The sequence below is a fragment of the Bacillus sp. 05T21 genome (genome assembly GCF_056396785.1).
The window spans coordinates 1-43024 of sequence record NZ_JBFTMD010000032.1; the positions used below are offsets into that span (position 1 = coordinate 1).

The 43024-nt window shown below is 37.0% G+C and carries 36 protein-coding genes and 3 pseudogenes; 31 read left to right on the forward strand and 8 right to left on the reverse strand.

The window, feature by feature from the left end; genetic code table 11:
• From AC1DKZ_RS28950 to AC1DKZ_RS28960, 3 genes are all read left to right on the forward strand, one after another.
• Positions 1-344: LPXTG cell wall anchor domain-containing protein (locus tag AC1DKZ_RS28950; protein WP_476997592.1), on the forward strand; the 344-nt coding region annotated here is incomplete at its 5' end.
• A 141-nt stretch (positions 345-485) separates the two neighbouring features.
• A complete protein-coding gene (locus AC1DKZ_RS28955; protein WP_476997593.1) occupies positions 486-1976 on the forward strand; it encodes a coproporphyrinogen III oxidase in 1491 nt (496 codons plus the stop codon).
• A gap of 248 nt (positions 1977-2224) precedes the next feature.
• On the forward strand, positions 2225-3781 hold the full coding sequence (locus tag AC1DKZ_RS28960) for a fatty acid--CoA ligase (RefSeq protein ID WP_476997594.1): 1557 nt from the start codon (positions 2225-2227) through the stop codon (positions 3779-3781).
• 157 nt (positions 3782-3938) lie between these two features.
• Here the strand turns inward: AC1DKZ_RS28960 and AC1DKZ_RS28965 are convergent.
• Positions 3939-4528: pseudogene (locus tag AC1DKZ_RS28965) on the reverse strand (DedA family protein).
• Positions 4529-4727: 199 nt separating this feature from the next.
• Complete coding sequence (locus AC1DKZ_RS28970) at positions 4728-5360, reverse strand: GNAT family N-acetyltransferase (protein ID WP_242311136.1); 633 nt, start codon at positions 5358-5360, stop codon at positions 4728-4730.
• Positions 5361-5439: 79 nt separating this feature from the next.
• Here AC1DKZ_RS28970 and AC1DKZ_RS28975 point away from each other — a divergent pair, with 79 nt between their 5' ends.
• The gene (locus AC1DKZ_RS28975; protein WP_476997595.1) at positions 5440-6288 is read left to right on the forward strand and encodes a MerR family transcriptional regulator; all 849 of its coding nucleotides are present in this window, start codon (positions 5440-5442) and stop codon (positions 6286-6288) included.
• A gap of 139 nt (positions 6289-6427) precedes the next feature.
• On the opposite strand, the gene AC1DKZ_RS28980 is transcribed toward AC1DKZ_RS28975, so the two are convergent.
• Entirely contained in the window at positions 6428-6898 is a 471-nt protein-coding gene (locus tag AC1DKZ_RS28980) for a hypothetical protein (protein WP_002010927.1), read from the reverse strand.
• A gap of 233 nt (positions 6899-7131) precedes the next feature.
• On the opposite strand from AC1DKZ_RS28980, the gene AC1DKZ_RS28985 reads away from it, so the two are divergent.
• Positions 7132-8610, forward strand: coding sequence for a SulP family inorganic anion transporter (locus tag AC1DKZ_RS28985; RefSeq protein ID WP_078178431.1), 1479 nt, complete (start codon positions 7132-7134; stop codon positions 8608-8610).
• An 88-nt stretch (positions 8611-8698) separates the two neighbouring features.
• Here the strand turns inward: AC1DKZ_RS28985 and AC1DKZ_RS28990 are convergent.
• Positions 8699-8926 (reverse strand): annotated as a pseudogene (locus tag AC1DKZ_RS28990) (hypothetical protein); the annotation flags it as partial.
• A gap of 274 nt (positions 8927-9200) precedes the next feature.
• Between AC1DKZ_RS28990 and AC1DKZ_RS28995 the strand changes: the two are divergent.
• Positions 9201-10721: a putative polysaccharide biosynthesis protein gene (locus tag AC1DKZ_RS28995; protein WP_476997596.1), complete on the forward strand. Its 1521-nt coding sequence runs from the start codon at positions 9201-9203 to the stop codon at positions 10719-10721.
• A gap of 165 nt (positions 10722-10886) precedes the next feature.
• A complete protein-coding gene (csaB, locus tag AC1DKZ_RS29000; protein WP_476997597.1) occupies positions 10887-11990 on the forward strand; it encodes a polysaccharide pyruvyl transferase CsaB in 1104 nt (367 codons plus the stop codon).
• Between the two features lie 229 nt (positions 11991-12219).
• Here csaB and patB1 read toward each other — a convergent pair whose 3' ends face one another.
• Both patB1 and AC1DKZ_RS29010 read right to left on the reverse strand, forming a co-directional pair.
• Positions 12220-13410 (reverse strand): secondary cell wall polysaccharide O-acetyltransferase PatB1, encoded by a 1191-nt coding sequence (gene patB1 / locus AC1DKZ_RS29005; protein WP_476997598.1) that lies wholly within the window; start codon positions 13408-13410, stop codon positions 12220-12222.
• A gap of 179 nt (positions 13411-13589) precedes the next feature.
• The gene (locus AC1DKZ_RS29010; RefSeq protein WP_476997599.1) at positions 13590-15005 is read right to left on the reverse strand and encodes an MBOAT family O-acyltransferase; all 1416 of its coding nucleotides are present in this window, start codon (positions 15003-15005) and stop codon (positions 13590-13592) included.
• A gap of 226 nt (positions 15006-15231) precedes the next feature.
• Between AC1DKZ_RS29010 and AC1DKZ_RS29015 the strand changes: the two genes are divergently transcribed.
• Both AC1DKZ_RS29015 and AC1DKZ_RS29020 read left to right on the forward strand, forming a co-directional pair.
• Positions 15232-16689, forward strand: a complete 1458-nt coding sequence (locus tag AC1DKZ_RS29015; protein WP_060752223.1) for an MBOAT family O-acyltransferase — start codon at positions 15232-15234, stop codon at positions 16687-16689.
• Positions 16690-16698: 9 nt separating this feature from the next.
• The gene (locus AC1DKZ_RS29020) at positions 16699-17730 is read left to right on the forward strand and encodes a hypothetical protein (RefSeq protein ID WP_476997600.1); all 1032 of its coding nucleotides are present in this window, start codon (positions 16699-16701) and stop codon (positions 17728-17730) included.
• Positions 17731-17818: 88 nt separating this feature from the next.
• Here AC1DKZ_RS29020 and AC1DKZ_RS29025 read toward each other — a convergent pair whose 3' ends face one another.
• Entirely contained in the window at positions 17819-19213 is a 1395-nt protein-coding gene (locus AC1DKZ_RS29025; protein WP_476997601.1) for an O-antigen ligase family protein, read from the reverse strand.
• 329 nt (positions 19214-19542) lie between these two features.
• Here AC1DKZ_RS29025 and AC1DKZ_RS29030 point away from each other — a divergent pair, with 329 nt between their 5' ends.
• The 6 genes from AC1DKZ_RS29030 to AC1DKZ_RS29055 all read left to right on the forward strand — a co-directional run bounded on the left by AC1DKZ_RS29030 (position 19543) and on the right by AC1DKZ_RS29055 (position 25293).
• Positions 19543-20331 (forward strand): enoyl-CoA hydratase, encoded by a 789-nt coding sequence (locus AC1DKZ_RS29030; RefSeq protein ID WP_431181411.1) that lies wholly within the window; start codon positions 19543-19545, stop codon positions 20329-20331.
• A gap of 62 nt (positions 20332-20393) precedes the next feature.
• Positions 20394-20714 (forward strand): hypothetical protein, encoded by a 321-nt coding sequence (locus tag AC1DKZ_RS29035; RefSeq protein WP_431181412.1) that lies wholly within the window; start codon positions 20394-20396, stop codon positions 20712-20714.
• 17 nt (positions 20715-20731) lie between these two features.
• Positions 20732-21058, forward strand: coding sequence for a nucleoside triphosphate pyrophosphohydrolase (locus tag AC1DKZ_RS29040; protein ID WP_431181413.1), 327 nt, complete (start codon positions 20732-20734; stop codon positions 21056-21058).
• A gap of 249 nt (positions 21059-21307) precedes the next feature.
• Positions 21308-22357, forward strand: a complete 1050-nt coding sequence (locus AC1DKZ_RS29045) for a M42 family metallopeptidase (RefSeq protein WP_476997602.1) — start codon at positions 21308-21310, stop codon at positions 22355-22357.
• A 220-nt stretch (positions 22358-22577) separates the two neighbouring features.
• Positions 22578-24167 carry an N-acetylmuramoyl-L-alanine amidase gene (locus AC1DKZ_RS29050; RefSeq protein ID WP_476997603.1) on the forward strand — a complete coding sequence of 530 codons (1590 nt, stop codon included), beginning with the start codon at positions 22578-22580 and terminating at the stop codon, positions 24165-24167.
• Positions 24168-24339: 172 nt separating this feature from the next.
• Positions 24340-25293 (forward strand): TRM11 family SAM-dependent methyltransferase, encoded by a 954-nt coding sequence (locus AC1DKZ_RS29055; protein WP_476997604.1) that lies wholly within the window; start codon positions 24340-24342, stop codon positions 25291-25293.
• Positions 25294-25455: 162 nt separating this feature from the next.
• Here the strand turns inward: AC1DKZ_RS29055 and AC1DKZ_RS29060 are convergent, their stop codons facing one another.
• Entirely contained in the window at positions 25456-25671 is a 216-nt protein-coding gene (locus AC1DKZ_RS29060) for a YflJ family protein (protein WP_033710642.1), read from the reverse strand.
• A gap of 304 nt (positions 25672-25975) precedes the next feature.
• On the opposite strand from AC1DKZ_RS29060, the gene AC1DKZ_RS29065 reads away from it, so the two are divergent.
• From AC1DKZ_RS29065 to AC1DKZ_RS29140, 16 genes and pseudogenes are all read left to right on the forward strand, one after another.
• Positions 25976-27400 carry an amino acid permease gene (locus tag AC1DKZ_RS29065; RefSeq protein WP_476997605.1) on the forward strand — a complete coding sequence of 475 codons (1425 nt, stop codon included), beginning with the start codon at positions 25976-25978 and terminating at the stop codon, positions 27398-27400.
• A gap of 17 nt (positions 27401-27417) precedes the next feature.
• Positions 27418-28746, forward strand: coding sequence for a 4-aminobutyrate--2-oxoglutarate transaminase (gene gabT / locus AC1DKZ_RS29070; protein ID WP_431181415.1), 1329 nt, complete (start codon positions 27418-27420; stop codon positions 28744-28746).
• 20 nt (positions 28747-28766) lie between these two features.
• Positions 28767-30209 (forward strand): aldehyde dehydrogenase family protein, encoded by a 1443-nt coding sequence (locus AC1DKZ_RS29075; RefSeq protein ID WP_431181416.1) that lies wholly within the window; start codon positions 28767-28769, stop codon positions 30207-30209.
• 32 nt (positions 30210-30241) lie between these two features.
• Positions 30242-30595, forward strand: a complete 354-nt coding sequence (locus AC1DKZ_RS29080) for a DUF3870 domain-containing protein (protein WP_377866687.1) — start codon at positions 30242-30244, stop codon at positions 30593-30595.
• Between the two features lie 92 nt (positions 30596-30687).
• Positions 30688-30816 carry a hypothetical protein gene (locus AC1DKZ_RS29085; RefSeq protein WP_476997606.1) on the forward strand — a complete coding sequence of 43 codons (129 nt, stop codon included), beginning with the start codon at positions 30688-30690 and terminating at the stop codon, positions 30814-30816.
• A gap of 310 nt (positions 30817-31126) precedes the next feature.
• Positions 31127-32065 (forward strand): glutarate dioxygenase GlaH, encoded by a 939-nt coding sequence (gene glaH, locus AC1DKZ_RS29090; protein WP_431181418.1) that lies wholly within the window; start codon positions 31127-31129, stop codon positions 32063-32065.
• Positions 32066-32123: 58 nt separating this feature from the next.
• Positions 32124-33326 carry an L-2-hydroxyglutarate oxidase gene (lhgO, locus tag AC1DKZ_RS29095; protein ID WP_431181419.1) on the forward strand — a complete coding sequence of 401 codons (1203 nt, stop codon included), beginning with the start codon at positions 32124-32126 and terminating at the stop codon, positions 33324-33326.
• A 158-nt stretch (positions 33327-33484) separates the two neighbouring features.
• Positions 33485-34537 carry a proline racemase family protein gene (locus tag AC1DKZ_RS29100; protein WP_476997607.1) on the forward strand — a complete coding sequence of 351 codons (1053 nt, stop codon included), beginning with the start codon at positions 33485-33487 and terminating at the stop codon, positions 34535-34537.
• A 168-nt stretch (positions 34538-34705) separates the two neighbouring features.
• Positions 34706-35683 carry an ornithine cyclodeaminase family protein gene (locus tag AC1DKZ_RS29105; protein ID WP_431181421.1) on the forward strand — a complete coding sequence of 326 codons (978 nt, stop codon included), beginning with the start codon at positions 34706-34708 and terminating at the stop codon, positions 35681-35683.
• 202 nt (positions 35684-35885) lie between these two features.
• A complete protein-coding gene (locus AC1DKZ_RS29110; RefSeq protein WP_476997608.1) occupies positions 35886-37475 on the forward strand; it encodes an ABC transporter substrate-binding protein in 1590 nt (529 codons plus the stop codon).
• A 55-nt stretch (positions 37476-37530) separates the two neighbouring features.
• Positions 37531-38481, forward strand: a complete 951-nt coding sequence (locus AC1DKZ_RS29115; RefSeq protein ID WP_002125592.1) for an ABC transporter permease — start codon at positions 37531-37533, stop codon at positions 38479-38481.
• Positions 38482-38487: 6 nt separating this feature from the next.
• Positions 38488-39339 (forward strand): ABC transporter permease, encoded by an 852-nt coding sequence (locus AC1DKZ_RS29120; RefSeq protein WP_002186601.1) that lies wholly within the window; start codon positions 38488-38490, stop codon positions 39337-39339.
• Positions 39340-39366: 27 nt separating this feature from the next.
• On the forward strand, positions 39367-40359 hold the full coding sequence (locus AC1DKZ_RS29125; protein ID WP_001291124.1) for an ABC transporter ATP-binding protein: 993 nt from the start codon (positions 39367-39369) through the stop codon (positions 40357-40359).
• Complete coding sequence (locus AC1DKZ_RS29130) at positions 40352-41323, forward strand: ABC transporter ATP-binding protein (RefSeq protein WP_476997609.1); 972 nt, start codon at positions 40352-40354, stop codon at positions 41321-41323. Before AC1DKZ_RS29125 ends, AC1DKZ_RS29130 begins: the two co-directional genes overlap by 8 nt.
• An 805-nt stretch (positions 41324-42128) precedes the next feature.
• Entirely contained in the window at positions 42129-42653 is a 525-nt protein-coding gene (locus AC1DKZ_RS29135) for a hypothetical protein (RefSeq protein WP_012260416.1), read from the forward strand.
• A 243-nt stretch (positions 42654-42896) separates the two neighbouring features.
• Positions 42897-43024 (forward strand): annotated as a pseudogene (locus tag AC1DKZ_RS29140) (histidine kinase); the annotation flags it as partial.

Here is a 43024-nt window from a genome sequence, read left to right on the forward strand (position 1 = left end):
GAACGGAAACACCAGGTGAAGGAACGGAAACACCAGGTGAAGGAACGGAAACACCAGGTGAAGGAACGGAAACACCAGGTGAAGGAACGGAAACACCAGGTGAAGGAACGGAAACACCAGGTGAAGGAACGGAAACACCAGGTGAAGGAACAGAAAAGCCAGGCGAAGGAACAGAAAAGCCAGGTGAAGAAACAGGAAAGCCTAATTTACCAGAAAAAGGAACGGGTTCTTCTAATAATCAACAACTGCCAGCTACAGGGCATGATATGAATTATCTTCCATTCGTCGGTTTTGTTCTTCTGTTATTAGGAATACGTTTAAGATTTATGACTAAAAATAGTTAATAGATGTATAAAAGGCATAAGAGGAATGCTATCTCTTATGCCTTTAAGTTATTAATAGAAGAAATAAGGTAAAAGCTTCTGTATTGACCTGCAAACGCCCTTCAAGTAAACTAAAGAGAGTTTGCAAATGAAAAGGTGATAATGTTGTTAATTTCAATTAAAACGTTACAAGACGATCGTTTTTTACGTCCGCTACAAAATATTGGCGGTTTATTTTTTGAAGAGAGCACGATAGGGTTTGATAAAGAAGAAGCAAATCTGATCGTTGATATACAGATAGAAGGTAATGTGACAGCATCGGCTCGTTTAACAGATGTTGCGACTGGAAATGTATATGAAGAAACATTCTCGAAAGATTTATCTGCTTTCACAGAAGAAAAAGAACGTATGAAGCAAGTGAAACATGTTGTTTCTTACGTATATCTTTCTGTGCTTCAACAGCTAACTGGACTTGAACAGAGCTGGGGAATTTTAACTGGGGTACGCCCAACGAAGCTTCTTCACAAACTGCTTCAAAATGGTATGTCAAAAGAAGAAGCGCACCAAGAACTTCGTGAAAGTTATTTAATTCATGAAGAGAAAATTGAACTTCTTCAGCGTATTGTTGATTGCCAATTAGCGGTGGTTCCAGATTTATACCGCTTGAAAGAAGAAGTAAGTATTTATATCGGTATTCCGTTTTGTCCTACAAAATGTGCGTACTGTACGTTCCCTGCTTACGCAATTAACGGACGTCAAGGATCTGTTGATTCATTCTTAGGCGGTTTACATTATGAAGTTCGTGAAATTGGTAAGTTTTTGAAAGAAAAAGGCGTTAAAGTTACGACGATTTATTACGGCGGTGGTACGCCGACGAGTATTACAGCAGAAGAGATGGATATGCTGTATGAAGAAATGTACCAAGCGTTCCCTGATGTGAAAGATGTACGTGAAGTAACAGTTGAGGCAGGTCGCCCAGATACGATTACACCAGCGAAGCTAGAAGTGTTAAATAAATGGAACATTGACCGTATTAGTATTAATCCGCAGTCATACCATCAAGAAACACTAAAGGCGATTGGACGTCATCATACTGTAGAAGAAACAATTGAGAAGTATCATTTAGCACGTGAAATGGGAATGAACAATATTAATATGGACTTAATTATTGGTCTTCCTGGTGAAGGATTAGACATCTTTAAGCATACATTAGATGAAACAGAAAAGTTAATGCCAGAATCGTTAACAGTTCATACGTTATCATTTAAACGTGCTTCTGAAATGACGCAAAACAAACGTAAATATAAAGTAGCAGGTCGCGAAGAAATAACTGCGATGATGCATAAGGCGGAAGAGTGGACGAAGAACCACAATTACGTGCCATACTATTTATATCGTCAAAAAAATATTTTAGGTAACTTAGAAAACGTTGGGTATGCAATGCCTACGCAAGAAAGTATCTACAATATTGTTATTATGGAAGAAGTACAATCGATTATCGGACTTGGTTGCGGGGCATCAAGTAAATTTGTTCACCCACAAACAGGAGCAATTACACACTTTGCGAATCCGAAAGATCCAAAATCATATAACGATGGCTTTGTGAAATATACAGAAGATAAACTGAAAATTTTAGAAGAGCTATTCGCGTAAGAAAAAGAAGAAGGCTATCCCAATTTTGGGATGGCCTCTTTTTAATATAGGGGCTATTGCCCACCATTTTTGTTGGTAACTCGATATATTTTGAATATCGACGACATAATTTCAATTATCAAGATGCCGCACTGTTTGTAAAACTATGTCGATAATAATCAGAAAAATTAGTCATATTATTAGAGGACAATGTCTACTTATAGACGAAATGATAGATTTATGAAAGAGAAAAGGGGGAAATTGTTGGCATGTACATGACGATAGGGAGAATTTTTGATTTAGCAGTTGGTAAGTATCCAAATAAAGAGGCGTTAGTAGAACCAGAAAAAAATATTCGCTGGACATATAAACAGTGGGATGAGCAAATAAATAAAACGGCGCAAGCTCTATTGAAAGAAGGAGTAAGAAAAGGAGGCTCTGTATCTGTTTACTTATATAACTGTCGTGAATTTGTAAACGTTTACTTAGCCTGTGCCAAAATTGGGGCGATCTTTAACCCGATTAATTTCCGTTTAAAAGCAAAAGAATTATCGTATATCCTCCAAGATGCAGCCTCGAAAGTAGTTATCTTTGAAAAAGCAGTCGAATCAACAGTTGCTATGATTGAACGAGATTTTCCAAATTCGTCTTTTTGGTATGTAGAAGACGATACACCTTCCTATGCGAGTTCTTACCATGAAAAAGTAAATGAAGCATCAGTTGAAAAAGTAGATATTGTAGTAGATGAAATGGATTATTGTTCTATGCTTTATACGAGCGGTACGACTGGTCATCCGAAAGGCGTACTACATCGCCATCGTGATATGGCGGAGCATAGTATGATTTGTACATATTTCATAAAATATAACAGGGATAGCGCCGGACTTGTGGTAGCGCCTTTATATCATTGCGGCGAGTTAAATGCTGGAATCATACCGCGCATTCAAGTTGGCGGAAAGAATGTTATTTTGCATCATTTTGATACGGATAGAGTATTACATACCATTCAAGAAGAGAAAATTACGACGTTTTTTGCAGCACCAACGATGTGGAATATGTTACTGCAAAAAGATTTAACTAAGTATGATTTAACATCAATGAAGATTGGTGTATATGGCGGGGCTGCGATGGCTCCGGCGTTAGTGAAGGAATGTAAAGAGCGTCTTTATATTGATCTTGTCCAAATTTACGGAATGACAGAAATGGGACCAGTTGTTGCGTTTCTCGTGGAAGAGGATCAAATTACGAAAGCTGGTTCAGCTGGAACGCCGTGCTTTAGCCATGAAATTCGAATTGTTAAACCGAACGAAGATGCACCGGCAGAGCCAGATGATGTATTGCCTCCTTATGAAGTAGGGGAAATTATTTTACGCGGCCCGACTATGATGGCTGGTTACCATAACCGAGAAGAAGCAAATGCAAAATCGATGTATAAAGGCTGGTATCATTCTGGTGATTTAGGCTACTTCGATAAAGACGGTTATTTATTCGTTGCAGATCGCGTTGATGATATGGTAATTAGCGGTGGTGTAAATATTTATCCACGTGAAATTGAAGATTTCCTTCATAGTCACCCTGGTGTATTAGATGTTGCAGTACTTGGTGAGCCAGACGAATTATGGGGAGAGCGTGTCGTTGCGGTCGTTGTAAAGAAAGATGAAAATATTTCAGAAGCTGATTTAGAAACGTATTGTAAAGAAAGTGATGAATTAGCAGATTATAAACGTCCGCGTCATTACTTATTTGTAGATGAACTTCCTCGTAATGCGAGCGGGAAATTACAAAAATTTGTGCTAAGAGAGTCGTTAAAAGGCGCGAAAAAATAGGGGGCTATCTTTACAAATAAGATTATCTTTCTTAATAAGGAAATAGTGTCAAGCTCTTGTGTTTTTAGTTTGAGAACGGGCTGTATATAAAAAGTGGAGACTATGTGTCCCCGCTTTTTATTATTCTTGTACGCATATAAGCTTGTTGATGAAAGATTTAATTTATACCTTTTAAAATCACATGTTTTATTTTTTTGCGAAATCGAGTGATTAGCGTAATGATAATAATACCGAAGATAATTTTCCAAATGTGTTGTTCAAGTACGATGAATATATCTTCTAAGTTTTCCCCTAACCAGTAACCACCGATTAAGAAGAAGGATACCCAAAATAGGGCACCTGAATAAATTGTCATCGCAAAGCGGCGAAACGGTAAGTTGATAATTCCTGCAAAGTATCCAGTAAAGTGGCGGACGCCTGGAATGAAAAAGGCGATAAAGATTAGAAAATATCCGTATTTATCAAACCACATTTTCGTTCTGTTAAAAATACATATTTCCCGTATTTCTGAATGAAAGGCATGCCAAGTTTATTTCCTAAAAAGTATTGGAATGTCATACCTACACTTGTCCCAATAAAGGATAAAATAATTAAAATTGGTAAACTTAAATCACCTTGATGTGATAAAAATCCTGCATAGGCTAATGTTGGCTCTCCTGGAAACGGAAGAGCAATATATTCTAAAAGTAATCCAATAAGTACTACATAATACCCATATTGCTGAAATAATTCGTGAATCCATTCCATGTTGTGCGCTCCTTTTTAAATTGAAGTTGTTACACATCTTCCTCTTTTTCACGCTAATCGAACTGAAACAATAGTAGTAGAAGAGTTTGGCTGGAGGATTTAAGCTAGTATGATTTTTTGACAACCACTCGCGAGTGATATCATACTTAATATAGCTCTTTGCTAATTAGCAAAGAGCATTGAAGTGTAAATGTTACTATTAGTTAAAGTTATAGCGGTACAAAAATACGTTGAAATCTTCTTCTTTTGGTCCAAAATTAACTGCTTTTTCTTGTATACGTTGGAAGTTTTGTCTGTCATAAAATTCATAGTTGCATTCATTATCTGTATATAAATATAAAGATGTCACTTCTTCTTTTGTCATGTATTGGAATAAGTGATTTAATAAAGATTTCCCAACTCCAAGACCTCTAGATTCCTCGGATACGATGAATAATTGTATACAGCCTTGAAAATGATCTTCTTTTCCTTGAATTAGTTCTTTATATGTTTTTTGAACTTTTATAAATGCTTTTAAAAACTCTCTATTCTCTTTATTCGTCATGAATAGTTTCAGCGTGTTAAAGGCAAAGCTAACATTATTATGGAATCTCTTTAAACGGTTTTTATCTTTTTCGGAATCGCCTAAAATGACACCGATAATTTTATTATCTTTTTCAGCTACCTTACTAAAGGAGCTTCCTAAAATGCAACTGTGTAGGTAGAAGTTTAATATTGAATTTAAAAATTTTTTATCTGTAATGAATTCATTAAATCCAAATGCCTCACCAATTAAATGTTTTATAGGCTCATAGTCTTCTTTGACAAGATTTCTATATTTTACTGTGTTCATAATTGTATACTCCCTTTATTAATGTAAATGACTTATTATAAATAGTAAGGTCTCCTCTAAGGGAAGAGTCAATAGTTGCATGCGAAAAAATAAAAAGGAAGAGATTCAGGTGAAAACATTATTTTCTATTGGAGAAGTTGCAAAAATAAAGGATATAACGATAAAGGCGTTAAGGTACTATCATAAGATGGGGATTCTTATTCCAAAACATATTGATGAATCAACAGGATATAGATATTATTCTATAGATCAATTCATTCACATTGATATTATAAAAAGCTGTAGAGAGTTGAACACCAGTATAGTAGAACTGCAAGAGATTTTTAAGGAATGTAATACGGATAAATTGCTGCAATTTTTACAATTGAAGAGAGAAGAAGCGGAAGAGCATATAAAGAAAATGAAAGAGGTAATTGAAACGATTGATGGATTAAATGAGAAAGTAGGGAGTTCACAGGAAATATTAAAAAGTGATGAAGTGTGTATTCAGTTCTTTGAACAGCGTTATGTCATTGTGGCGCCTTGTAAAGAAGTAGGGAGTTTACAGGAATTACTGTATTATTCCGATTTAGAGAAAATCGTGCAAGATTATGAAGAGAAAATGGCAATGGAGATGGGAATTCTCTACAATGTAAATGGAAATTGGGATGTAGAACCGAAGTATGTTTTTAATAAAGTACGAGATGATGTACATATGGAAGAGATGCAAAATATAAAAGTATTACGGGGCGGGAAACATATAACATTAGCGTATAGTAAAGAAAATGAGGAAGAACGTCGAAATACCATAATTAAATACATAAAAGAAAATAATATAGAAGTAGAGAGTTTTATTGAAGTGGAGTTAGTTAGTGATATTTTTAATGCGGATACGTATAGTTGTCAAATTCAGATTTTTATAGGGGATAGTGAGAATAAGAAGTTTTGATGCCATAAATTTAGGGATGGGACGATCCCTAAAGCCTAACCCTAAATACATCGACTTAACTGCAAAATAAGATAACGATAGCCTACTTATTAATAAGAGAGACCATCCCAAAAAATTGGGACGGCCTCATTGGATCGTATTATTTACGTGAAAATCCTTCTTCATCAAGGTATTCCGCAGCTTCTGGATAAGAGTTGAATGTACCGTCTAAGTTTACGCCAGCGTAAACATTCCACATGTCATCCTCTTGAATAAGAGTTAGGATATGACCGTCTTCGTTACGCCATTCCTCTTCGGCAGCAGGTTCCATTGGTGCTACAATTTCCTCTTGCTCCTGTGATAGACGTTCAATTACTTTTTCAATTAATGAACGCAGTTCTTCTTCTGAAAACTCGCGGATGTTAATCATGCCTTTATCATCTGTTCTATAACCTTTAATGAAGTTTGCATATACAAATCCGTTTCCATTTGGGTGTAAATGGTATACAACGTTCTTTTTATCTAAACGACTTTCTTCAAAGTGAAAGTTTACGCGTTTTAATGATACGTTCTTTCTTTCTAATTCCGGGAAAGATTCAATAATTGATAATTTTTCTTCAAAAGTTAGCATAGTGCCTCCAAGTATATAGTAAAAGATTTAATTTGTTCATTATAGCATAGTCAAGTTTGTTTCCAAAGGTAGATTCGTCATATTGCTGTTTTTTAGTTTGACTTGGGAAGGCTATTTATCAATGTAGACGTTTACTTCACGAGACTGTAAAGAGTTTTTTATAAATACGCTAACGAATGATTTGTTTTAGATGTACAATGGAACATGGACTTTATAAGAAGGTGGTTATTTATATGTTTCAAAAAATAGCAAAGGAATGTTTAGCAGGGTTTACTGTTGCGATTGTTGCCTTGCCGCTAGCGATTGCATTTGGTATTGCTGCAACGGGAACGTCTGAGGGAGCACTGGTCGGATTGTATGGTGCAATTTTTGCAGGTTTGTTTGCGGCGTTATTTGGCGGTACACCGGGGCAAGTAACGGGTCCTACTGGGCCGATTACAGTAATTGCAACAGGCGTTATTGCAACTCACGGATTAGAAGCAAGTTTTATTGCATTTATGATGGCGGGGTTATTTCAAATTTTATTTGGTGTATGTAAGCTCGGCTCTTACGTTCGTTACATTCCGTATCCTGTTGTTTCAGGGTTTATGAATGGGATTGCACTGATTATTATTTTAGGTGAAATGAAGCACGTACAAAATAGCTTTCTGCTTGTGTTATTAACGATCATTGTAATGATTGTTTCTGGAAAATGGATTAAGGCCATTCCATCAAGCTTAGTAGCATTAGTAGGTGTTACAGTAACGTTGCCGTTATTTTCTTCTATGCTACAAGGAATTACGGTAAACTTACCAGTTGTAGGAACTCTGTCTTTAAATAAGATGATTGAAAAGATAGGTGCAATTCCAGAGGCGATGCCATCTCTTCACGTACCGAATTTAGACGCAAATGGCATGTTAGCACTTGTATTACCAGCACTTAGTATTGCTTTACTAGGATCAATTGACTCGTTATTAACGTCTGTCGTAATGGATAATGTGACGGGGACACGTCATAAAAGTAATAAAGAGTTAATCGGACAAGGTATTGGCAATATTGCGAGTGGTTTGTTCGGTGGATTAGCAGGAGCAGGTGCAACTGTTAGATCTATCGTCAATATAAGAAGCGGGGGGAAGACGGCACTGTCGGCTTGTATGCATAGTGTCATATTATTTATTTTCATTATGGGACTCGGTTCAGTGGTACAATATATTCCGCTTGCTGTATTATCAGGTATTTTAATTTTAACTGGCATTGGGATGTTTGATTGGGAAAGCATGAAGAAAGCACATGTAGCACCAAGAGGTGATGTGATTGTTATGTTCGTGACGATGGTTGTGACAGTGAAATTCGATTTAATGGTTGCTGTTGCGTTTGGTATTATTCTTTCCTTCATTATATACATGGTGAAGTGTAAAGAACGTAAAGCTTCTATTATAAAAGAAAAAGAAGCGACGTATACGATTCAGGGACCACTTTCATTTCTATCAGTAGATCGTATTTTTGCTTCTTTACAAGATGTGAAGTCACCAGTTAGTTTGCGTATGAAAGATGTACATTATATGGATGTATCAGGAGCTATGGCGTTATTAAACTTTGTTGAGCAATCGGATAAAGCAGGAGCGAGTGTGACACTTGAACATGTACATCCGCATGTTGAAAAGACGATAGTAATGATGGCGAATGATGAGCAAAAAGAGAAACTACAGTTTTTGAAAGCTGAGACAATATAGGAATAGGAACCTTCACATGAACTGTATTGTAAAATGTGAGGGCTCTTTTTATTTGGATATGTGTTGTTTATGTGAGAAACTCTTATATCTGGATGTTGTAAATCCGTTGAGCATCAATTACACCATCTAACTTCAAATTATATTCACGCGTTGAGAAATGGCTACCTTCACAAATTAATTGTGTACGGTTAACGAAATCATAAACTTAAGATGGTTGAATAAGCCCTATTTCGTCTGATTTTTCGACTTTCTCAACTTCTTCGTATGCAAAGCGCTTTAGTATCTCGTTTTCTAAAGAAAGGGAAATTCGAGAATTTTTTACTAAATTTAGCATGTTGTAAACCCTCCTCTTACTGACAAGAGCTACATTATATTACAGGTTTATCTTGAATAAGTAAAAGTAGTAAATTAAAGGGAAAACAGGAGGGAAATAATCTTATTTTGTACATATTATATTTGGAACGAGAGTATTCAATATATAAGAAATTTGGTATGATAACTAAATGAAATAGAGTGAAGTTTCTCTAGATTAAGCAAGAATACTGACTTGATATTTATTTAGATCATATTTGAAAGAAAAGAGATAGAAGATGAATAAAAAGTTTGTAAAAGGCGCTGCAATTTTGACCATTACAACGTTCCTATCGAAAGTGGTGGGGAGTTTTTTTCAAATTCCATTGCAAAATATAGCGGGAGATGAAGTGCTTGGGATTTTTCGTCTCGTTTTTCCTGTATATATGATAGCCTTAACTTTATCAGTAGCGGGGGTTCCGCTAGCAATATCCCAGTTAATAGCTGATCTTCATGAAAAGAATGATCGTGACGGAATAGCTAAATTGTTTACGTCAGCATCTATTATCGGTGTTATATTTGGGGTGCTCGGATTTTTAATTATTATCATTGGATCGAGTAGCATTGCAAATATGCTTGGTGGGCAAGAGACGAGGCTAGCATTAATTGTTACTTCGTTTGCTTTATTAATTGCACCATATATGGCAGTGTACCGTGGATATTTCCAAGGGTTTGGAGATATGATACCTACTGGTGTATCGCAAGTAATTGAACAGTTGATTCGCGTATTCTTTATGCTAACAATTGCTTATATATTTGTATATTGGAATAAAGGTAGTGATATCATAACAGGCGGAGCGATGATCGGTTCTTGTTTTGGTGTTATTACGTCACTCATATATTTGCGAATGAAATATGTAAAAAGCACGTATCGCTATAAGAGCGAAACATATTCATTACAAGATTTTAAGACAAACGCAAAAAACATACTCCGCGTTTCAATTCCAATTGCAATTGGAGCGTTATCGATGCCTGTTTTAAATTTAGTTGATTCTGTAACAATTCCACATGTATTACATGAATCTTCTACAACCATTCAGGAACAATTTGGTATATATAGCCGTGGTTTTGCATTTACGCAATTAATTGTTGTATTTGCAAGTGCGATAGTATTTCCGCTAATTCCATTATTAACAGCTGCTTTAACAAAAAAAGATATAGCTTTAGCTAAACTGACGGTAAAACGTACAAATGAATTTGCGCACGTTTTAACAATGCCGATAACGATATGGCTTATGGCGCTTGCAGTACCGCTTAATGTTGCATTATTTACAGATACAAAAGGAAGTGGCATGTTAGCTATTTTAATTGGTAGCTCGTATTTCACATCACTTATGGTATTATCAATAGGAATCTTGCAAGGGATTAATCGTTCGATGCGAGCAGCATGGATTGTCATCGGTGCAAGTTTCGTGAAAATTATATTAAATATAGCGCTAGTAAACCAATTCGGTATAAATGGAGCAGCGTATAGTACTCTAATTATTTATATAATGATTTGTATCGCAAATCATATTTATATTAGAAAAGATCTTTCCTATTCAATAGCTATAGGGAAATTTTTGGCTGTGATTGGAGTATCTAGTATTTTAGGTATAGTATTATACTTTGTGTCCATATTAATCAATGTGACAGATTCCAGGATTTTAGCAATGATATATAGTGCTGTAGCGCTAAGTATAGCTTCAGTGTTATATGGCATATGTGCACTTAAACTAAACTGGATATCGAAAGAACAAATTCCATTTTTACGTAAATAAAATCGTTTATTATAGAAAATGAACAATATTATAAATAGGTATGACTTGTTAGATGTTTGTGAAAGAAATCAATTTGAAGTTATCAAGCCTTTCTCGGAAAGGAATGGATAACAATTTGTTTAATTACAAAAAGAGTTGATTGCGAAATGTTGGAGGAGATTAAGAGTGCGGTTAGTTTTATCAGGATATTATGGTTTTTATAATGTTGGGGACGAAGCAATTTTGCAATCAATTATTAAAGCGCTACATGAAGAGGATCCTACTCTTGAGCTTGTTGTACTTTCAAATGACCCCAACTATACAAGGAAAATGTACGGTGTAGAAGCAGTAAACCGCTGGGATATAAGAGCGATTTACCGAGAAATAAAGAGAAGTAATGGTTTAATTAGCGGGGGCGGAAGTCTCTTACAAGATAAGACGAGTATTAAGAGTATTCTATATTATACAGGTATTATGCGGCTTGCTCGTTTTTTGAAAAAGCCGTATTATATTTACGCCCAAGGAATCGGACCTATTACGAAGAAGCAAAATCGTTTATTAGTGAAATGGCATGTATCAAAGGCTGAATATATATCAGTACGTGATGAAGACTCTTTTTTGTACTTAAAAGAAATTGGTATTAAGAAAGACATCGAACTTGTTCCAGATCCAGTATTAGCTTGTCAGCCAGAAGAAAAGAAATCCGATTGGCTTCAAAAACATGCGCTGCAAGGAAAAGTCGTTGCGGTTAGTGTAAGGTACTGGGATGCAAAAGAAGATTATATGAAGAAGTTAGCAGATACGCTGAAAAAGCTTAAGCAAGAGGGATACCATATTTTATTTGTACCGATGCATGGACCATTTGATCAAAATGCATCAAGGGATATCATTAATTTGATGGGAGAAGAAGCGCACATGCTCCCTTATAAAATGGATATTCATGAGAAAATCTCTATTTTAACAGAATGCTCTCTTTTAATAGGAATGAGACTGCATGCTCTTATATTATCGGCAGTTGCAAACACGCCTATGGTTGGAATTTCATATGATCCAAAGATCGATTCGTTTTTACAACAAGTAAATCAGCCGATTATTGGGAATGTGGATGGAGGCTGGACGACAGAAACATTACACAGTATGGCGATTAAACAATTAGAGCAGACAGAATATGTACAGGAAACGTTAGGACAAAGAGTAGAGGAATTGCGAGAGCAAATTTCCATAGCGTCCAAATATATTATTAATGACTTACATGCAAAAGAGTCTATAAAAAGAGGAATGGAATCTTAGTTTTAGAGGACATCCTCTTTTTATTTAGTACGTTGTCATTAAATAAAAAGAGATAGAGGGAAATTTCCTATCTCTTTCTCCTTTTTGTATTTGAAGGTAGTGATTAAAAAAGAGAAGGTACAAGTGAAATAATAACAATGTCGTAATCTATAATGGTTTAAGTTGTTACTGCCGGAAAATAGCGGAAATAATATAAAGAAGCCTCTTGTAAATTTACAAGAGGCTTCTTTTATTGTTTAAACTTAAACATATCACCACTCAAATTCGAATCACTATACACAAACAATACCATGTTAATGTTGTTGTCTTTAATGTATTGATATACATCCTTTTCGTGATAGTGACGAAGGTCGAGGATAGATGTGTGTTTGAAGCTTTGTGCTAAGTGAGGCACGATTGCGTTTGCGAATGAGTCTTTTAGGACTAAAGCTCGTACATCATTTGGTGCATTGTTGTTTTCGATAACGATTTCTGGATAGTCATTTGTGTAATAGCCTGCGTATGATGTTGTGTCTTTTTGTTTTTCTACGCCATATAGTTCATCTAATGTGCGATATACTGTGCCATTTACATCTTTTGCAGCTACGTTCGTAAAGTTGAAACCGTCTTTCGGTGTGTAGTAGCATAGTTTTTCTCCAGTCGCATCGATTAGTTGGTATAGCTGGTTGTTAAAGCTTCCGACTAGATGTTTATTTGGAGCGCACGTACGAGTGTAATCTTCTGTTTTTATTTCTTTTCCTTTATATATAGAAGATTGTTGCGCGATTGTGTTCATTATATATTGATAGCCTAAGAAGGCACCATCCATATTCCAGTGATGGTCTGTTTTGAAGTACATGCTTTGTATTTCTTCATTTGTATAGTTTTTCTTGAAATGCTCCATGAGTTTAATTGGCTTTACGTCCGCTGGAAGTTTATTTAGAAAATAATTTAAATTTTCCTGTGCATATGTATGAATATGAGAAGGTAATTTAAATGATAATGCATTCGTTTTGGACGGTGGTAAAGCAAAGTAAAACTCAACATTTTGTTCTTTTAAAAACTGAGATAAGTCGTTTACAGCTGGCATTGATTGATCGATTTCATTATATTTTGTAGTCCAAGCTGGGTTTTTTAGAAGCCATTTATCATCAGTTAGAATAATATCGTTAATGAGAGACTTGCCCATTTTAATTTGGGTAAGTGTATAGTTTTTTATGAGATCATCTCTGCCGATTAATTGATCGTTTGTATATGTCTCAAAGTCTTTAAAGAAACTACCATTTAAGGCAGCTTCTTTTGTAAGAGCTGGTTTTTGAGCGAGCGGACGATTTTCAACGGGCGAAACTGCTCGGTCAGTTTTGAGAAGCGATAATATGCCAAATGAAAAGATAATGGTGAGAAAACCGATAAATAGGACGATGTTCCCCAATTTTTTCATAATAACTTTTCCTTCCTACATAAAGTGAAACTTTAATCAGTGGGGGTTTTGTTCATCCCCCACTGATTATCAGCCTTAACCAATCGGGCTTTTACGGGCAGCCCGATCCCAACCTAACTTCTTTGCTTTCGCTGAATTTTGAGGTGGGGGTCTTACTGTCCAGAAAATAGCGGGATAAGTTAAAACCTGAAGTAAATAAATGGATTATACGTCGAATTGATTAAATACATAATCGAAACCGTAAATAATGTTAGTAATAATATAGGACGTACAACTTGCATCCCGAACGTATACGTTTTTGGCGCAAGTTCTAATATGTTTTTAATACGTTTTAAAATTGGTGTCGCTGCGATAAAGGCAATGATAAATACGATAATGTATTCATGTATATATAGCATTGTGTTGTCGTCGATGAAAGATTGTCCCCCTATGCCAAACATCGCTTTTAAATATTGGAACGAGTAGGCGAAGTTATCAGCTCGGAAGAAGACCCAACCGATCATAATGATGATTAGTACATATGCATGTTGCAGCGGCTTCCATAGCTTATTTAATATTTTCTCAAATCCAGCTTTTTCAATCGAGATGATAAGGCCGTAATATAATCCCCAGGCGATAAATGTCCAACTTGCTCCGTGCCATAAACCGGTTAATCCCCATACGATGAAGAGGTTACGGTAGTTTGCTAGTTTGGAAACACGATTTCCGCCGAGCGGAATGTATATATAGTCGCGGAACCAAGAGCCTAGTGTAATGTGCCATCTTCTCCAAAATTCTGAAATGGATTTTGAGATGTACGGATAATTGAAGTTTTTCGGGAAATCAAATCCGAACATTTTTCCAAGTCCAATTGCCATATCAGAGTATCCTGAGAAATCGAAATAGATTTGAAGTGTATAGGCGATAATACCAATCCAGGCCGTTCCAGCGCTCATTTCAGACGGTGGTAAGGCAAAGATTTTATCTGCGACAAATCCAACTTGATTGGCGATTAACATTTTTTTCGCTAGTCCTAGAATGAAAATTTGGAGACCTTCTGTAAATCGTTCAAAAGAATGGATGCGCGTTTTAATTTGATCAGCAACGATATTGTAACGAACGATTGGTCCGGCAATAAGCTGCGGGAAAATTGATATATATAGTGCTAAGTTAAGTGGATTCTTTTGAACTGCGCCATCTTTACGGTATATATCGATGACGTATGACATCGCTTGGAACGTATAGAATGAAATTCCAATTGGTAGTGGAATAGGTTCCACATGAATAGATAAATGTAAAGTTTGATTCAAAATATCTGTGAAAAAGGAAATATATTTAAAATAAGAAAGTAATAAAATATTTCCGACCACAGCCATAATTAAAAATGTGACTTTCATATTTTTTCGTTTATCATAATGATGCACGAGTAGGCCGAAGCAGTAGTTTAAAAGAATAGAAAAGAGCATTAAGAGGACGAATCGTGGTTCTCCCCATGCATAGAAAATTAAACTAAATGCAAGTAATACGAAATTACGTAGCTCGGCACGCACTATAAAATAGAAAAATAATACGAGAGGTAAAAAGATAAATAAGAAAACAGAACTACTAAATACCAAAGGACTCTCCTCACTTTTTTCAAAATACATTTCGTGCAAAAAACCGACATTTTTATTATATATTCTTTTAAATAAAAGTGCCTTTAATATTTTATCATGTTAATAATTCGATTGAAATGATTATCCTATATAATAGAAGAAAAGGGGAGCGGAATCCTTTTGACACTCACTATTTGGATAAGATAAGATGAATAAGTTGTGATTTGTTTAGAAGGGAAGAGATGGTGTGTTATTTAACTCATTTGAGTTTATTTTTTTATTTTTACCGATAGCATTTCTTTTATATTTTCTATTAAATAAATTTGGACATGCTACATTAGCGAAAGCTTGGCTCGTTGCGGCCTCTTTATTTTTCTATAGTTATTGGAATGTGAAATATTTACCGCTTATGTTAGTGTCGCTCATTGTGAACTACTTTATCGGAATGAGGCTCGTAAAACATAAGAGTAAACTTCTTTTAACGGTAGGGTTAATATTTAATATAGGAATGCTTAGTTATTTCAAGTATTATGATTTTTTCTTGCAAAATGTTAATGCATTAATTGGAACTCATTTTACATTATTATCATTAACGTTACCGCTCGCGATTAGTTTCTATACGTTTCAAAAGATTGCATTTTTAGTAGATACGTATCGCGGGGAAACGAAGGCATGTCATTTTCTTGATTACGCATTGTTTGTAACGTTTTTCCCGCAGCTTATTGCAGGGCCGATTGTACATCATGCACAAATTATGCCGCAGTTTGCGGATAGTAGCAAAAAGCGCTGGCAATCGAAGTATATTGTTCTTGGTATATTTGTATTTGCAGTTGGTATTTTCAAAAAGGTAGGTATTGCAGATGTATTATCACCCCTTGTACATGAAGGGTTTGATGTGCAGCAATCATTAACATTTGTCGAAGCATGGCTTTCGTCGTTAGCGTTTACGTTCCAATTGTATTTTGATTTTAGTGGATATAGTGATATGGCAATTGGAATCGCTTTAATGTTTAATATTAAATTACCTCAAAATTTTAATTCACCGTATAAAGCAGTGAATATACAAGATTTTTGGCATCGTTGGCATATGACGCTTAGCCAGTTTTTAACGAAGTACGTATACATTTCTCTAGGAGGAAATCGAAAAGGAATTACGCGTACATACGTAAATATTATGATTGTATTTTTAATAAGTGGACTTTGGCACGGAGCTGGTTGGACATTTGTTTTTTGGGGATTCTTGCACGGCTTGGCTTCTGTTATTCATCGCTTATGGAGTAAAGCAGGAGGGCGCATGCCAGCCTTTGCTGGTTGGTTCGTTACGTTTTTCTTCATTAATATAACGTGGGTATTCTTTAGGGCAACATCTATGCATGATGCGGTGAAAGTGTTAAAAGGAATGTTCGGACTAAATGGAATCGAATTAGCAAATAGCGTATTCCCGGCATTTATAATAGAGAAGCTGCAATTTTTAAAAGAGTACGGTGTTTCATTTAGTGAAGGGTACCATGTCTCTTTATTAGATCCAAAAATGGTAGCGTATATTTTCGGAGCGTTATGTATTAGTTTCTTCTTAAAAAATTCAATTCAGTTAAAGGATTCATTCCGTCCGAATGTATGGACTGCTTTATTTACTGCAGTATTGCTCGTATATAGCGTGTTACATTTAACGAGTATTAGTGAGTTTTTATACTTTAATTTCTAGGTGGAGAATATGAAAAACAAACATTGGCTTATTTTCGTTTTTGTATGTGTTTTTGTTCCTCTGGCAGGTGTCGGGATATTTAATAGCTATATAGATTCACTTTGGTTATTCCCGCATAAAAATAAGTGGAATGATGTTCAGTACGGGTTTAACGAGAGACAACAGAAAACAAATTATATAACGTACCGTCCGTTTACATATGATGGAGTTATACTTGGAAGTAGTAGAACGACTTTTATTAACGAGAATGACTTCACCGGGTTAAACGCATTTAATTATGCGGTAAGCAGTACAGATCCGCGTGAGTATGATGCATATATTGAATATGCAAAAGAACAAAAAGGTAGTGGACTCGAGTCTATTGTACTTGGTTTAGATTTCCTTGGAACGAACAAAAATAGGGAAATTGGTTTTGATAAACCAGAAGCGTATATTAAGCAGGCGCAAAGTTTATTGTATCCGATTAAATCGTATATAAGTATGGACGGGATTACTTATTCAAAGAATACAATTGTAAATTCCACCCATCATAGTACGAATCTTGACCGGTACAATCGAGAGAATATAAAATCGATGCGCGATTATACGAAAGAAGAACGTGATGCGCAAATAGCGGCGCAAGTAGATAAGTTTAGTAAAGAGATTTACGGCGGGAATTATGAGTATCAAAATATGAAAGAAATATTAGGAACAGTAAAGGCTCATAATCCGAACACGAAGTTTTATATTTTTACAACGCCTGTTTCAGAGCCTCTGTTCCGTACGATGATTCAATCAGGGCGATGGGAAGATTATAAAAAATGGCTTCATGACGCTGTAGATGCATTTGGAGAAGTGCACCATTTCATGTATCTTAATTCCGTTACAACGAATTTAGATAACTATATGGATGGGCATCATTTCAGACCGGAGGTTGGAAAGTTGATTGCGCATAAAGTTGTAAATGAGGAAGATAGCAACGTCCCGAAAGACTTCGGTATTGTTATTACGAAGGATAATATTGATGAGGTGTTGGAGGGGATTCAGGCGTCTTTTCAATAAAAAATAGATCATAAATGTGGTCTATTCTTTGCCGAGTAGACTGTATACCAAAATGAAGCAGCCACCGAGATCTGATGGCTGCTTCATTTTATTCTACCTCTAAATCAACAATTAAGTAAGCGAGTATAACAACGAAGAAAATACTAACGGCCGGCGCTGTTAGTACGTGACCGGACATAAAGGCAATTCCAAGTGATAGTATAACGGCACTAGCTAGTAGCATATATTTCACAGTTAATATTTTCTTAAAGTTTGTTATGATGCTGAGTAATAATTTAATACCGAAGTAAAGGAATGGTATGAAGTAAATAAGAGAACCGATGATTCCAAATGCAAAGAATATGTCATGGAAGTCCATTTCGATTAATTTAATTTTAACCGTATAGTTACCAGCATAGCCCATTCCGAATAATTTTTGTGATAGTGGTGCGTCTTTATAGTATTGTTTGTATACTTTTAAAAACTTATCGCGATCACTGTAAATTAAACTTTTGACCTCAGAGTCTGTTAGTTCACCTTTTGCATGTTTTTTCTCTGCGTCAGGATCTTCTTTAATTATTTTTCCTTCTTTTCTATCCTTTTCTTCTTGTACTGATTTTTTGTATTCGTATATTTGCATGTGGATGCCCATATTTTTTGCGATAGGAGTATGCGGTGTAAGGGCAATTAAACCTCCTAGTATAATAGCGGCAACAACTGTATTTACGAGATATGTGAATCCTTTTCCTTCTTTTTTGCGATGAACCATATATTCAATGAATGAGAATAAAAGTGCCATACCAAGCGTTAGAACAATTGCACCATATCCTACTTTAGTTCCGACCATAATACTTGCATACATCGCGAGTATTGTTGGAATCCAGTAATAGATTTTCGAGAAAGAAGTTGTTTTATGAATCGAATATAACACTACGATTGGGAACATAATTGCAAAAATAGAACTTAAATCATTCCCAGCAAAGAACCAACCTCTTGAACCAATCTTTGAGTGAGGGTAGCTTGGGAAATCTGTACTAGTTTGCATCGCAACAATCAGTGTGATGCTTAAAATTAAAGTTGTATATAAGAAATATGTAATGATTTTATGAAATGCATATTCTTTATTTTTTAACTCTTTAAAGGCGATAATATATCCAAACAGTAGCACAATTGGATATATGCTCTTTAAAATAAATTTCACTTCTTCGCCAAATGAAACTGGAGATTTAATCATCATATTATTTACAAGACCAATTGCTAGTACGATCCCGAGTAGGCATAAATAGAGAATGTACTTTTTCGCCCCATGTTGTTTTCTATGAAGAAGTAGATAACCTAATGCAAGAAGCATAAAGGCGAAACGGACTACGATTCCAACTGTTGCGCTCATGTGTAATACATAGATTGAAAAAGACGTTAATAAATCTAAAATTGGTTGAAACACAATGAATAGCAATAGGAAATGCGGGAAGTAGTTATCCGTTTGTTTCAACTTATTAACCATATATTCCTCCATTTCTTCATTCCTTTAGTTCAATACCCAAGAGATGGGGATAAAAGCCTTATTTACATAATAAGGCGAATGAATTTCAATATTTGTTTTTTTGAATCAAACTTAAGAATACACCATTTCATTGTAATGGTAAATAGATGAAAAGCATGGATAAACCGACTTTAATTTCTATATTTTTTAACGAAATTGTATGTTTTATACGGAGATATATACAAATTATGAGGATATTAGACAGAAAATTAAGAAAAAAGAAGGATTTTTAACATACTTTCTATAATTATATAAGTATAATCTTTATGTTGAAAAGAGGGGTATATATAATGGAAGTAACAAGTAAAACAGAATCTGTTGTTGTGAAATATGAAGGGCGCGTAGCAACGGTTATGGTTAATCGTCCAGAGGTTTTAAATGCATTAGATGAACCAACGTTAAAAGAGTTATTACAAAAGTTGAAAGAAGTGGTGGAAAGTTCTGTTCACGTTGTTGTGTTGTGTGGAAGTGGCCGTGGTTTTTCTGCGGGTGGAGATATTAAATCAATGCTTTCAAGTAATGATGAAAGTAAGTTTGAAGGCATCATGAATACAATTTCTGAAATCGTTGTGACGTTATATACGATGCCGAAGCTTGTTATTAGTGCAATTCATGGGCCGACTGCTGGACTTGGATTAAGTATCGCATTAACAGCTGATTATGTCATGGCAGATATATCATCAGTTATTGCGATGAACTTTATTGGAATCGCTTTAATTCCAGATGGTGGTGGCCATTTCTTCCTTCAAAAGCGCGTCGGTGAAAATATGACGAAGAAAATCATTTGGGAAGGGAAGAAATTATCAGCGACAGAAGCGCTAGATATCGGTTTAATTGACGAAGTAATCGGTGAGGATTTCCAAACGGCTGTGAAGCAAAAAATTAATGAATGGTTACAAAAACCAATCAAGGCAATGATTCAAACGAAACAAATTTTATGTGAAGTAAATCGTTCTAATTTAGAACAAACGCTTCAGCTCGAAAAGCGTGGTCAATATGCGATGAGACAAACAGCGGACCATAAAGAAGGTATTGCTGCTTTTCTAGAAAAACGTTTACCAGCATTTAAAGGGGAATAAAGTGAAGAAAGTGCTAACACATTTTAGTATAATTGTGTTAGCACTTTTTTTAGGAGTAATAAATGAAGAAAATTATTGGTGTTATCGTTATTATTTTACTTATATATTATGCTTTGCATAGTACACGATCTCTTGCGGTACGGACTGCATTATTCTTTGAGGGACATCCAACTGTTGCTTTCTCTGGTGAAGTGAAGAAAGAACGGGATGTGAAAAAAGAGGCGATTCCTGATGAGTATCAAACCTTATACGGCGATAAGAAAGAAGAACCAGAGCATTACTTCTTTCCGGTAGTAAAGGCGCACGGATCAGGAATTGATATGTTAAGTGCTTGTGTGAAAAAAGAGTGGTTCTTTTATAAAGCAGAGCTAGGGTGTTATTAAAAATAGGAGGGTAAGTGATGGCAACTTATAACAGGTTAGTAAGAGATCGTGTCCCGGAGAAAATTTTGATGTCTGGAAAAACATATACAGCACAAAAATTAACAGGACAAGCTTACATACAAGCGTTAGCGAAAATTGGTACAGAAGAAATTCGTGAATTTGCTTCGATGAAAGAGCGTGAACATGCGCTAGATTCACTTGCAGATGCACTTGAAATTATTATTTCATTAGCGCGTGCAGAAGGTGCAACAATGGAAGATATAGAGCTTATTCGTAAGCAGAAAGAAGAAGAGCGCGGCGGATTTACAAGAGGGATTTATTTGATGGACGTTTCGGAAGAGTAGTTTTATCCCGCTATTTGCGGGCAGTAAGACCCCCAACTCAAAATTCGGCGAATGCGAAGGAGTCGGGCTGATTAAAGTTTCACTTTATAGAAAAAGCACAGTGTTAATGGAGATAATGCGGTGCTTTTTTGTCATTGAGATTAGGATAAAGTGAATTTTATTATAATTTAGAAAATTAAACTATATGAGTAGAGGTTTTATCGTAATTTCGCTATACTAAATAGTAGAGAAAATGAGGAGGAAACGACAATGGCACATCATACGAAAGAAACGATGGAACTTATTAAGGAGCTTGTCTCTATTCCAAGTCCATCTGGAAACACGGCGAAAATTATTAGTTTTATTGAAAACTATGTAAGTGAGTGGAATGTAGAGACGAAGCGTAATAATAAAGGTGCTCTTATTTTAACGGTTAAAGGAAAGAATGATGAGCAGCATCGTTTATTAACTGCACACGTTGATACGTTAGGGGCAATGGTGAAAGAAATTAAGCCTGACGGTCGTCTTCGTCTATCTATGATTGGTGGATTTCGCTGGAACTCTGTAGAAGGAGAATATTGCGAAATTGAAACGTCAAGCGGTAAGAAATATACAGGCACAATTTTAATGCATCAAACTTCTGTCCATGTGTACAAAGATGCAGGGGAAGCGAAGCGCGATGAGAAAAATATTGAAGTGCGTATTGATGAGCGTGTCTTTTCAGCAGATGCAGTACGTGAGTTAGGAATTGAAGTAGGAGACTTCGTTTCATTTGATCCACGCGTTCAAATTACAGAGAGTGGATACATAAAATCACGTCATTTAGACGATAAAGTAAGTGTAGCAATTCTATTAAAATTAATTAAAAGATTGCAAGATGAAAAGATAACATTGCCATATACAACACATTTCTTAATTTCTAATAATGAAGAAATTGGATACGGTGGAAACTCAAATATTCCAGAAGAAACGGTAGAATATTTAGCAGTTGATATGGGAGCGTTAGGTGATGGACAAACATCTGATGAATATACAGTATCCATTTGTGCGAAAGACTCTAGCGGTCCATACCATTACGCTTTACGTAAGCATTTAGTTGAATTGGCGAAAGCGAATGCTATTGAATATAAAGTGGATATTTATCCCTACTACGGATCAGACGCATCAGCTGCGATTCACGCTGGATTTGATGTGAAACATGCATTAATTGGAGCTGGTATTGATTCTTCTCACGCATTTGAGCGTACGCATGAAAGCTCGATTGCACATACAGAAGCACTTGTTTATGCATATGTGTTATCAGAAATGATAGTAGAATAGTGAGAGGGTGGTTGATTCTATGAATCAGCCACTTTTTTGTGCATAAAAAATACTTTAATTGTATTTTATTGTACAATATTAAGAAAGTGGGTTTACTACAGAATTCTAGTATTATAGAATGATAGAGGCGCACTAATTTTTTTTTGCTCGTATTTGTTATAATTTGTATATTAAGATTACGCGTTATTGTAAAAGATTTTTGAGAGGAGTATTATTTTATATGAAGTATCGTGCAGTCGCGGCTGGTATTTTAGCCGCAAGTTTATTATCGTCTCCAGTTAGTAGTTTCACAGCAGGGAAGAAGTTTTCGGATGTTCCTACATGGGCGCAGGAATCGGTTGACTATTTAGTAGGGAAAAAAGCGCTTGATGGAAAACCAGACGGAACGTTTTCTCCATCTGAAGCAGTAGATAAAGGATCAGCTGCAAAAATATTAGCAGCAGTTCTTGGCTTACCAATTGATCCAAAAGCGAAACCATCTTTTAAAGATTCGCAAAACCATTGGGCAGCACCATATATTGCCGCGGTAGAAAAAGCGGGTGTAATTAATGGAGATGGTACTGGGAAATTCAATCCATCAAGCCAAATTAACCGTGCATCAATGGCATCTATGCTTGTACAAGCATATTCATTAGATAAGAAAATTATTGGAGAACTTCCAACGCAGTTTAAAGATTTGGAACCTCATTGGGGTAAGAAACAAGCTAATATTTTAGTAGCTTTAGAGATTTCAATGGGTACAGGAAATGGCTGGAATCCTGACGGTACTGTAAGTCGTGCTGAAGCAGCTCAGTTCATCGCGATGGCAGATAAAAATAAAACAAATACATCGAAAAGAATGTATATGAATAGAAACTTTATTACATATCATCAAGCATCGTTATCATCTGGTATTACTGACACTCAACATAAGCCACAAATGCTTGAAGTGAAAGAGCAAAGAGCGGACGGTTGGTTGAAGGTTGTAACAAGTAAAGGTGAGAAGTGGACACCATTACAAGAAAAAACAGAGTCTATTAATCAAGAATTCACTACATATCAAGAAGCTTCACATACGTCTACAGTGGCAGGCACACATAAAGCACAACAAGTAACTGTTATTGAAGAGAAAGATAGCTGGATTCGTATCCGTATGGGAGCTGGATTCCAATGGGTGGATAAAAATCAATTAAACCCAGTGAAGCAAGGTAACTTCCTAGAAGGTAAAGCGATTATTATTGATCCAGGTCATGGGGGAATTGACTCAGGGAATCCTGGTTATTATGAGAAAGAAAGTCAAACCGTATTAGATGTATCATTACGATTACAGAAAATATTTGAGAAAAAGACACCGTTTACTGTGTTATTCACTCGTACAGATGATACACGTCCAGGAACAAGTGCTTCTGATTCTTTAAAGAAACGTGTAGAATTTGCTCAAAAAAATAATGGGGATATCTTTGTAAGTATCCATGGTAATGGTACGGAAAGTAAAAATGGACAAGGTACAGAAACATTCTACTATGAATCAGCGACAGCAAGAGGGACAAACCCGAATGTATCAGAAAGTCGTTTATTAGCAGAGAAGATTCAAGAGCGTCTTGTAGATGCACTTGGAACAAAAGATCGCGGTGTGAAGAAAGGCGATTTATATGTAATTAGAGAAAACACGATGCCAGCTGTATTAGCAGAATTAGCATTTGTAGATAATAAAAACGATGCAGATAAAATTGCTACACCAGAACAGAGACAAAGTGCAGCAGAAGCTATTTATCAAGGTATTTTAGATTACTACGAAGCAATGGGTAATGACGTATCTTCGTACCGTTAATAAATAGAGAAAATGATAGAAGAGATTGCTGAGATGCAGTCTCTTTTATTTATTAAATGAATTATAAAGGTTTCTCTTTATTTCGGGCATATGATATCATTTAACTTTACGTGAAAAAGTATTCGAGTAATTGTGATCATAACAATTTTAAACGATAAAGGATGATAATAGATTGAGTAATCATAGTAAAACACCTGCATGTATATATACGTATGCATTTCGCGAAGAGGAGCGTGCTTTATGTTACTTGGAAATGCGCTCGTTCTTTGGGATGGAGTCTCACGTTAATATTTTAAAAAGTGAAGTCAAGATTGCTCCGAGTAGAAGTCCGTTTATTAAAGAGCGCGTCGAGGTTATGTATGAAGGGGACGACTTAGAAAGCATTTTAGAACAAGTGGAACAAATTGATTTAGCGGGAGCGACATTCAAAGTTATCTTCGTTAAAATCAATGATCTTGGTAAAGAAAATAAAATTGAATATGGAGAAAGACGCCTTATTGAACGAGACCTCGGTATGCATATTGAAGGAGAAGCGGATGTTCGTAATCCAGAGCGTGTATTCGGGATTGTTCCTCTTGGAGGACGCTGGTACTTCGGGCACTATGTAGAAAGTGATCCGGTTTGGTATCATCACATAAAAAAACCGCATAGCTATTCGACATCACTGAGCACACGTGTTGCTAGAGCTGTCGCAAATATCGCTGTACCAAACCCAGAGGGAGTACGAGCGATTGACCCGTGCTGCGGAATTGGAACAGTAGTAGTAGAAGCACTTTCTATGGGAATTAACATCGTTGGTAGAGATATTAATCCACTTGTAGTTCTTGGAACGAGAAAAAACATCGCACATTTCGGGTTTGAAGGAACAGTAACAAAAGGTCCAATTGAAGAAATTACTGAGAGCTACGACGTCGCAATTATCGATATGCCGTACGACCTATTTACGCACGCAACACCAGAAGATCAACTCTCAATTCTTTCAAGTGCGCGCCGCATTGCAAAAAAGGTAGTCGTTGTCACGATGGAAACAATGGACGACATGATCCATGAAGCAGGATTTGAAATTACAGATCGCTGTATCACAAGAAAAGGATCATTTTCTAGACAAATTCTTGTTTGTGAATAAGAAAGAAAGGTCACCCGTTTGGGTGACCTTTTTTGGTTTGTATTATTGTAGCTTGATGTGTGATTGGTTGGTGGAGTGGAGGGATGATTTGGCAGGATTTGTTGATAAGTCGATATTCCATGTCGAAACGCCGATATATTCCGAGAATCAATCGATATCAGATTACTCTTCTTTCGTTGTCTCTTGTTGTGCGATTAATAAATTGCGTAATACGTGTGCGCGGTAACTTTCTAGTTTTCGTCCTTCATGATAGCGAACACCTAATTTTTTAAGCTCAGCTACGTACCAGCCCTTTGTTCCGTAATACATTGGATCACTTCCTTTTTTCTTTTGAACAGTATATGTGGCGAGGTAAGAGAATTTTCTTTTTTTATTCATGAAATTTGCGGAAATGAATATTGAATATTCAGTCTTATTGTATTATGATTAACTTATTATCGGATGACAGTGATTAGCCTCTCTGTAAGCCCGGGTTTACTTTTGTTCAATTGAATAGCGGAGCTTCTTTCCACTTGAACTTCCTTAGCAGGAGGACGAGCCATAAGGATAGAGACAGTAAAATCCAATGTAAATGTGTACATTGTTTTTCTGGCTCTTTTTATTATTTCTTGAGAAGTAGGAGGGGATTTTTAGAAAGCGTTATCAAGGTTGATGGTGTACGTTCACGCTAATGGAGGGGCTGGTGAATTGTTTGGCTAAAGAGAAAAAGGAGTTACAGAAGGATTTAAAAACTCGGCATATAACAATGATTTCGATTGGCGGGGTTATCGGGGGCGGTTTGTTTGTAGGAAGTGGAACGATTATTCAATCGACGGGTCCAGCAGCGATTTTGTCCTATATTATCGGCGCTTTAATGGTTGTGCTCGTGATGCGGATGTTAGGAGAGAGGGCAGCGGAAAATCCTGATAGCGGTTCTTTCGCAACGTATGCGAACAAAGCAATTGGGCCGTGGGCAGGCTATACGATTGGTTGGTTATATTGGTTTAACTGGGTCATTATTATTGCAATCGAAGCGGTGCTTTTAGGCGTGATGATTAACAATTGGTTCCCTTCAGTGCCAGCATGGATTGCGAGTTTATGTATGGTTCTTTTAATGACGATGACGAATGTATATTCAGTAAAACTCTACGGTGAGTTTGAATATTGGTTAGCGTTTATTAAAGTTATTGCGATTGTTGCGTTTTTAATTTTAGGCGTTTCGATGTTTTTTGGTCTTGTTCCAGGGGTGGAGAGACCGAGTCTTGCTATTATTACGGAGCACGGTGGTTTCTTCCCGAATGGAATTGTCCCTGTCTTACTGAGCGTTGTGTTTATTTCTTTCTCTTTATCGGGAAGCGAAGTAGCAGCGATTGCAGCCGGGGAATCGGAAAATCCAGAGAAGAATGTTATACGAGCTATTAATAGCGTTGTATGGCGCCTTATGCTTTTCTTCGTAGGTTCGGTAACGATTTTAGTTACGTTTATTCCGTGGACGGATAAGGAGTTATTAAAACTTCCGTATGCAAGTTTATTTAATATGGCAGGAGTACCTGCAGCCGCAGAAATTATGAATGGTGTTGTATTTTTATCACTACTTTCCGTTATGAACTCAGGTATATATACGAGTTCGCGTATGTTATTTTCACTTGCTAAAAAAGGCGATGCTCCGGCTAGTTTCTCACGATTAAATAGTAGAGGGACACCGGTTGTAGCGATCTATGCAAGTATCGTATTTGCATTTATTTGCGCGATGTTGAAATTCATATCTCCTGATAAATTGTTCGCATTTTTAGCGAATAGTTCAGGCGGGGTGACGATGCTTATGTATATGTTCGTTGCCATTTCACATGTCAAGTTAAGGCGAGAAAGGGAAAGAGAAGGGGCTGGAAAGCTGAAAGTGAAAATGTGGCTATTCCCTTATCTCACATATGCAACGCTTCTAATGATTATTACGATATTTGTTTCACAAGCATTTATAGTAGATATGCGGATGCAGTTTTACATGACATTACTAGCTACGATTCTAGTAATAATAAGTTATTTCCTAAGAGTTAGAAAGTTAGATGAGCAAAAGTTGAATGATTTTACGATGATAAAAGATTCGGAAGTTAGTTTAGAAGAAAAATAAGAAAAGGGGTATGTACCATGTTGAAAGAGAAGAAGGATATTACAACTACAAAATCTAGCATATTACATGAAAGAAGAAAAAATGCGGTGCCAGAAGGGCCTTACAATATTACAGAGTTGTATGTGCAATCAGCAAAAGGCGCGATTATTACGGATGTAGATGGTAATGAGTTAATTGATTTTGCGGGCGGAATTGGCATGCAAAACGTCGGGCATTGTCATCCGAAAGTAGTAAAGGCGATTCAAGATCAAGTGGAATCTTCTATTCATAGTTGTTTTCATGTAGCGCCGTATGAAAGTTATATTACACTGGCGGAAAGACTGAATGAGTTAACGCCAGGTGATTTCAAGAAAAAAACGATGTTTGCGAATAGCGGAGCTGAAGCAGTAGAAAATGCGGTGAAGATTGCTAGAAAAGCAACTGGAAGAAGCGCGATCGTTTCGTTTGAGCGTGCATATCACGGGCGTACACTTTTGACGATGTCACTGACAAGTAAGGTGAAACCGTACAAACATGGATTTGGACCGTTTGCATCAGAAGTATATAAATTACCATATCCGTATTATTACCGCGCTGACGACGGGCTAACACAAGAAGAAGTAGACACGCAAATTTTAGCGTATTTCGAACGCTTTATGTTAGAGGAAGTAGCAAGTGATAATATCGCTGCGATTATTTTGGAACCGCTTCAAGGGGAAGGCGGATTTATCGTTCCGACGACTACGTTCATGCAAGGTGTTCGGAATATTTGTGATAAGTACGGAATCATTATGATTGCGGATGAAATTCAAACTGGTTTCGCTCGTACGGGCAGCTTATTTGCAATGGATCATTTCGGCGTAGCTCCTGATTTGATGACTTTCTCAAAATCGATTGCTGCTGGCATGCCGCTGAGCGCGATAACAGGAAGAGCGGATTTGATGGATGCACCTGGACCAGGTCAATTAGGTGGTACTTTCTCAGGAAGTCCAGCTGCTTGCGCGGCTGCATTAGCTGTTTTAGATGTAATCGAAGAAGAGAATTTAGTAAATCGCGCTGTAGAAATTGGCGAGCGCATGATGGAAGTGTTTAATAGCTGGAAAGAGAAATATGAACTAGTTGGTGATGTCAGGGGCCTTGGTGCTATGACTGCAATCGAGCTTGTAAAAAATAAAGAGACGAAAGAGCCAGCAGCGGAAGAAGTTAAAGCGATTATGAAGGAAACGCATAGTAAAGGGGTGATTACGATAAGCGCTGGTATTTATAGTAACGTACTTCGCTTCTTGCCGCCTCTTGTTATAACGGATGAACAGCTTGAAGAAGGGCTTACTATTTTAGAAGCTGCTATTGCGAAACTATCAAAATAAAAAATGGTGGGGGCAGGGGAATGAAGTTTTTCAATTATATAAACGGTGAGTGGAGAGAACCTTCCACGAATGCATATGTGAAAAATTATACTCCGCATAACGGGGAAGTGTTAGGTGAATTCCCGTTTAGTTCAGTAGAAGATACACGAGTTGCAATCGCATCAGCGAAAGAAGCTTTTCATAAATGGCAAAAGTTATCGTTTCACGAAAGAGCAAGCTATTTATGGAAAGCGGCAGCTATTTTAAAAGAAAAGGTAAATGAAATTGGCCGGGATGTAACGAATGAAGAAGGAAAGACAATTGCAGAAGGAATAGGAGAGACGAAGCGAGCGATTAGCATTCTTGAATATTATGCCGGGGAAGCAAATCAGCCGATCGGAGAGATTATCCCGTCTGCTAATGAAAGTACAATGCTCTATAGTAAACGTGTGGCAGTAGGACCAGTCGGATTAATTACGCCGTGGAACTTTCCAATTGCGATCCCGGCCTGGAAAATGGCGCCGGCACTTATTTACGGAAATACGATTGTCATTAAGCCAGCTGAAGTTACGCCAAAATCGGTGTATCATCTTGTGAATGCTTTTCATGAGGCAGGCATTCCAGCGGGCGTTATAAATTGTGTGTTCGGCAAAGGATCTGAAGTTGGAGCAGAATTAACGGGAAACCCTGATATAAAAGCGGTATCCTTTACTGGCTCTAATCAAGTTGGAAATATCATTCAGAAAGCAGCCGTTGAAACGCGGAAAAAAGTGCAATTAGAGATGGGCGGGAAAAATCCGTTAGTTGTATTAAAAGATGCTGACATTGAAAAGGCAGTAACTATTGCGATAAAAGGTGCGTTTATGTCAACGGGGCAAAAATGTACTGCAACAAGTAGAGTAATAGTCGAAGAGGATATTTATGAAGCGTTCAAGAGTCGACTGTTGCAGCGTACAGAAGCTCTTACAGTTGGGAACCCGTTAGAACCGGATACATTTATGGGTCCATGTGTTTCCAAGGGTCAGCAGCAATCTATTTTATCGATGATTGAAGTAGGAAAAGGAGAAGCTTCTTTACTGTATGGAGGCAGCGTGCCAGGCGAATCTGGGCTGGAGCGAGGGTGCTATGTTTTACCGACTATTTTTGAAAATGTCGATAAAGATGCCCGCATTGCGAGAGAAGAAATTTTCGGTCCTGTTATATGTTTATTTAAAGTGAATAGTTATGAAGAAGCAGTTTCTTTAGCGAATGATACAGAATACGGACTAAGTGCATCGATTTGTACGAATAATTTAAGTTTGTCGCAAAGGTTTATTGATGATATGGAAGTTGGAATGGTTCATGTGAATTCAGAAACTGCAGGAGCAGAACCACAAGTTCCGTTTGGCGGAATGAAAAACTCTAGTGCTGGACCGCGTGAACAAGGAAAAGCGGCGAAAGAATTTTATACGAGAATAAAGACAGTATACGTAGATCAAGTATAAGTAACTAAAAACATAGTAACGGAGGATGAAATATGCGTAAAGGGACATTTTTTATGGCAGGACATTCGAGACTTCCGAAAGGGATGGCTGTTCGCAGTATGTATGAAACATTAACGATTACAATTGAGGCAGATCATAAATATCACGTCATTATTGAAGCATCATGTACGCTTGCGACAGAGCACGGTAGAGACTTCGTCGCTCAAATTTTGAGAGGACATAGTTTGCAAGATGGTATTGAAGAAATCGTTCAAGATATTATGGACCATTATCAAGGAAAAGCGCAAAATGCTATCGTTAGTGCGGTAAAGGATTTACATCGCCAATACGTAAGTTATTTAAATGATGAACAGCCCAGAGGAGAGTACGAGGAAACAACACCATAAAAACTGTCTAGTTTATATAGCCATAAACGAGAGCCAGTTGTATTCCCGTTAACGGGATACGACTGGCTTATTTTATTTGGGAGGTAAGAAAGATGAAAAAATTAAATGAAGTTCAAGTTGTAAAACTAGAGACGAAAAAAAGAGGGTGTGCAGAAAGTAAAGGGAGTTGTAAAATGTGTAAAGTATGTCGAGAAAATAGTAAAAAACGAATTGACAGTTAGAATGTTTTGAATTATTATTTAATTGATAAGATCCATACGAGAAATTAGCCTTCTCTATATCCGATCTTGCTTTCCTGTTTTACAAATATTTTCATAAAAACTGTCTATTATTATTGTACTTTAAGAGATTAAAGAACATTCGTAATTATGAGCCAGTTGTACGTTTCTACGATTTTATGTCGTGGTATGCGTATAACTGGCTTTTTCGTTGTTAGGACAGTAAGACCGAATCTCAGTATAAGAAGATAAGGATAACTGTCTGTAAAAAGCGTCAATACGTTCTTCATATTTAAATTAGGGAGGAATTAAAATGTCGATTATTACAGAACAAAATGCGAAGATGAAATTTGCAAAGAAATATGAGGGGTATGAAATTGCTCCTCATCCAGAGCATAAACGTTTATATCATATTACGCTAAACCAGCAATTGCTTAAGCAGTTTTTTGAAGAGGTAAAAGAGCATTCAGAGCAGTCACTGCAATATATTCCTTATTCTCGATTTAATCTTGCGGATGGAATGAGAAAGATTTTTGGGCAATCATTTATGGATAACATTCGCGGCATTATTCATGACCGTGAAACGGGCGGATTTACGATTGGGGTGCAAGGTGAAACGGCAGATCCAGCAGACTATGTGAAATTTGCAACAGCATTAACACATTTAATCGGGGAGCCAAACTTTGATGCAATGACAGGAACGTATTATGCTAGGTTTAATGTGGAAGATACGGATAGTAGTGATTCTTACCTTCGTCAAGCATACCGATTGTTTACACTTCATACAGACGGTACATTCGTTGATGAACCGACAGATTGGCTTCTTATGATGAAAATTGAAGAGCAAAATGCAGTAGGAGGGGAATCACGTTTACTACATTTAGACGATTGGGAAGACCTTCAAAAGTTTAGAAATCATTCACTCGCATCTGTTAAAGTTACGTATAAAGCACCACCAAGTAAAAATGCGCAAGAAATCGTCTATCGTGAAACATTTTTTGATGTAAATAACGCACCATGTATTTGCTTTATTGATCAGTTCGCTTATCCAGATAATATTGAACAAGCAAACTATCTGAAAGACTTATCATATTCTGTTGAAAACTCACCAGCAACACATGCATTGAAATTACCAATTGGTGACTTAGTTCTTTTAAATAACTTATTTTGGATGCACGGAAGAGCTGCATTTGAAAAAAATAAAGATTTATATAGAGAACTAATGCGTCAACGTGGTTGTTTTTCTAAATAAGTTTGTACGGCGGGTCTTAAAAAAGGCCTGCCTTTCATCATATTAAGGGGGAAGTAGGATGTATGACTTTATAATTATTGGCGGAGGAATTGTTGGGCTTTCAACGGGAATGGCTTTAACGAAAAAATTCCCTCGTGCGAAAATCGCGATCATTGAAAAAGAAAAGGAACTTGCACATCATCAAACTGGACATAATAGCGGAGTAATTCACTCTGGAATTTATTATAAACCAGGGAGTTATAAAGCGAAGTTTGCCAAAGAAGGAAACGCAGCTATGGTTCAATTTTGTAAAGAAAATGACATCGCTTATGACATGTGCGGAAAAGTAATTGTCGCTACAGAAAAGGACGAACTTCCTCTTTTACATAACTTATATGAAAGAGGCTTACAAAACGATTTACATATTGAAAAAATAGATAAAGAAGAATTAGCTGAAATTGAACCGCATGTAAAAGGACTTGGCGCAATCCGTGTTCCTTCTTGCGGAATTGCTGATTATAAAGGAGTAAGTTATGCATTTGCCCGTTTGATCCAAGAAAGCGGGGGAGAAGTACATTTAGGAACAGCGGCAGAGCGTATTACGGAGAAAAAAGACGCCGTAACAATTGAGACAAATCAAGGTGTATTTAAAACGAAATTTCTCATTAACTGCGCCGGCTTACATAGTGACCGTATTGCGAAAAAGACAGGCATATTAACGGATATGAAAATCGTTCCGTTTCGTGGTGAATATTACGAACTTGTCCCAGAAAAACGCCATCTCGTAAAACATTTAATCTATCCAGTTCCAAATCCAGAATTCCCATTTTTAGGCGTTCATTTCACAAGAATGATAAACGGAGACGTACATGCAGGACCAAATGCAGTATTAAGCTTTAAGCGAGAAGGTTATACGAAAACGGACTTCGATATAAAAGACTTCATGGAAACAATGACATACACAGGCTTTTGGAAAATGGCGATGCCAAATATGAAAGAAGGCATAAAAGAAATGGTGCGCTCATTTAGTAAACAATCATTTTTAAAAAGCTTACAGCGCTTAATACCAGAACTTACAGAGAAAGATATCGTGCCAACACATGCAGGTGTAAGGGCACAAGCCATTTTATCAAACGGAAATATGGTTGATGACTTCTGCATTATCCCTGGCATCAATTCCCTACATATTTGCAATGCACCGTCTCCGGCTGCAACGGCTAGTATAAAGATTGGTGAGGAGATTGTACGGCAAGTGCCGGATGTGGTGGCGGTTAGGGTTTGATGGGTCCCCTGAGGTTTTTGGGGGATTTTTTTAGGTTTGGATGCCCGGGCGGGGCTGGTTGTAGCTTAATGGCCGCTAACTGTCTACTGTATAAAAAAGTAGACAGTAGTGTATGCTTTTTTTAAAAATGTATACAGATTTATACTCTATGCGTTGGCATGATACTTGCAATGAAAATAGTATTAACATATAGGGGAGAGATAGAAATGAAGGTTAGTAAAGTGTACACGACAATTGATGCTCACGTAGCTGGGGAACCCCTTCGAATTATTACGGGCGGAGTACCAGAGATAAAGGGAGAAACGCAATTAGAAAGACGCGCATACTGTATAGAACATTTGGATCATCTTCGTGAGGTTCTTATGTATGAACCGAGAGGACATCACGGCATGTACGGTTGTATCATTACTCCGCCCGCAAGTCCTCATGCTGATTTTGGCGTATTATTTATGCATAATGAAGGCTGGAGTACGATGTGTGGTCACGGAATTATCGCTGTTATTACAGTTGGAATTGAAACAGGTATGTTTGAAGTGACAGGTGAAAAACAAAAATTTATTATTGATAGCCCTGCCGGGGAAGTCATTGCGTACGCAACATTTAACGGGAGCGAAGTAGAGTCAGTATCATTTGAAAACGTTCCTTCGTTCGTATATAAGAAAGACGTTCCTATAAAAATAGATGACTATGAATTTCAAGTAGATATTGCGTTTGGCGGAGCATTCTACGCTGTAGTGGATAGTAAAGAGTTTGGTTTGAAAGTCGATTTCAAAGATTTAGCTGCAATTCAAACGTGGGGCGGTAAAATTAAACACTACATTGAAAGCCAAATGGAAGTAAAGCACCCACTTGAGGAAGATTTAAAAGGGATATATGGTGTTATTTTCTCAGATGAACCGAAAGGAAAAGACGCTACTTTACGAAATGTAACGATCTTTGCTGATGGGCAAGTAGACCGTTCCCCTTGCGGTACAGGAACATCCGCAAGAATCGCAACTCTTTTTGAAAAAGATGCCTTACAAAAAAGAGAGATGTTCATCCACGAATGCATTACTGACGGCCAATTTGAGGGAGAAGTATTGTCGGTAACAGAGGTAGATACATATGAAGCTGTCGTTCCGAAAGTAACGGGGAATGCATTTATTACAGGATTCCATCAGTTTGTTGTAGATCCGAGGGATGATTTGAATCGGGGGTTTTTGTTAGGATAAAGTGAAACTTTAATCAGCGGAGGGGGTTTATCCTCCACTGATTATTAGTTGAACCAATCGGGTTTTTACGGGCAGTTGATCTCCCATATAACGTCTTTGTCCAACCTAATTTTCAGATGGGAGTCTTACTGCCCGTTAATACGGGGTAGAAGGAGGAGGTGGAAAGATATGCTAGTAATAAGCGCAAACGAACAAAGAAACTTAGTAAATATGAACGAAGTCATTGAATACGCGGCGCTTGCTTTAAAAGAGTTTTCAGCAGAAAGAACGATCACACCAATTCGCGGCTCATTACCATTTGCGAACGAGAAAAATACCGCGTTAATTATGCCTTCAGTAGCGGAAGAACTTGAAGCACTCGGTTTAAAAGTAGTAACGGTAGCTCCTCATAATAAAAAGATAGGAAAGAAAACGATAAACGGAATTGTTATGCTATCAGACTTTCAAACGGGAGAACCACTCGCACTTTTAGAAGGATCGTACTTAACGATGATTCGAACAGGCGCCTTATCAGGAGTAGCGACAAAACATTTAGCTCGTCATAACGCAAAAACCTTATGCATTATCGGTACCGGTGAACAAGCGAAAGGAATTGCAGAAGCTGTATTCGTGGTTAGAGATATCGAAAAAGTAATTTTATACAACCGAACGGAAGAAAAAGCCTATGCATTCGCGCAATATATACAAGAGAAATTTAACAAACCGGCTTACGTTTACACAAATCCAAATGAAGCAATAAGTGAAGCAGAAATCATCGTTACAACTACGAACGCATCCACACCAGTCTTCTCAGAAAAACTACAAAAAGGCGTCCACATAAACGCCGTTGGCTCATTTAGACCGAGCATGCAAGAACTACCATCTCACACCATCGCTAAAGCAAACAAAGTAGTAGTCGAATCAAAAGAAGCAGCACTAGAAGAAACGGGTGACCTTCAAGTTCCGATAAAAGAAGGATTATTTGAAGCGAGCGACATCCACGCCGAACTTGGTCAGATTATAAGCGGGGAAAAAGCTGGTAGAGAGAACGATGAAGAGATTACTATTTTCAAATCGGTTGGTTTGGCAGTAGTGGATATTATCGTTGCGAAGTATTTATATGAAAAAGCGGTGGAGCGTGGAGTGGGTACTACGATTCAGTTGTGAGGCTGCCTTTGGGTGGTCTTTTTATTTTACCCCCCGCATAAATATATTTTATCGCAAGAATTCATTAATAGATTTCAAACTGTCTATCTTTGCGAAAAAGTTTGACAATACATACGGGTAGTGATAATTTAAAACCTATAAGAAAACTCGGTATTAATTCCGAGTTTTCTTATAGGTGTAAATAGTCGAGAGGGGTCGAAATATGAAGAAGAAGTTGTTTGCATTACCATTTGTCCTACTATTACTTATTGCATTAGCGGCTTGCTCAGGGGAGAAAGATTCTTCGAAGCAAGCAGGAACTAGTAAATCAGGGACTCCGAAAGATGGAGGAACGTTAACAGTTGGTGTTAGTGATAATCCAGATACGATGAACCCGCTTTATGCGAATGATCGAGTGTCATTAACAATACAGCAAGCTTTATATGCACCGCTGTATCATATGGAAGACGGTAAGAAAAAATTTGTTCTTGCTGAGAGCTTTACGCCTTCAGAGGATCAATTAACATGGACTTTAAAATTAAAGGATAATTTGAAATGGCATGATGGTAAGAAAATTACATCAGATGATATTGTATTTACATTCAAATCTATTCTAGATGAGAAGCAAAATAGTTCAAGCCGTGAAAACTTTATTTTTAAAGGAAAGTCGCTTGAGGTGAAAAAAGTGGATGAGCTAACGACTCAATTCGTTTTACCACAAGTAAGTGCATCTTTCGAAGGGGTTATGAACGATTTCTTCCCAATCCCGAAACATGTATTTGAAGGTGAAGCAGATTTAGTGAAGAGTAAGAAAAACCTACAACCTGTAGGATCAGGTCCATTTAAATTAAAAGAGTTTAAATCAGATGAATATGTTGCGCTAGAGCGATTCGATGATTATTTTGCTGGTAAAGCGAAATTAGATTCTGTCGTGTACCGCGTTGTAAAAGACCGTAATACAGCAAACGTTTCATTGCAAAATGGTCAAATTAATATGAAGATGATCGAACCGCAAGACTTTAAGAAATTAGATAGCACTGGGAACTTCTCAATGGTCACATTCCCTGAAGGTAGATTATTCTACTTAGCTTATAACTTTAATACAGATCTTATGAAGAAAAAAGAAGTGCGTCAAGCAATTGCGCATGCATTAGATAAGAAAGAAATGATTAACTCAGCGTTCGTTTCTAGTCAATTTGCAGAACCAGCAAATTCAATCTTAACGCCAGACGCTATGTATTATGCGAAAGATATTAAAGAGTATAAGTATGATCAAAAAGAAGCGAAAGATTTATTAGCAAAAGCTGGTGTGAAAGATAAAGAAAAAATACGCGTTATGTATGTAACGAATAATAAAATTATGGAAAGCTTAGCGCTATATACACAACAAAAATTACAAGAAGTTGGTTTACAAGTTGAACTGAATGCATTAGATGCTAGTGCAGCAAGTGAAAAAGGCTTAGATAAAGCGAATAAAGACTATGACATTACATTCGGTGGTTACATAATGGGACCAGAGCCAGATTCATATAAGAGCTTATTCTTAAGTAATGCAGAATACAACTATGCACGTTATAAAAACGCTGACTTTGATAAGTTATGGGAAGAAGCTGCGGTTGAAACAGATAAAACGAAACGCGCAGAGCTATACCATAAAATCCAAGATACAGCTAGAGAAGACTTACCTTATCTTCCAATCGCATATCCGAAAGCAGTTATTGCAGTAGATAAAAAGTTTGATGGATTAAAAGAAGCAAAAGCAATTCCAGTTACAATGTTTGAAGATCTATCGAAGATTTATGAAGTGAAATAAGAAACTATGAAGAAGCTGGTGGAAATCAGCTTCTTTATCTTGAGGGGGGAAGTTTGTGTATAAAGTAATTGCAAAGAGGCTTTTAAATGCGATTCCGCTTTTATTTGTTATTTCTATTATTTCTTTTCTATTAATAAAACTAGCGCCGGGCGATCCCGTTCGAAACTTTGTAACGCCGAATATGAGTCCGATTGACGTTGAACGTATTCGCAAAAGTTTAGGACTAGATCAGCCGATTTACGTGCAATATTTTTTATGGTTAAAAAATATTTTAACAGGGAATTTTGGATACTCACTTCAAAACCATCGTCCTGTTTTAGAACTTATTACAGAAAGATTACCCGCAACAATCGGGTTAATGGGATCATCTTTACTCGTCTCATTTGTAATCGCAATACCGCTTGGATTATTTACAGGTGTGAAAAAGAACTCGTTCTTTGACCGCATTGTGAACTTCATCTCCTATGTGGGAATCTCAATGCCAGTCTTTTGGTTCGCGTTACTATTAATCTATTTATTCTCTTTAAAATTGAACATGCTTCCGAGTATGGGTATGCGCACAGTCGGTCAAGATTCCTTCTTGGATATTGTCCAGCACGGCATTTTACCTTGCATGGTGCTAGCGTTCCAAAACATCTCTGTTTATATGAGATATATTCGCTCAAGTACCATCCAGCAATTAGAGGAAGATTACGTACAAATTCAATATGCGTACGGTGCTTCACAGAAAACAGTTTTATTTAATCACGTACTTCGAAACGTATTAATACCGATCATTACAATTTTCGGATTATCTATTCCGAGTTTAGTAGGCGGAGCTTTTATTACGGAAACAGTATTCTCATGGCCGGGACTTGGTTCACTCGGGGTAAATGCTATTTTTAGATTTGATTATCCAATTATTATGGCAATCACATTATTATCATCGTTCATGTTAATTCTCGGTAATTTAATTGCTGATATTTTATATGGCGTAGTAGATCCACGCATTCGAATGAGGGGGTGATTTGGAATGAACAATAGGAGATTTCAAACGATAAAAAATAGTTTTACAAAAAATAAGTTTGTAGTAATGGGAGTTATTATACTGGGTGTTTTAACAATCGCGTCTCTTTTCGCATTCGTATCACCGTACGATCCTAGTAAAATGTCGATTCCAGATCGTTTACAAGAACCGAGTTTAAGTCATCCTTTCGGCACAGACGATTACGGAAGGGATTACTTAACGAGAGCGTTATATGGCGGACGAGTTTCCCTTGCTGTTGGTTTTCTAGCGATGGTTGTTTCCATTACAATCGGAACCGCAGTAGGAACAATTAGCGGATATTTTGGCGGAAAGTTAGACAACTTCTTAATGCGAATTGTTGAAGTTTTAATGTCAATTCCATCATTCTTTTTAATGCTGTTATTAAATGCGTATTTAAAACCAGGCATTACAACGCTTGTTCTTATTATTGGATTATTAACGTGGATGGATACCGCGCGTATCGTAAGGGCAGAAACGTTATCTGTAAAAGAGCGTGAGTACGTTTTATACGCAAAAGTGTCGGGACAAAAATCATTGATGATTATTGTAAGACACATCATTCCGAACATTTTATCAACCATTATAATCGCAGCGACATTAACAATTGCGACATCGATTTTAATGGAATCATCACTTAGCTTCTTAGGGTTAGGTATTAGAGAACCAGATTCTTCTTGGGGCAGCATGCTAAATAATGCGCAAGGATACATAGGTGAAGCTTGGTATTTAACACTTTTCCCAGGGTTCCTTATTCTATTAACAGTACTAAGTTTTAACGTAATCGGTGAAGCGTTGAAAAAAGCTTTCGCACCAAAAGGGGCTCATCATGAGAACTAATGCTTTAAGTGAGGGGGAGTGAAAAGCGTGTCTGAAAAACTATTAGAAGTAAAAAACTTAAAGACTTCTTTTTTCATAGAAGACGGCGAAGTAGAAGCGGTTCGCGGCGTTTCATTTAGCTTGAAAAAGGGTGAAGTCGTTGGGATTGTTGGCGAATCGGGAAGCGGAAAGAGCGTTATGGCGAAATCCGTTATGGCTCTCGTTACGCCTCCGGGGAAAGTGAAAGAAGGAGAGATTCTTTTTCAAAATGAAAACGTGCTTTCTAAATCGGAGAAAGAACTACGTTCTATTAGAGGAAATCAAATTTCACTCATCTCCCAAGATCCAATGTCGGCACTAAATCCAGTTGTGAAAATTGGAAAGCAAATGACGGAAGTAATTATTCGGCATCAAAAAGTGAAAAAGAAAGAAGCACAAAATATCGCGGTCAACTTACTAAAACAAGTCGGTCTTTCTTCACCGGAAGAAAGGGTAAAACAATATCCGCATGAACTAAGCGGCGGTATGAAGCAGCGGGTTATGATCGCAATGGCAATGTCTTGTAACCCAGACCTTCTCATTGCGGATGAACCGACGACAGCACTTGATGTAACGATACAAGCGCAAATACTAGATTTAATGAAAAATTTAAAAAACGAAACGAATATGTCGTTACTTCTTATTACACATGATCTTGGAATTGTTGCGCAAAACTGTACACGCGTCATCGTTATGTACGGCGGACTTATTATGGAAGAAGGACATGTACTTGATATTTTTCAATCGCCGAATCATCCATACACGAAAGGCTTATTAAACTCTCTGCCAAAAATATCGAACGGAGTAAAAGAAAGACTAGCGCCGATTCAAGGTGTAACGCCAAACTTACTACATCCGCCGAAAGGATGCCCATTCGCAGAGCGTTGCCCGCATAAAATGGACATTTGTGAAAAAGAACGTCCACCATATTTTGAAATCGGAAACGGAAGACGCTCTATGTGCTGGCTAAACGATGAAATAGTAGGTGATTCCCATGCATGAAGAAAACTTAATTGAAGTTCGGAACTTAAAAAAGTATTTTCCTATTAAAAAAGGACTATTCAGCAGAAAAACAGAGCAATTAAAAGCAGTTGACGACCTAAGCTTCACAATTAAAAAGGGTGAAACATTCGGGTTAGTAGGAGAATCTGGCTGCGGAAAATCAACGACAGGAAGAAGTATTATTCGTTTACACGACGTAACGTCAGGTAACATTTTATTTGATGGAAAAGATATCGCGGATCTAAAAGAAAGTGAACTAAAAGAATATCGAAAACGAATGCAAATCATTTTCCAAGATCCATACGCATCATTAAACCCGACAATGAACGTATTCCAAATTATTAGCGAACCGATGAACATTCACGGCTCTTACAAAGAGGAAGAAAGAAAAGAAATCATTCTAGACCTTCTCAAAAAAGTAGGCTTAAAAGAAGAACACTTATATCGATATCCGCACGAATTTAGCGGAGGGCAAAGACAGCGCATCAGCATCGCGCGCGCATTATCTGTAAAACCTGACTTCATCCTATGTGACGAACCAATCTCAGCACTCGATGTCTCAGTCCAAGCACAAGTCGTAAACATGCTGCAGGACATTCAAGAAGAAACAGGCGTCACATACTTATTCATCGCACATGACCTATCCATGGTAAGACACATATCAGATAGAATCGGAGTCATGTACTTAGGAAACATAGTAGAAATTGCCGACAGCGAAGACTTATACACAAAACCGGCACATCCATACACACAAGCACTACTCTCATCCATGCCAGAACCAGATCCAACAAACATAGGAAAAGAACGGATCATTCTGCAAGGCGAAGTACCAAGCCCACTCAACTCACCATCCGGCTGCAAATTCAGAACGCGATGTAAATTCGCCACTGAAAAATGCGCGCAGGAAGTACCGAAAATGGTGGAGATTGCGAAGGGGCATGAGGTGGCTTGTCATTTGTTTTAGAGGGAGAGCATCGGGGGAACCTGGTGGTATTTCAGTTGGTAATATGATAGCTGGTTATGGCTTGTAGCGTTAAATAATTTATATAATAAACAATAAACATAAAAAAGAGCTAAGGTTCTCATACAGCCTTAGCTCTTTTTTATGTTTGTTAAACAATATCCTTTCAAAAAAATATTTAAGTCTATATTTATCCCGCTATTTGCCGGGCAGTAAAACTCCCACCTCAAAATTCAGGTGGAGCAAAGAAGTTAGGTGGGAGATCGACTGCCCGTAAACGCCCGATTGGTGAAGGCTAATAATCAGTGGGGGATGAACAAAACCCCCACTGATTAAAGTTTCACTTTATAATTTTTTCTATCTTAATGCATAAAGACAGGGGAGGATTATATTTAATTCCCTTCCATACTTCTGAGGGGGTGGACATCAATGAGATGTAGTTTTTTGTTCATTTATTTTTAACATCTTTATTTACAGTGTTTTGAGTGTAATAATAAAAAGTTTGCTTTCATATTAGAAAAGGTTAGTCCCTCACTTCACTCCAGTTAAAAACCTCACACCCAAAAACAAAGGGGAACTCAATTGTTCAAACTCATATAAAGTTTCAATCTTGTCTAAGCATCCATTAGGATATACAATTGATCATCTATTTTTCTTTACATAATCTCCAGATACAGTCCATATCAACTATAGATTCTTGTCTTATGCTAAATGTAATCAAAAAGCAAGTAGATAAAGATAATGACTAAAACATTAACTCTAGATACTTTTTTGATGAATATTACAAATAAACAGGAGGTAATGAAAAATGATTAAAACATTATTAGCAGGAGCACTTTTAAGTACAGGATTGGTAGCGGGAGGTGCAGTAGGTGCAGATGATGCGAAAATGGACAATTTAAAGTCAAATGAAAATAGTTCCAATCAAGTAATTACACAGAGTGCAGATGGAACAACGTCTTTCTCACAAAACTTTGATTTACCTAAAGATGCAGTGCCAGCAACTCCTAAAGGAGACGTAAAAACTGTTGAAAGAACAGAAGGTACAGGTTCTCAGGAAGGAAAAATGGTACCAGCAAAAGAAGGTGCAGATTCTCAATCTGGATTTGAAATGGGAGCCCCTGAAAAACCAGAGCATGCAAAAACTGTTGAAAGAACAGAGGGTACAGACTCTCAAGAAGGAAAAATGGTACCAACAAAAGAAGGTACAGATTCTCAATCTGGATTTGAAATGGGAGCCCCTGAAAAACCAGAACATGCAAAAACTGTTGAAAGAACAGAGGGCACAGACTCTCAAGAAGGAAAAATGGTACCAACAAAAGAAGGAAATTAAATAATATATAGTTATGACGAAGAGCATCCAAAAAGTGGTGCTCTTTTTATATTATAGGGATTAACTAGTTTTACTGAATATAGAACTGTAGGAGGAATTGAGGCTAGAACATGAGGGACTATCTCTTCAAATCATGGTGTTTGAAGCACTAGTTTTGGTGGTAACGTTACAACATAAACATTTTATTAGAGATTTTTTAAATTTACATACACTCTAGATAGACTACATATCAACTTCAGATACTTGTTTTATGATACAAGTAATCAAACAAAAGGAGGGCAATACAAAATGATTACAACAGTATTAACAGGGCACTCTTTTAAGTACAGGAGATTATTAACAGGTGGAGAAAATGTTGAAGATGTACAGAC

What these genes read in the sequence shown, in the direction of transcription:
- AC1DKZ_RS28980 (WP_002010927.1), bottom strand. Translation starts at nt 6,898, where the DNA reads ATGCTAACTTTTGAAGAAAAATTATCAATTATTGAATCTTTCCCGGAA.
- AC1DKZ_RS29085 (WP_476997606.1), top strand. Translation starts at nt 30,688, where the DNA reads ATGAAAAAATTAAATGAAGTTCAAGTTGTAAAACTAGAGACGAAAAAA.
- AC1DKZ_RS29135 (WP_012260416.1), top strand. Translation starts at nt 42,129, where the DNA reads ATGATTAAAACATTATTAGCAGGAGCACTTTTAAGTACAGGATTGGTA.
- AC1DKZ_RS28955 (WP_476997593.1), top strand. Translation starts at nt 486, where the DNA reads ATGTTGTTAATTTCAATTAAAACGTTACAAGACGATCGTTTTTTACGT.
- AC1DKZ_RS29050 (WP_476997603.1), top strand. Translation starts at nt 22,578, where the DNA reads ATGAAGTATCGTGCAGTCGCGGCTGGTATTTTAGCCGCAAGTTTATTA.
- AC1DKZ_RS29075 (WP_431181416.1), top strand. Translation starts at nt 28,767, where the DNA reads ATGAAGTTTTTCAATTATATAAACGGTGAGTGGAGAGAACCTTCCACG.
- gabT (WP_431181415.1), top strand. Translation starts at nt 27,418, where the DNA reads ATGTTGAAAGAGAAGAAGGATATTACAACTACAAAATCTAGCATATTA.
- patB1 (WP_476997598.1), bottom strand. Translation starts at nt 13,410, where the DNA reads ATGAAAAAATTGGGGAACATCGTCCTATTTATCGGTTTTCTCACCATT.
- AC1DKZ_RS28995 (WP_476997596.1), top strand. Translation starts at nt 9,201, where the DNA reads ATGAATAAAAAGTTTGTAAAAGGCGCTGCAATTTTGACCATTACAACG.
- AC1DKZ_RS29120 (WP_002186601.1), top strand. Translation starts at nt 38,488, where the DNA reads ATGAACAATAGGAGATTTCAAACGATAAAAAATAGTTTTACAAAAAAT.
- AC1DKZ_RS29040 (WP_431181413.1), top strand. Translation starts at nt 20,732, where the DNA reads ATGGCAACTTATAACAGGTTAGTAAGAGATCGTGTCCCGGAGAAAATT.
- AC1DKZ_RS28960 (WP_476997594.1), top strand. Translation starts at nt 2,225, where the DNA reads ATGTACATGACGATAGGGAGAATTTTTGATTTAGCAGTTGGTAAGTAT.
- AC1DKZ_RS29030 (WP_431181411.1), top strand. Translation starts at nt 19,543, where the DNA reads ATGGAAGTAACAAGTAAAACAGAATCTGTTGTTGTGAAATATGAAGGG.
- AC1DKZ_RS29035 (WP_431181412.1), top strand. Translation starts at nt 20,394, where the DNA reads ATGAAGAAAATTATTGGTGTTATCGTTATTATTTTACTTATATATTAT.
- AC1DKZ_RS29020 (WP_476997600.1), top strand. Translation starts at nt 16,699, where the DNA reads ATGAAAAACAAACATTGGCTTATTTTCGTTTTTGTATGTGTTTTTGTT.
- AC1DKZ_RS28975 (WP_476997595.1), top strand. Translation starts at nt 5,440, where the DNA reads ATGCGAAAAAATAAAAAGGAAGAGATTCAGGTGAAAACATTATTTTCT.
- AC1DKZ_RS29100 (WP_476997607.1), top strand. Translation starts at nt 33,485, where the DNA reads ATGATACTTGCAATGAAAATAGTATTAACATATAGGGGAGAGATAGAA.
- AC1DKZ_RS29130 (WP_476997609.1), top strand. Translation starts at nt 40,352, where the DNA reads ATGCATGAAGAAAACTTAATTGAAGTTCGGAACTTAAAAAAGTATTTT.
- AC1DKZ_RS29105 (WP_431181421.1), top strand. Translation starts at nt 34,706, where the DNA reads ATGCTAGTAATAAGCGCAAACGAACAAAGAAACTTAGTAAATATGAAC.
- AC1DKZ_RS29080 (WP_377866687.1), top strand. Translation starts at nt 30,242, where the DNA reads ATGCGTAAAGGGACATTTTTTATGGCAGGACATTCGAGACTTCCGAAA.
- AC1DKZ_RS29045 (WP_476997602.1), top strand. Translation starts at nt 21,308, where the DNA reads ATGGCACATCATACGAAAGAAACGATGGAACTTATTAAGGAGCTTGTC.
- AC1DKZ_RS28985 (WP_078178431.1), top strand. Translation starts at nt 7,132, where the DNA reads ATGTTTCAAAAAATAGCAAAGGAATGTTTAGCAGGGTTTACTGTTGCG.
- lhgO (WP_431181419.1), top strand. Translation starts at nt 32,124, where the DNA reads ATGTATGACTTTATAATTATTGGCGGAGGAATTGTTGGGCTTTCAACG.
- glaH (WP_431181418.1), top strand. Translation starts at nt 31,127, where the DNA reads ATGTCGATTATTACAGAACAAAATGCGAAGATGAAATTTGCAAAGAAA.
- AC1DKZ_RS28970 (WP_242311136.1), bottom strand. Translation starts at nt 5,360, where the DNA reads ATGAACACAGTAAAATATAGAAATCTTGTCAAAGAAGACTATGAGCCT.
- AC1DKZ_RS29025 (WP_476997601.1), bottom strand. Translation starts at nt 19,213, where the DNA reads ATGGTTAATAAGTTGAAACAAACGGATAACTACTTCCCGCATTTCCTA.
- AC1DKZ_RS29060 (WP_033710642.1), bottom strand. Translation starts at nt 25,671, where the DNA reads ATGAATAAAAAAAGAAAATTCTCTTACCTCGCCACATATACTGTTCAA.
- AC1DKZ_RS29110 (WP_476997608.1), top strand. Translation starts at nt 35,886, where the DNA reads ATGAAGAAGAAGTTGTTTGCATTACCATTTGTCCTACTATTACTTATT.